We start from the raw sequence: 54929 nt of genomic DNA, 5'->3' as shown, positions 1-54929 counted from the left end.
ACGATGAGCATCGGCGACGTGGCCGCCCGGTTCGGCCTCGCCCCCCACGTCCTGCGGCACTGGGAGTCGATGGGGTTGCTCTCGCCGGTCCGTGCCGAAGGCGACCGCCGCCGCTACGGGCCCGGCGACCTCTACCGCGTCGCCGTCGTCCTGCGGGCCAAGAAGGCGGGGTTCGGGCTGGACGACATCCGCGAGATGATCACCACCACCGACCCGGCGGCCCGGCGCGCGGTCCTGTCGCGCCACCGGGCCGCCCTGGCCCGCCGCATCGCCCAGGCGCGGGCGTCACTGGAGCTCATCGACTGCGCCCTCGACTGCGACCACGAGGACTTCATGAGCTGCCCCAACTTCCAGGCCATGCTGGACGAACGGATCTCCGGGACGCCGGGCCCTCCACCCCCGTGACGCGACCTGAACGTTGAACGCGCTACTTGAACGCGCGCAGCCGGAGGCTGTTGGTGACCACGAAGACGCTGGAGAACGCCATCGCGGCCCCCGCGATCATCGGGTTGAGCAGGCCCGCGGCGGCCAGCGGCAGGGCGGCCACGTTGTAGGCGAAGGCCCAGAACAGGTTGCCCTTGATGGTGGCCAGCGTGCGCCGCGACAGGCGCAGCGCGTCGGCGGCCACCCGCAGGTCGCCCCGGACCAGCGTGAGGTCGGACGCCTCGATGGCGACGTCGGTGCCGGTGCCCATGGCCAGGCCCAGGTCGGCCTGCGCCAGCGCGGCGGCGTCGTTGACCCCGTCGCCGACCATGGCCACGACCCGGCCCTCGCCCTGCAGCCGCTTGACCACCTCGACCTTGTCGGCGGGCAGCACCTCGGCGATCACCTCGTCGATGCCCACCTCAGCCGCGACCGTGCGGGCGACCGCCTCGTTGTCGCCGGTGAGCAGCACCGGGGTGAGCCCCAGCCCGCGCAGCCGTTCGATCGCCTCCTTGCTGGTGGGCTTGACCACGTCGGCGACCACCAGCACGGCGCGCGCCCGGCCGTCCCAGCCGACGGCGACCGCCGTACGGCCGGCCGTCTGCTCCTCCTCGACCGCCCGCACCAGCTCGGGGGGAAGGTGCTGGGACCACTCACTGAGCAGCTGGGGCCGGCCGACGAGCACCGCGTGCCCGTCGACGACGCCCTGGACGCCGAGCCCCTCGACGTTGGCGAAGTCCTCGACTTTCGCGTCGGACCTGGCGGCGCGGGCAACGGCCTGGGCGATGGGGTGCTCGGAGGCGTGCTCCAGCGCGCCGGCCAGCCGCAGCACCTCCTCACGCTGCTCGCCCTCGGCCAGGTGCACGCCGGTCAGCGTCATCCGGCCCTCGGTCACCGTGCCGGTCTTGTCCAGGACGATCGTGTCCACCTCGCGGGTCGACTCCAGCACCTCGGGACCCTTGATCAGGATGCCGAGCTGAGCGCCCCTGCCGGTGCCGACGAGCAGCGCGGTCGGGGTGGCCAGGCCGAGGGCGCACGGGCAGGCGATGATCAGCACGGCCACCGCCGCGGTGAACGCCGCGCCCGCGCCGCCGCCGGTGCCGAGCCAGAAGCCCAGGGTGGCGACCGACAGGGCGATCACGATCGGCACGAAGACGCCGGAGATCCGGTCGGCCAGCCGCTGCACCTCGGCCTTGCCGGTCTGCGCCTCCTCCACCAGCCTGGCCATCTGGGCCAGCTGGGTGTCGGAGCCCACGCGGGTCGCCCGGACCACGAGCCTGCCGCCGGCGTTGACGGTCGCGCCGGTGACCGGATCGCCCTCACGGACCTCCACCGGGACCGACTCGCCGGTCAGCATCGAGGCGTCGACCGCCGAGCTGCCCTCTTCCACCACGCCGTCGGTGGCGATCTTCTCCCCCGGCCGGACCACGAACCGGTCGCCCACCTCGAGTTGGTCGGCGGGGACCCGGCGGCCGTCGGCCAGCTCGACGTCCTTGGCGCCCAGCTCCAGCAGCGCCCGCAGCGCCGCGCCCGCCCGGCGCTTGGAGCGCGCCTCGAAGTAGCGGCCGGCCAGGATGAACGCGGTCACCCCCGCCGCGGCCTCCAGGTAGATGTTGCCCGCGCCGCTGGTGCGCTGGATGGTCAGCTCGAACGGGTGGGTCATGCCGGGCATGCCGGCCGTGCCGAGGAACAACGCCCACAGCGACCAGCCCAGCGCCGCCAGGGTGCCCATCGAGATCAGCGTGTCCATCGTCGCCGCGCCGTGGCGCAGGTTGGTCCAGGCCGCCTTGTGGAACGGCCAGCCCGCGTAGACCACGACCGGAGCGGCGAGCGTGAGCGACAGCCACTGCCAGTAGGTGAACTGCAGCGGCGGGATCATCGCCATCGCGATCACCGGCACGCTCAGCACGATCGCGGTGATCAGCCGCTGGCGCAGCGGGCGCAGCCCGTCGTCGGGCTCGGCCGCGGCGTCCGGCTCGGCGGGCGGGGCGGGCAGCGTGGCGGTGTAGCCCGCCTTCTCGACCTCGGCGATCAGCTCCTGCGGCTCGACGTCGCCGGTGAAGGTGACCTTGGCCTTCTCCGTCGCGTAGTTGACCGTGGCGGTGACGCCTTCGAGCTTGTTGAGCTTGCGCTCGATGCGGCTGGCGCAGGACGCGCACGTCATCCCGCCGATCGAAAGCTCGACCGCCTGGTCTGACCTGTCATCGGTGATGTGAGACGTGTGCTGGGACATCACCCCTCCTTTGTCGTTTCGCGTCCGCGGCCGCGTCAGTGGCCGTGATCGGCGTCGCCGTGCGTGGCGGCCGGTGTCGCGGACGGCGTGGCGGCCGGTGTCGCGACCGTCGGCGCCGGGCCCGCGTTCGCGGTGAAGTCCGCGGTTCGTACGACGTCCCCGTGCTTGAAGTCCAGGAACAGCCGGTAGGCGCCGCCGCTCGGCACCTGCGCGTCGAAGGCGATCCGGGAACCGGCCGTGCCGGTGTCATCGGGATGGACGTGCAGGTAGGCCAGGTCGCCCGCGCGCAACGCCACCAGATGGCCATAAGCGCCGAGGTAGGGCTGCAGGTCGGTCACCGGCTCGCCGTCCTTGCTCACCGTGAGCGTGAGCCTGCTGGCCTGGCCGGGCACAAGGTCACCGTCGAGGTTCACAGTGTAGTCGTCGACCTCGGCCGTGCGGTTGACCGGCTCCAGCTCCTGGGGGTGGTAGTCGCCCGCGACGAACAGGTCGGCACCCAGTGTCAGGCCGCTCCGGCCGGTGGGGGCGAAGTCGGCGAAGGCGCGGTAGGGCCCGGCGGCCGGGAAGGTCATCTTGACCGACCAGACGCCGTCGGGGCTCATCTCGGGGTGCAGGTGCCCGAAGCTGCCCAGGTCGCGGGAGACCACGATGAAGTGCATCTTCTTGTCGTGTGCCACGTCGTAGCCGGTGACCGGACGGCCGTCGGGGCCGGTCACGGTGAACGTGAACTCGGTGCGCTCGCCGGGCTTGATCCCGGTGGTGAGCGGGGTCAGCGTGTAGCCGCCTTCGGACACCTGAAGCCCTCCGGGGGTATCGCTCGCCGGCTGCTCGGCGGACGCGTGCGGGGTGTCATGGCTCTGCTCGGCGGCGGGTGAGGCCGCGTCGTGGCCCTGCTGGGCGGTGTCGTGGCCGCGTGGGGCCGGGGCCGCCGTCTCACCCGCCGTCTCACCCACTGCCGCGCCCACGCCCAGGGCTCCGCCGAACACGACGGCGAGCCCCAGGGCGTAGGCGCCGAGTCTGGCCGCGGTGTTCATGACCGCGACACCAGCGTGTAGCCGGCCTCCTCGACGGCGGCGCTGATCTTCGCCTGCTCGACCGGGCCGTCGCTGCCGACCGTCAGCAACCCGCCGTCGAGCTCGACCTCGACCGAGGTGACACCCTCGACCTGGCCGACCTCCTCCTTGACCGAGCTCACGCAGTGGCCACAGGTCATGCCTTCGACGACATAGGTGCTGGTGCTCATCCTCGTCAACCCCTCATCAGTGTGCTCTCCGAACAACAGGTTCATTCATACCATACCCCCCCACCCTATATCGAAGGCAAATGGGATGTCCGTTCCGGGCATGCGTTCGGCCTCAGTCGACGAGCTCGGACAGGGGCCGGCGGACGGCGTCCTTGTCGTCGAACGTGATCCCGAACCGAATGATCATCTGAGGGGACTCGCCCGAGCAGAGCTCGTCCTTGAGGAACTCGCGCAGGTGGCGCATCTCCAGCACCTGCGTGTGGAAGGCCGCGCTGACGCCGTGGGCCGAGGCCCGCAGCAGCACCCGCTGCAACGCCTGACCGGCGGCGATCCAGTCCTCGCGGCTGTCGCCCGAGGTGGTCAGCAGGGCGACCACCCCGGTCGCCGCCGACTTGCTCTGGTCGGCCTCGCTGCCCCACTCGTGCCGCCAGGCGTAGTCACGCTGCGCGAACCTCGGCTCCGTCGGCGCCGCCTCGCGCGGGTAGCCCCCGGCCGGCACGCCGTCACCACGGCCGCTGCCCGGCGGGCGCGCCCAGCGGATCACCTCCAGGCTGAAGCGCCGGTCCTGCGCCTGCACCCCCTGGGCGGCCCGGGTGAGCGCCGCGATGACCTCGATCGCCTCGGGTACGACGACCGGCGTCAGCCTGGCCCCCTCGCTCCTGGCCTCGCCGACCAGCGCCTCGATCAGCCGCTCCGGGACGGGCAGGTCGGTGAACCCCGCCCGGTGGGTGCGCCGCCGCTCGAACTCGCCGCCGAGCAGCCGCGTGTGCTCGTCGGCCTCCATCGGGGTCCCGACGCCCACGGTCGCCACCAGCGACGGGCGATCGGGGTCCGGCAACACCCGCGCGATGGGCTCGAAACCCGCGCACCGCAGGGCCGTACGGATGTTGAACAGGGCGGCGCCGCAGCCGATCAGCAGCTCCCGCCCGGAGCTGTCCTCCACGCGCAGCTTGCGGTCGGTGTCGGCGCGCAGACTGACGACGTCGCCGGACACGGAGAAGGACCAGGGTTGCGTGTTGTGCACGGACGGCGCCCAGCGGCCGGCCTCCAGCGCCGCCCTGATCGCGTCTTCCCGCTGCTCTGGCGTTCGAGTGGTCATCGCGCACCCTCCAACCGGTGTCCACTCCAGCTCATCACGGCCCGCGGGATACGGTGAGGGCCGAAGGTCCCGTCCGGCTAGGGACCGTCGGCCTTCACCCAACCGGCCCTCACCCAATCGGACTCCCCTCAGAATGCTCCCGTCAGACGGCGGCGGAAGATCCAGTACGTCCAGCCCTGGTAGAGCAGCACCAGAGGCGTGAAGATGGCCGCGACCCAGGTCATCACCGTCAGCGTGTACGGACTGGAGGCGGCGTTGATCACGGTCAGGCTGTTGGCCGGGTCGAGCGCGGGCATCACGTTCGGCCACAGGCTGGTGAACAGAGTGGCCGTGACCGCGACGATGGCGACGGCGCTGGCGGTGAACGCCCAGCCGTCACGGCCGATCAGGGTGGCGACCAGGGTGCCGGCGAGGCCCGCGACGGCCAGTGCCAGGGCCACCCAGGAGACGGCCCCGGACCGGACGATGAGCAGGAACGCCAGCCCCACGAGGATGGTGACCGGGGCGAGCAGCCGGGCGGCCCGGACGGCCCGCGCCCGCAGGTCGCCGGTGGTGCGCAGGGCGAGGAAGACGGCGCCGTGCTGGGTGAACAGCAGCAGCGTGGCCACACCGCCGAGCAGGGCGACCGGGTTGAGCAGGGTGAACAGGGTCCCGGTGTACTCGTGGCCGGCGTCGAGCGGCACGCCGCGCACGATGTTGGCGAACGCGACGCCCCACAGCAGCGCTGGGCCCAGCGAACCCCAGAAGAAGGCCCGGTCCCAGCCCTTGGTGCTGTCGCTCTTGTTGCGGTACTCCAGGGCCACGCCGCGCATGATCAACGCCAGCAGGATGAGGAACAGGGGCAGGTAGAAACCGCTGAACAGAGTGGCGTACCACTCGGGGAAGGCGGCGAAGGTCGCGCCGCCGGCCACCAGCAGCCACACCTCGTTGCCGTCCCAGACCGGCCCGATCGACCGCACGATGGTGCGCCGGTCGGTCTCGTCGCGTCCCAGGAAGGGCAGCAGGATGCCGACCCCGAAGTCGAAGCCCTCAAGGACGAAGTAGCCGGTCCACAGCACGGCTATGAGTACGAACCAGACGGTGGTGAGTTCCATGACCGGGAGTCCTTAGTAGCTGAGGGCGGGGACGGCGGAGTCGGGCTCCTGCTCCTCCTGCGGCCCGATGCGGATGAACTTGAGCAGCAGCCGCACCTCGATGAAGGCGAGCACGGCGTAGACGAGGGTGAAGCCGACCAACGTGATGGCCACCTCGGTGACGTCCACGCCGGGTGAGACGGCGGCGGCGGTCCGCATCAGGCCGAACACGGTCCACGGCTGGCGGCCCATCTCGGTGAAGATCCAGCCGAGGGTGTTGGCCAGGAACGGCAGGCCGATGCCCACGATGGCCAGCCGGTAGGGCCACCGGCTCGCGGGCAGCCTGCCGCGCCTGGTCAGCCAGAGCCCGGCCAGCGCCGCCAGCGCGGCCAGCATCCCGAACCCGATCATCAGCCGGAACGACCAGTAGGCCAGTCCGACGATCGGCCGGTAGTCGCCCGGGCCGTAGAGCGCCTCGTAGCGGGCCTGGATGTCGTTGATGCCCTCGACCTTGCCGTCCAGGGTGTTGGTGGACAGCAGGCTCAGGCCGTACGGGATCTGCAGGTTGACGTGGTTGCGGCCGTTCTCGACGTCGCCGATGGCGAACAGCGAGAAGCCGGCCGAGGTCTCGTCCTCCCACAGGGCCTCGGCGGCGGCCATCTTCATCGGCTGCTGCTCGGTCATGATCTGGGCCTGCCAGTGGCCCGAGAAGGAGACGCCGATCGCGGCGATCAGGCTGACCACCATGGCCATCCGGGCGGAGACGCGGAACATGTCCACCTCGCGCTTGCGCAGCAGGAACCAGGCGCTGACACCGAGCACGAACGCGCCGGCCGTCATGAACGCGCCGAAGATCACGTGCGGGAAGGTGACCAGCGTGGTGGAGTTGGTGAGCACGGCCCAGATGTCGGTCAGCTCGGCCCGGCCGTTGTTGATCCGGTAGCCGACCGGGTGCTGCATCCAGGAGTTCGCGGCCAGGATGAAGTAGGCGGACAGGTTGGTGCCGATCGCGGCGATCCAGATCGTCGCCAGGTGCAGCCGGGGCGAGAGCCGGTCCCAGCCGAAGATCCACAGTCCGATGAAGGTGGATTCGAGGAAAAAGGCCATCAGCCCTTCCATCGCCAGCGGGGCGCCGAACACGTCACCGACGAAGCGGGAGTAGTCACTCCAGTTCATCCCGAACTGGAACTCCTGCACGATGCCGGTGACCACGCCCATCGCGAAGTTGATCAGGAAGAGCTTGCCGAAGAACTTGGTCAGCCGCAGATACTCGGGCTTCCGCGTACGGTGCCAGGCGGTCTGCAGCCCGGCCACGAGGATCGACAACCCGATCGTCAGGGGTACGAACAGAAAGTGGTAGACGGTCGTGATGCCGAACTGCCACCGCGAAAGGTCCAGAACATCCATGATGAGCAGGGTCGTGCACGCCCCCTCTCCGCCCGTAGGGCCGGCAGACCCCATCCTGATGGGACCTTGGTCCTTCCTTTCCCTTCGTTTGCACCCGCTCTGACCTGTGACGCGGTCCGCACGGGGGCGGTCGCCGGCTCTCCGCCCGCCGTCAGGCAGGGACCTTTGGCACCGACCCGAGGGCCCTCCGGCACTCCCGGCACAATGGGACCTACGCGAGCGTCTGGGTAGGAGGTGTGTCATGTCTACCCCACTCGCCACAGAGCTGGGCGTCCGGCGGTTGCTGGTCGCCGCCGGGCACGCGCCGTCGGTGCTCAACACCCAGCCCTGGCGCTTCGACATCGTCCGTCACGAGTTCGTCGAGCTGTTCGCCGACCCCGACCGGCGGTTGCGGGTGAGCGACCCTCGGGGGCGCTCACTGCACGTCAGCTGCGGCGCGGCCCTGTTCAACCTGCGGCTCGCGGTGCGGGCGGCCGGGCAGCGCCCGGTGGTCTGGCTGCTGCCCGGCCCGGACGAGGAGCCCGATCTGCTGGCAGCCGTGCGGATGACCGACGCCCGCCCGTCGTCGGGCGAGCAGCGCGAGTTGTACGACCTCATCTGGGAGCGGCGCACCAACCGCGAGCCCTACGACTCGCGTCCGGTGCCGTCGTCGGTCATCGCCGACCTGCGCATCGCCGCCTCCCGCGAAGGCGCCAACCTGCTGCCCCTCGACCGGCGCGGCGCGACCGACATCATGGACTACGCCGCGATCGCCGAGGAGGAGCTGTCCGCCGACCACGACTACCAGGCCGAGCTGGCCGCGTGGACGATGCCGGGAGCGCGTTACGACGGCGTCCCCTCCTACGTGCACGGGCCGCGCCCCACGGGTGAGCCGGCTCCCGTGCGCGACTTCGGACGGCACACCACGCGCGCCCGGTTCGAGGAGCGTCCCCAGCTCGCCGTGCTCACCACGCCGGGCGACCGGCCGATCGACTGGCTGCGGGCCGGGCAGGCGCTGCAACGGGTGCTGCTGGTCGCGACCAGGCACGGGCTGTCGACGTCCTTCCTCAACCAGCCCCTGGACCTGCGCGACATGCGCCAGCGCCGGGACCCGCGCCACCGGCGCGGACACCCTCAGATGATCATTAGGCTCGGTTACGGCCCTTACGTGGCCCGCAGTCCGCGCCGCCCCGCCACCGAACTGGAGAGTTCGCATGTTTGACGGCTACGATGTCCTGCTGCGTGATGGCGGCATCGCCCATGTGCGCCCCCTGACCCCCGCCGACCGCCCCGCTCTGCACGAGCTGGTCGATCGCTCGTCGGAGCGCTCGGCCTACCTGCGGTTCTTCACCGGCGGCCGCAACACCGCCCACTCCTACATGGACCGGCTCACCAGCCCGGCCTATCAGGGCCACGCGATGGTGGCCACCATGCGGGACCGGCTGGTCGCCATCGCCGAGTACATCCCGATCAACGAGGGCGCCGCCGACCTGGCGATCCTGCTCGACGACGCCGTGCACGGCCACGGACTGGGCACGCTGCTGCTGGAGCACGTCGCGCTCGACGCGGCCGCCAACGGCGTCCGCGAGCTGATCGCCGACGTACTGGCCGAGAACCAGACGATGATCCGGGTGCTGCAGAACCTCGGGCTGGACATACGGCGCAGTTTCGACGGCGGCTCGATGCACATCAGCATCGACGCGGAACCGACGCCGGAGCTGTGGGCGGGCATCGAGGCCCGCGACCACGAGGCCGAGCGCGCCTCGCTGGCCCGGGTGCTGGCCCCCCGGTCGGTCGCCGTGATCGGGGCCGGCCGCGACCCCCGGAGCGTCGGCCACCGGGTGCTGCGCAACCTCATCGACGGCGGCTTCACCGGCGACCTCTATCCGATCAACCCCAACGCCGACACGCTTGCGGGACTGGCCTGCCTGCCGAACGTGGGCGCGATCACCACGGGCGTGGACCTGGCGGTCGTGGCGGTGCCCGCCAGGCACGTGCTGCAGGTGGCCCGCGAGTGCGCCGAGGCCGGGGTGTCCGGGCTGGTCGTGCTGACCTCCGGGTTCGCCGAGGCCGGGTTGCGCGACGTGGAGACCGATTTGCTGCGGATCTGCCGCACCGCCGGGATGCGCCTGGTCGGGCCCAACTGCCTGGGCGTCGTGAGCACCCCCGCCCGGCTCAACGCCAGCTTCCTGCCGCACGCTCCGGCCCCGGGCCGGGTCGCGCTCATGTCGCAGTCGGGCGCCGTCGGCGCCGCGCTGCTGGAGCGGCTGAACGTCTCGTCGTTCGTGTCCGTCGGCAACAAGGCCGACGTGAGCGGCAACGACCTGCTGGAGTACTGGGAGGACGACGACGACACCGACGTGATCGCGCTCTACCTGGAGTCGTTCGGCAACCCGCGCAAGTTCGCCCGCATCGCCCGGCGCGTCTCCTCGAAGAAGCCGATCCTGCTGGTCAAGAGCGGCCGGTCGGGCGCCGGTGACCGGGCGGTCCGCTCCCACACCGCGGCCGCCGCCAGCCCCGACGTCGCCGTGGACGCGCTCGTCCGCGCCTCGGGGGTGCTGCGGCTCGACAGCGTGCACGACCTCATCGACACCGCCCGCCTGCTCGCCACGCAGCCGCTCCCCCAGGGCCGCCGCGTCGCGATCGTCGGCAACTCGGGCGGTCCCGAGGCGATGGCCGCCGACGCCTGTGAGCTGCACGGGCTCATCGTCCCCGAGCTGCCCGCCGGGCTGATCGAGGCCGGCGAGTCGGCCGCCCTGGGCAACCCGGTCGACCTGACCGCCGACGCGCCGGCCAGTCAGATCGGCGCGGCGATCGAGGCCCTGGGCAAGCTTCCCGACATCGACGCGATCCTGGTCGTCTACACGCCGCCGTTCGGCTCCGGGCTGGAGGAGACCCGCCGGGCCATCGCCGCCGCCACCGAGCACACCGGCAAGACCGTGCTGGCCTGCATCGTGGGCCACGACGGGCTGATCGACGACCGCATCCCCAGCTACGCCTTCCCCGAGCAGGCCGTCGAGACGCTGGCCAACGCGGTCCACTACGCCGAGTGGCGGGCCCGCCCGGCCGAGACGGCGGAGGCCCGGCCGCAGGTCGACGAGCGCGCGGGACGGGAGATCGTGCGAGCCGAGCTGGACGCCCACCCCACCGGCGGCTGGCTGTCCCCGGCCGACGCCACGGCCCTGCTCGGCCACTACGGGCTGAACCTGGTGCCCACCGTGGACGTGGACGGCCCCGAGGCCGCCGCCGAGGCCGCCGCCAAGGTCGGGCTGCCCGTCGTGCTGAAGGCGACAGGCCCGGTGCACAAGAGCGACGTGGGCGGCGTACGGCTCGATCTGCGGAGCGTGGAGGAGGTACGGCAGGCCTACGCGGACATGTACGCGCGGATCGGCCCGGAGATGACCGGCGGCATCGTGCAGCCCATGCTGCCCAAGGGCGTCGAGATCATCGTCGGCGGGGTCAACTACCCGTCGTTCGGGCCGCTGGTCATGGTCGGGATGGGCGGCGTGACGGCCGAGTTGCTGGCCGACCAGTCCTTCCGGGTGCCGCCGCTCAGCCGGGCCACGGCCGTCGAGATGATCGACGAGCTGCGCTGCGCGCCCCTCCTGCACGGCTACCGGGGCACGCAGCCGGTGGACGTCGAGGCCCTGGCCGAGCAGCTGATCCGCATCGGCCGGCTGCTGGAGGATCTGCCCGAGGTGACCGAGCTCGACCTGAACCCGGTGATCGTCACCCCCGCCGGCGCCACGACGGTGGACGCCCGGATCCGGGTCGCGCCGTCCCGGCCGCAGCCGTCACCGCTGCTGCGCCGCCTGCGCTGACCCGCCGCCCGCTGACCAAGGGCCGGGCGGATTCGGGACTTCCGCCCCTACGGGCGGTCCGCTCCACGAGGTGTGATGGGAGTACCCCAAGGAGGTAGTCATGAGGATGACCGTCAAGGACGTGATGACGACCGAGGTCGCCTCGGTGAGAGGCGACACCCCCTTCAAGGACATCGCCGAGACGCTCATCTCGGGCGGCATCAGCGCCGTGCCCGTGGTGGACGACGACCGCCACGTCATCGGCATGGTGTCGGAGGCCGACCTGCTCCGCAAGGAGGAGTTCAGGGAGCAGTTCTACCGCGAGGGCTACCAGCCGCCGCTGCGCGCCCGGTTGCGCCACCCCAAGGGCAGGCAGAAGGCCGCGGGCGACACCGCCGCCGAGCTGATGAGCTCGCCCGCGATCAGCGTCTCCCCCGAGGCGTCCGCGGTCTCGGCCGCCCGCCTGATGGACTCCCGCGACGTCAAGCGGCTGGCCGTCGTCGACCCCGACGGCAGGCTGGTCGGCATCGTCAGCCGCCGCGACCTGGTCAAGTTGTTCCTGCGCGGCGACGAGGACATCGCCGCCGAGGTGCGGGACGACATCCTGGAGCGGGCCCTGTGGGTCGACACCTCCCACGTCACCGTCGAGGTCCACCAGGGCGTGGTGACGCTGAGCGGCTGGATGGACCGCCGCAGCGAGGCAGGCATCGCGGCGCGGATGACCCAGCGCGTCAACGGCGTGGTCGACGTGATCGACAACCTGACCTGGAAGCAGGACGACTCGAAGTGGGAGGGCAGTTAGTCATGCTCGTCCGCGAGGTCATGAGCAGTCCGGTCGTCACGGTCCTGCGCACCGACCCGGTGCGCAGGGCCATCCGGGTGCTGCACCGTCACGACATCACCGCGGCTCCCGTGGTCGACGCCGAGGGACGGCTGGCCGGCGTGGTCAGCGAGCTCGACCTGCTGCGCGGTGAGTTCGAGCCCGACCCCCGGGCCTCGGCGCGTCCCGTCGAGACGTCCGCCGAGCCCCCACCGCGCCACGTGGCGGAGGTCATGACCGGCGAGGTGGTCACCGTGACCGAGACGACGGACGTCACCCTCGCCATCGACCTCATGATCGGCAAGCGGATCAAGAGCCTGCCGGTCCTCAGGGGCGAGGAGATCGTCGGGATGGTCAGCCGCCGCGACCTGATGGCGATGCTGGCCCGCCCCGACGAGGAGCTGTGCCAGGCCGTGCGCGACGCGCTCAGCGAGCAGTACCCCTTCGGCCCGAGCTGGGACGTCGCCGTCCACGACGGTGTGGCCGAGCTGAGCGGGCCACCCCACCGGCACGCCGACCGCATCGCCGACGTGCTCGCCCGCACCGTGCCCGGCATCGTCCGGGTCAGGCATCTGAGGTGAGTCCCGCCGGGGACGACGGCGTGGCCAGTCTGGCGGCGGCGATCGCGGCCTGGCCGTAGCTGACGCCGCCGTCGCCGACGGGCACCCGCTCGCCGATGTACGGCTCGAAGCCGGCCAGGGTCAGCCGGGTGAGCACGTCGGCGGCCAGCAGCCGGTTCTGGAACACCTCGCCCGACAGGCAGACCGTGGTGACGTCGTGCTCGGCGGCTGCCCGCTCGCACATCAGCACCGTGACGGCCGCGATCGTGGCGTGGAAGGCGGCGGCGATCCGCCCGGCCGGCTCGCCGTCGGCCCTGGCCTCCAGCAGGTCGCGCAGCGTGGCCACGGCGTCGTACACCCACAGCCCGTCACGCCGCGCCAGCCGCCAGGCCAGCGGCTCCACGCGGGGACAGCCGGTGGCGGCCTGCTCCAGCCGCTCCGCCGCGTCCCCCTCGGACCCGGCGGCCGGGCAGAGCCCGAGCAGCGCGGCGGCCGCGTCGAACAGGCTGCCCGCGCCGGAGGTGACCGGGCCGCCCCGGGCGATCACCTGGCGGATGCCGGCCACCGGGGGGAATCCGGGAAGATCGGCGGCGAGACCCATGGGGATGGGCTGATCGGTGGTCTCGCCGCCGACGAGGTAGCCGAGGGCCATGCGGGCGGGCCTGCGTACGGCCGCGGCCCCGCCGGGCATCGGAGCTTGGGAGAAGCGGCCGAGCCGCTGATAGCCGGTGTAGGTGGCCAGCAGTAGTTCGCCGCCCCAGAAGGTGCCGTCGTCGCCCAGACCGAGCCCGTCGTAGGCGATCCCGAGAAAGGGGGCCGGCAGGCCGTGCTCGGCGGCCACCGCCGCGACGTGCGCGTGGTGGTGCTGCACGGCCACGCGGCTCGGCCAGCGGCTCGCCATCCGTGAGGCGAGGCAGCCGGGGTCCAGGTCGTGCGCGGCGTGCACGGGCTCGACGCCGTGCAGTCCGCGCAGCCGGTCGAGCTCCGCCTCGTACGCCTCAAGGGCGCGGGCGTCGGTGAGGTCGCCGAGGTGCGGGCCGAGGACGGCCCGCTCGCCGTACGCCAGCGTGAACGTGCCGCCCCGCTCCGCGCCCAGGGCCAGCAGGGGAAGCCGGGCGGCGACGGGCAGCGGCAGCGGCGCGTCCGCCAGGCCGCGAGCGCGGCGGATCACCGTGGAACGCGCCCCGAGGGAGCGGACCACCGAGTCGTCGCGGCGGCCCACCAGCGGCCGGTCGTGCGTGAGGACCCCGTCCACGCCGAGCTCGACGGCCTCCTCCGCGCCGGCGGGGTCGTCCGCCGTGACCACCACGAGGGGGCGGCGGAGGCCGTCCAGCAGCAGGTGGTGCAGCGGCGTGCCGGGCAGGAGCAGCCCGACGCCGGCGGTCCCGGCGCAGACGGCGGCGGACAGCACGGCGTGCCGCGCGCGCCGGACCTGCACGATCGGGGCCGCGGGGTCGCACAGCAGGCGGCGGTCGGCGTCCGTCAGGTAGCCCAGGGCGCCGGCGCAGGTCACGTCGCGGACCATGACGGGCAGCGGTTCCGTCGCGCGTCCGGTGATCTCGCGGAAGCGGGCCACGGCCCCGTCGTCGATCGCGTCGCAGACGAGCTGGAAGCCGCCGGGGCCCTTGACCGCGATCACCCCGCCGCCCGCGACGATCTCGACCGCGGTCCGGAGTGCCTGATCTCCGGTGACGCCGAGGAAACGCAGCCGGGGGCCGCACGACGGGCACGCGGTCGACTCGGCGTGGAACCGCCGTCCGGCCGGGTCGTCGTACTCGGCGGCGCAGGCCGCGCACATCGGGAAGTGGCGCATGACCGTGCGGGCCCGCGCGTACGGCAGGCCCTCGGCGATCGCCGCGCGCGGACCGCACGACGCGCAGTCGATGAACGCGTACCGGTATCTGCGGTTGACCGGGTCGAACAGCTCGCGCAGGCAGTCGTCGCAGGTCGCCCGGTCGGCGGGGAGCTCCTGCGGCGGGTACGGCGCCTGCCGGTCCGCCGGCCCGGTCACCAGGTGCTGGACGTACGGCCGGACCCGCGCGGGAGCGTGCTCCTCGACAGCCATGAGACGGGCCTAGAGCACCGGCGGGACAACGAGGAGGTCTTCCCTCTCGTAGGTCAGCTCGTTGACCACGTCCACCACGCCCTCGACGCGGCGGATCACCTCGATCAGCGCGATGACCTGCGAGTTCCAGCTGACCCGGCCACCGATGGTCACGATGCCCTTGTCGATGTCGATCGTGAACGCGTCACGCTGAGGGAGCAGCGCCCGGATGTCCGCCTCCAGCTCGGTCGCCGGACGGAGGAAGACCCGCAGCACGTCACGCTGGTGCAGGGTGCCGATGATGCGCCCGGTGACGGGATCGATCACAGGCAGCTGCTTGACGCGCTTGTCATGCATCAGCCGGGCCGCGTCGCGGACGGGGGTCCCAGGGGTGATGGTGATCGCCGGGGAGGTCATGAGCTGGGTCGCCGTGACGCCCGCGGCCTTCTGGTGCTCCTGCCGCTGCCTGCGCGACTCGAACATGGAGACACTGTGCCGTACGGGATCTGCCTCCTTGAGCAGCAGATCGTCCTCGGAGACCACCCCCACCGGCCGCCGATCGGCGTCGATCACGGTGACCGCGCCCACCGCGTAACGCTTCATCGCCGACACGATGTCGGCGAACGACGCGTCCTGGAGCACGGCGATGGCCACGCGTCCCATGACGTCCTTGACTTCGATTGCCATCGTGCTCACCTCCTCTTCATCTTTCACGATGCCGTGGGCCCGGCGGTCGCGGCACTGGCGAACGTCCCACGTCCGTGGGCCCAAGGTCCCGCCTCGGCGCTCATCTGTAGAGGGCGTCGTCGATCGAGAAGCGGAGGAACTCGCCCTCGGCCCACCGCTCCATGTCCGGCCACCAGCCGACCCGCAGCGACTCGGGCAACGTGAACCCGTCGAAGGTGATCTCACCCTCGCACCGCGCCCCGAACGGGTGCTCGCGGTATCTCTCCTGGTCAGGGTTGCCCCAGCGCTGCAGGGTGACGGCCGTCAGCCTGCCGCTCGGGGCGACGTCGAGCGTCACCTCGTGCTCCTCGTCACCGACCGGCAGGCAGGCGATCACCCGGCGGTCGTCGACCGGTTTCCAGCGGATCCGCGGATCGAGCGCCACGGCCGGCGCCAGCACGAACTCGCTGGCCAACCGCCCGGCCGCGCTCCTGGTGATGTCCTCGCCGGTGCCCGACATGACCGGGATCGTGTTCATCAGCCGCCAGCGCATCTCTCCGGCGCCGCACAGGTAGCGGTCGAAACCTTGCACGTTCAGCAGTCCCACGTACGCGGTGGCCGTCCAGACGAAGCCCACCATCGGCAGCAGCGCCTGCGTGGCGTGGAAGGTGCGCCAGCCGCCCAGCCGGATCGTGCCGTGCGTCTCCAGCACGACGGCCCGCAGCAACGGCGTGCCGGGCGCGATGGCGTGCAGCAGCCAGCGCCGCGCGGGTTCCGGCAGCAGGCCGGCCCGCGCCGGGTCGAACGGCTCGGGATCCTCGGTCGCCGCCTGCAGCAGCTGCCAGTCGCGGCGGGCCTCATAGGACAGGTACGGCGGAGCGACGACGACGCTCATGACGGCCTCCGGGGAGCTCGGATCACGGCCACCGGGCAGTGCACCCGGTGGATCACGCCGTGCGTGACCGAGCCGAGCACGGCGGAGGCGAACCCGCCCAGCCCGTGCGGCCCGATCACGATCAGATCGGCGGTCCGGGAGGCGGCGGCCAGGATGGGCACCGGGTGCCCCCGGACGATCGACTCGACGAGCTCGACCCCCGGGTACTTCTCGCGCCACGGCGCCAGCCGTTGCCGGATCTCGGTCTCCACGTCGGCGAACGCCCCGGCGAGCAGCGGCCCGTAGCCGGCTCCCTGCGGAGCGAGCGACGGGTAGCGCTCGGCGTAGACCACGAGCACCCGCGCGCCTATGGCGGCGGCCTGCTTCAGGGCGTACTCAAGGGCGGCGTCCGCGTCGTCGGACCCGTCGTAGGCGGCCACGACCTCGCCGTTCCCGGCGTGCGCGGGGGCCCGCACGATGACGAGCGGGTTGTGGGCGTGCCCGGCCAGGTGCAGTCCGACGGAGCCCAGCACGAGCCCGGCGAACCCGCCGAGGCCCCTGTTGCCGACCACCAGGGTGTCGGCGGTCTCCGACTCGGTCAGCAGCCGTTGGGTCACCGCGCCGGTGAGGTGAGCGGTGGTCACGTTGAGGCCGGGGGCCCGGGTGCGCGCCCGCGCTTCACTGGCGGCGAGCAGCCGGGCCTCCTGCTCGGACCGGGTGTGCTCCTCGTGGGCCTTGGTGAAGGGGCGCTCGCTCTTCCAGGGCTCACGCACGTGCACGATCCGCAGGGGCCGGCCGCGGCGTGCCGCGTCGTCGATCGCCCAGTCGAGCGCGGCCTTCGCCGACTCCGAACCGTCGACCCCGACCACGATGGGCCTGCTCATCGCCGTTCGCCTCCTGTCGCGAGGAGCGCGGGCGAATGACGCCCTCGCTCGGCCACGTTTCAGTGCCCGGCGGTCATCCACCGACCGTCAATGGGGACAAAATGCCCAAATTACTGGAAACTGAACATAGAGGGTCGATTCCGGGCGACGCGAGGAGCGGAAACCCCGCTTCCAGCGGGATCCCCGTGTCTCACTTCAGCGCGGGGGTGAGCGGCCGGACAGTGCCATTGGTCCTCACGGGCGGTGACGTTCGCCGCTATCCGCGGGCGTGCCGCCGGGCGACGATGAGTTCGTCCAGCTCTCTGGGAGGTGAGCCGATCATGATCGGTGGCCGCATGATCATGGAGTCGCCGGTGTTCGACACCGAGCTGACGGCGCTGAAGAGGCGGGTGAGCGACCTGGAGGAAGAGGTCCGCACGCTGACCGCCGCCAACCTCGCCCTCGTCCGGGCGGTGGAGAACATCCGGGCCCTGGGAAACGTCCGAGCCCTGGAGAACGCCGGGAGCCTGAAGAACACCGGGCCCTTGGAGAACGCGCGGGGCGATCTCGCGCCCACTATCTGAAGGCGACGAGCCTTCGCCGGCCCACCGCGGAATCCAGTGACCCAAGGGGGAGCCATGCAGGTCAAACAGTGGACGGTGCAGATCTACATCAGCGAGGACGACGGCGACGAGCGGACCCTGGCCCGCGCGGTGCTGTCGGCGCAGGGCACCAGGTGGCACGAGAGCGTCGGCGTCGCCCGGCGCAACCCCGGCGACCGCCCGGTGCCGGAGATCGGCGACGAGCTCGCCGCCGGGCGCGCGCTGATGGACCTGGCCGACAAACTCATCATCGACGCCGCCGAGGACGTGGCCCGGATCGGCGGCCCGGCCGAGTCCCGCTGATCAGGCCAGGGGCGATCACGCCCAACACCGATCAGGCCAGGGGCGGGCACGCTCAAAGCCGATCAGGCCAGGGGCGGGCACGCTCAACACCGATCAAGCCGGGGGTGGCACGCCCCAAAGCCGATCAGGCCGGGTCAGGCGCGCTCAACCGGTCACGATGCGGCGTCCCGTCACGTGGGCCGGCGTGATCCGGAGATAACGCCGGCGATCGCCGCCCGCCCACGGCTCCACCTCGGCGGACGCCGCCGCGGCCAGCTCGTCGTCGGTGACGTGGTGCAACGAGCCCCGGACGAGCACACTCCAGCCGGTGCGCGTGAACTCGTCGAACCGGTCCACCTCGAACGCCACCTGGTACTCCACTCCCTTGAGCCCGGTGCGGAGGTCCTCGTCGGTCGCGCCGCCCGCGACGGTGCGGATGGCGATCGCCCCGTCGTACACCCGGTAGTTGACCGGAAGCACCGTGGGGCCGAAGCGGCCGTAGTAGCCGATCCGCCCGATCCCGCCCGGCGAGATCAGCCGCAGGCACTCCTCCGGATCGAGCTTCACCAGCTCCGGCCTGGGCGGCTTCGCGCCCTGCTCCTCGGCCAGCGTCTCCAGTGCCCGCGCCAGTTTGGCGGCCAGCTCGGGCTCTTCCATACACTCGACGTGCGCGACCGGGACGCCCGCCCGCTCCGCCAGGGCCTCCCGCGTCAGGCCCAGCGCCGCCCGCCGCTCCGCGATCCCAGGCCCGAGCCCTCCGGCGGTGAATCCGTTGTCCGACATCTGGCACTCCATCTCCGCGGCACGACGACACTCCCGTGGCCCACGTTAGTAGCCGGTTCCGCCCGGCCGCTCCACCACCCGCCGACGCCGGGCAGGATGAGGCACCGTCCGGATCCGCCGCTGGACGCCCGGAAGCGGGCAGGTTCGGCCTGCCCGCTTCCGCCGCCTACCTGAGCCGGCCGTCGGAGCGGCCCGCCAGCGCCCGTTCGATGGCGGCCAGCCGCTCGGCGACGGACCGGCTGTGCAGCAGATCGGCCACCTGGTCGGCTTCGCCGCCGTCCAGGTCGATCGCCTTCGCCGGGCGGTCGGGGTCGGCGGCGTCAGGGGTGGAGTCGTAGACGAGCAGGGTGCGCCGTCCGTCGTGGTGATGGACGACGGAGAGCACGTGCCCTTCCTGGGTGTGGACGTGATGGACGACTCCGATGCCGGGGGCGGTGGAGTGGGTGATGTCCATATGGGTTGACCTCCAATCGATGTCGTGGGCCGGGTCCGGACTCACATGAAGTAGCGCAGGTAGACGTAGATCCAGGCCATCACCGAGCTGAGAATCGTGACGATGATTCCGTACTTGGTGAACTGCCAGAACGAGATGCGGTGACCGGCCCGGGCGGCGATGCCGATGGCCACCACGTTGGCGCTGGCGGCGACCGCGGTGCCGTTGCCGCCGAAGTCGGCGCCCAGGGCGAAGGACCACCACAGCGCCTGCCCGGTGACCGGGTCCGGAGCCTGGGCCACCAGTCCTTCGACGATCGGCGCCATCGTGGCGGCGTACGGGATGTTGTCGAAGAAGGCGCCCAGCACGGCCGAGCCGAACAGCAGCGAGGTGGCGGCGCCGAAGAAGTTGTCGCCGACCGCGTTCACGGCCCAGTCGCCCACCGTGGAGATGACCCCGGTGTTCACCAGCCCGGCGACCATGACGAACAGGCCCACGAAGAACACCAGCGTCGGCCACTCGACCTCGCTCAAGCTATCCGAGACCTCGACGCGCGACACGAGGATCATCACTCCGGCGCCGACCAGGGCGACGATCGACGGCTCGACGTGCACCACGGAGTGCAGTCCGAACCCGACGATGACCAGGGCCAGCACGACCAGGCAGCGCACGAGCAGGCGCGGGTCGGTGATCGCGCGCTTCTCCTGCAGCGCCATCACCTCGGCCACGCGGTCCGGGTTGTAGCGGAACGACTTGCGGAACATCACCCGCGTCAGCAACACGAACACCACGAAGACCACGACGACGATCGGCGTCATGTGGATGAGGAAGTCGTTGAACGTCAGCCCGGCCCGGCTACCGATGATGATGTTGGGCGGGTCGCCGATCAGGGTGGCGGCGCCGCCGATGTTCGACGCGAGGACCTCGGCGATCAGGTACGGCTGCGCCGGCACGTCAAGTCGTTCACAGACGACGATCGTCACCGGCGCGACCAGCATGATCGTGGTGACGTTGTCCAGGAACGGTGAGGCGACGGCGGTGATGATCATCAGCATCACCATCAGCCGGTACGGCCGCCCTTTGGACTTCTTCGCGGCCCAGATCGCCAGATAGTCGAAGACACCCGTCTGTTTGATGATCCCGACGATGATCATCATGCCGAGCAGCAGGAAGATGACGTTCCAGTCGATGCCCTCGTGCTCCGAGTAGAACACGTCCGCACCGGGCGCCAGCCCGAGGACGAGCATGGCCCCGGCGGCGATGAGCACCACTTTGACCTTGTTCACTTTTTCGGTGGCGATGAAGAAGAACGCCACCGCGAAAATGGCCAGCGAGATGATCGCGCTCATCGGCCACGCCCCGGCGGGCCGGTACGCACCTTGGCGAGAACAGGCATCGTGGAACGGACACAGGAACCGGACACTTCTCGCATCAAGGAATGCCGCAAGGGCATCGCCAGACGATATTCAGACACAGTCAGACCTCCGTACGGTGGGCGTCTCAATCCGGGCTGAAACTTCAACCGGCCCGGGCGGTTCAGGCACAGGCCTCGGATGGGCACGCCGACGCAGCCGCGCGGCGGCCGATCACGTAGGAAAAAAGTTCTCGGGGGCCTTCAGTCGTCAAGGTCCGGCAGGGCCAGGCTCGTCAGCAGCCGGTCCAGGGTGATCGCCCCGGCCAGCACTCCGGTCCGGTCCACCACGGCGACCAGAGGGCTGCGCAGGCGGGCCATCAGGGCCGCGACCTCCAGCAGCGTCGCCTCCGGTTTCACCGTGACCGGGGCGACCTGCTGGCGTGGCAGACAGTTGCCCACGGTGAGGTTGCCCAGCGCCTGCCAGAACAGGTCGGCGTGGGCCTCGTCGATGGTCCTGGCCAGCGCCGGGTCCTCCTGGAACGCGCCGGGCACCGCCATCCGCAGCACCTGGGTGCCGGGCAGCACCATCCGGGGCCGGCCCTTGTCGTCGACGACGATCAACCCGGGCAGACCGCCCATCGCCATCACCCGCACCGCTTTGGCGACCGGGTCGTGCACAGTCACCGTCGGGAGTTGTACGGCGATATCGCGTGCCTGCATGACACCTTCTTTCGAGGCTCGATCGGGTTTCGGTCGGGACTGTGCCTTCTCATGCGTGGTCATTTCGCCCCCCGGCCGGACGGCACGTGCCGCACGGGTAGTTCTCGGCCCAGCGGATCAGGTCGGCCCTGACCGGGATCTCGACGCGGGAGAGCTCGACCAGGCTCACTTCGATGCCCCAGTCGGCGGTCCGGCGACTGATCCTCGCGGCCAGGTCCCGCGCGTCGCCGTCGTCGGGTATGGACAGCTCCGCCAGGTCTCGTTCGGCGACGTACCGGCGGATCTCGGTCTCGGCGGCGGCGCTGGTGGCGGCGGCGGAGGTGTCGTCGGCGACCGCGTAGGCGACGGGGTCGCTCACCGACGCGACGGCGACCCCGTTGACCGTGACCCTCACCTGGTCCCTGGTGGTGGCTTCCACCCACAGCAGGTCCACGTGCATGGGCCGCATCGGGATCGGCACGGCGCGGGCGACGCCCGTCGGCACCACGACGACACCCGGGCCTTTGATCCCCGCGAAGCGGCCGAGCCGGAAGACGGCGAGCCGCTCTCCGGCGGGGACGACGCGGACCCAGGAGACGGCCAGGACGGCGAGCAGCAGAACGAGCACGATGACCCACGTGATCGGATCACCGGGGATGGCGTACGCGTGCGCCGGGAGCGGCGTCCACGCGCCGTTCAGAGGCACGGCCATTGACGTCTCCCTCCCGCGGTCCTGGCTGTGTGTGCCTCCAGTCTGGTCAAAGCGGGAGGATCCCACCATTGGGCCTGACACCCATCTAGGCGGGGGTGAACCATGTAAAAACGCCAGGTGAGAGCGCTCGACGGTGATGTGCGTCACCGAATCGGGCCGCGCGGGAGATCATCGGTCACCGCGACGGGCCTCGGGGACGACCGGGGGCCCTGTGCCCGGCCGGGGCACGTCTCGCGCTCCGGCCGCCGTCAGATATCCCAAGAGCGTACGTCCCCGCGAGCGGCCGCGGCCCCGGACGCACCCGGAATCTTCAAATTGCGCGTTCGCGCCCTTCAGGCCGCCGCGACGGCCCGGACCACCGAGCCGCGGATCTCCACCGGGTTCCTGATCAGGTTGAGAATGGGGCACACCTGTTCGACCTCCGCGTGACGCAACTGCCCAGCACGCCCGCCTGCAGCTCGGGCGAGCCGGGGCCCAGGCTGTATCCGGCCAGGTCGGGGCCGCTGTCGCTGAGGATCGTCCACATGCTGAGACGTCACTCGCGCGTAGTCAGCCGGCGGGAAGGCCGTGGCCGCCCCCGACGATGTGGCGGCCCGCTGGGCCACCCCTTGCCTATTTATTAAGTAGCCGCTTATAGTACTGACTAGTTCCGGAACTTGGAGGTTCGCATGGACGCGCTCAGCACGGTCTTCGCGGCCCTCGCCGACCCGACGCGGCGCGCGATCCTCGCCCGCCTCCTCGACGGCGACGCGTCGGTCACGGAGCTCGCCGAACCGTTCTCCATGACGCCGCGGGCCGTGTCCAAGCACATCGCCGTCCTGGAGTCCGCGGGTCTGATCACCCGGGGCCGCGACGCACAGCGACGGCCCAGCCGGATCCGCGTGCAGCCCCTCGTCGACGTCGACGCGTGGCTCGACTCCTACCGGCAGGTCTGGCAGGACCGCTTCGACCGGCTCGACGAGCGGCTCACCCGGCCGCGCGAAGACGACTCCCCCATCAGCACGTCTCCCACCAGCGAAAGGAGAGCCTGGTGACTCCTCCGCTCCCTGAAGGGAGCGGCTTCTCGCTAAGCCGCTTGCGCAGCGTCGCGAAGGGCAAGCCCCGCCCTGAGGATGTTGACCGCCGCGTTCACGTCGGCGTGCGCGGCATGTTCACACGCCGTACAGACGAACGAGGCTTGGGTGACGCGGTTCTCCTTCGCGCAGTGCCCACAGCGGGCGCACGTGCGGGAGGTGCCGGCCGGGTTCACTGCGATCAGCTTGCGACCGGCGCTTTCAGCCTTGTGCGACAGGATCGTCAGGAACACCCCCCAACCCGCATCCAGGATCGAACGGTTGAGACCGGCCTTGGCGGTGACGTTGCGGCCGGGGGCCTCGATCGTGCCGGACGCCGAGCGGGCCATGTTCGCGATCCGCAGGTCCTCGTGCACGATCATGTCGTAGTCGCGGACCAGCGCGAGCGCGGCTTTGTGCGCGTGGTCGAGGCGTTGCCGCCGGACCTTGGCGTGCAGCGCGGCGACACGGGTCACCGCCTTGTGGCGACGCTTGGAGCCCCGCTTCTTGCGCGCGAGGTCGCGCTGCGCCGTCGCGAGGCGATCGGCGGTCGCGGCGAGGTGGCGCGGGCCGGCCACGTGTGCGCCGTCGCTGGTGGTGACAAGCGAGGCGACGCCCATGTCGATCCCGGCCACCGCGCCCGCGGGGGGCAGCGGCTCGGCGGGCACATCGTCACACGACAGCACCACGTACCAGCGGCGGCCCTCCCGCTTCACACTGATCGTCTTCACCCGGCCCCTGACCGGCCGGTGCTGGTGCACCCGGACATGCCCGATGCCCTGCAACCGCACGAACGTCGCGGCCGGGTGCTCGGGCTGAGAGTCCCACCGGCAGCCGTCGCCGTCCTTGGGCCACTCGACCGTGTCGAACCAGCCCCGGCCCTTGAACCGGGGAAAACCCGGGGTACGCCCGGCCTTGACCCGGTCGAAGAACGCGCGGAACGCCTTGTCGAGGCGGCGCAGGGTGGCCTGCTGGGAGGAGAAGCTCCAGTGGCCCTGCCCGTCGGGGTCGTCGCCGCGAATGTGCTTCAACTCGGCCGACTGGTCGCCGTAACGGATGCTCGCCCCGGCCTTGGCGTAGGCGGTGCGGCGGTGCTCCAGGGCGGCGTTGTAGATCTGCCGGTGGTCTTCCAGGCATGCCGCGAGCGTGGCGGCCTGCTTGCTCGTGGGACGGAGCAGGAACTTGTACGACCTACGCACGGCCACCGCCTTTGGGTCGCTCGTACTGCGTGTCGATATAGCGCTGCACCGTCTCGGCCGACACCGCGCCGGCCGTGGCCACGAAGTAGGACCGTGACCACAGTGTGGGCAGTTGGGAGCGCAGGTGCCCGAACTCGGCGCGCAGGTGGTGGGAGGTGAAGCCCTTGAACTGGTTGGCCACATACGACGGCGAGTTCTTCGGGTGGGGCTTGACGAACAGATGCACGTGCTCCGGCATCACCTCAAGCGTCACGATCTCCCAACCGTGCTCATCGGCCTTGGCACGGATCAACTCCTCAAGGCGGTCCTTCACACGGCCGCCAAGGACCGGGCGGCGATACTTCGGGCACCACACCACGTGGTACCCGAGGTCATACGCCGCACCGGGAGAAGTGCGTACCTTACGAGTCACGCGATCATTATAACAGCGCCACCCATCTAACATACGGTGAACGGAGATCTCTGATGCGCAGACCATGCGGGTCACTGCACACTCGGGCCTTGACAGCCCTCCCGCTCCCGATTCCCCCCTCGCCTCAAGGCGACGGTCCCCTCGGGAGAGCCTGATGGCGTCCACTCACGCCGAAGGCCACACAGCCCGCCCCATCTCGATCGTCCGGCTCTTCGACGCTCCGCGCGAGCTGGTCTTCCGCACCTGGACCCAGGCCGAGGAGGTCGCCGCCTGGTTCGCGCCGGACGGGTTCACCGTCACCGACTGCGCGGTCGACGCCCGTCCCGGCGGGCGATGGCACGTACGGTTCCAGTCCGCCTCTGGAGAGGGGCACCGCGAGTACGGCGAGTTCCGCGAGGTGGTGCGGCCCGAAAGACTGGTCTTCACCCTCACCCAGCAGGGCGACGACGGGCGCACCGGCCCCGAGACGCTGGTGACCGTCGCCCTCGCCGAGCACGGCTCCAAGACGGAGATGACCTTCGAGCAGACCGGCTTCGACTCGGCGGCCATGCGCGACGGCAACACCGAGGGCTGGCGGGAGTGCTTCGTCAACCTCGACCACCACCTGACCACCTCCTGACCACGACCGACGACCACGAGGAGTGACCGATATGAGCAAGACCGCCGAGCAGGAGATCCGTGAGTACTTCGAGGAGTGGTTCAGGGACGCCGCCGCGAAGGATCTCGACGCCGTGATGACGAAGATCGCCGACGACGCCGTCTCGTACGAGCACGACGCCCCGCTCGTCTATACGGGCGCGCCCGCCATCCGCGAGAGCTGCCGTCAGGGCTTCGACGTGATGCGCGGCCGGCTCCGCTGGGACATCCCCGACCTGCACGTCATGGTCCGCGACGACATCGCCGTCAGCTGGGGGCTCAACCGCATGCGCGCCCAGGAGCCCGGCGGGGAACCGGTCGAGATCTGGTCGCGCGGCACCCGGGTGTTCCAGCGGATCGACGGCGAGTGGAAGATGATCCACCAGCACGTCTCCTACCCGGTCGACTCGGAGACCGGCCGGGCGGCCACCGACCTGCGGCCGGATCGCTGATCGAGCGGTCACGCCCGCCGGTCGAGTCGGCGTCCGCCCGAACCTCTCGGGGCGACGGGCCGTCCAAGGGATCATGAGCATGGACGACTTGCGCCCGGGGGACCCGTCGAGGCTGGGCGGCTACCGGCTGGCGAGCAGGCTGGGCTCGGGCGGTCAGGGCGTCGTCTACGAGGGCTACGACCGGGCGGCCAACCGGGTGGCGGTCAAGGTGCTGCACGCCTACCTGGCGGGTGACTCCCCGCTGCGCCGCCGCTTCACCCGGGAGGTGAGCGCCGCCCAGCGGGTGGCGTCCTTCTGCACGGCCCGCATCCTGGACCACGATCTGGAGGGCGAGCGCCCGTACATCGTCACCGAGTTCGTGCCGGGCCCGAGCCTGCGCCGGGCGGTGACGGAACGGCCCGCGCTGGACCCGGACGCGCTGCACCGGCTGGCCGTCGGCGTGGGCACCGCGCTGACCGCCATCCACCAGGCCGGGGTGGTGCACCGCGACCTGAAGCCGGAGAACGTCCTGCTCGGGCACGACGGGCCCCGAGTGATCGATTTCGGCATCGCCCGCGCCGCGGGCCTGTCGATGACCTCGACCGGCGAGCTGACCGGCACCCCGATGTACATGGCGCCCGAGTTGTTCTCCGGCGGCCGGGCCGAGGCGGCGGCGGACGTGTTCGCCTGGGGAGCGGTGGTCTACTTCGCCGCGACGGGCCGTGACGCGTTCGCCGGTCCGACGACGATCGCGGTGATCAACCGGGTGCTCAATCACGATCCCTGCCTCGGCGCCCTGCCCGAGGGGTTACGCGAACTGGTGGGTGCGACGCTCTCGAAGGACCCCGCCGCTCGTCCCTCCGCCGAGCGGCTCCTGCTGACCCTCCTCGGCGGTGGCGGCCACCCGGTGCTCGCCGAGGGGGCTGAGGCCGCGGCGAGCGTACGGCCGCCGCGCGAACTCGCCGCCGAACCCGCGCTGGGCACGGTGGCCGAGGAGGTCTACGCGGCGCTGCCGGCCACCGACCGCGACGTGGCCCGCGACCTGCTGCTGCGGCTGGTCGACGTGAGCGACGGCGACGAGACGCCGCGCCGCGCGACGGTGGACGAGCTGGTCGAGACCCCGCATCCCGCCGCCGGACGGGTGCTCGCCGCGTTCGAGCAGGCCACGCTGATCCGGCGCCAGGACGACACCATCACCCTCACCAGGGCCGCCCTGCTCTACGCCTGGCCCCGGCTGCATGAGTGGGTGAACAGCGACCGCGAGGGGCTCGGCCGCCACCGGGAGCTCGGCGAGGCCGCCCGGCGCTGGGCCGGCGGCGGCCGCCATCCCGAGGATCTCCTCCAGGGTGCGGCCCTGCGTCAGGCGCTGTCCTGGGCGAGCGCGACGCGGCTGACGCTGAACGTGACGGAGAAGGAGTTCGTGGAGGCGAGCCAAGCCAGGTCGGCGCGGCGGACCAGGCGGCGGCGTCTGCTCACGACCGGCGTCGCGGCCATGCTCGCCGTGACGCTCACCGCGGGCGGCCTCGCGTGGCAGCAGTCGCTCAGGAGCGACGCGAGCGACGCCAGCCTGGCCGAGGAGCGCGCGAGGGCCGCGGCCAGACGGGTCGCGCTCCAGGCCGACGCGCTGCGCGGGACCGATCCGGTGAAGGCGATGCTGCTCAGCGTCGCGGCCCACCGCATCGCGCCGGTGCCCGAGGCGGGAGCGGCGGTGCTGAGCTCCCTCGCCCAGCAGGAGCAGCGGGTCTTCACGGATCCGGCGCCCGCCAACGGCGGGCGGGCGCTGAGCGCCGACGGCCGGACGCTGGTCAGCGCGGGCGCCGGTCGGGTGACCGCCTATGACGTGCGGACGGGGCGTGCGGTCAGGACGTTCGGCGGGGTCGGCGAGGGCCCCTTCACCGCCGCGCTCGGCCCGGACGGCGACACGCTCGCGCTCGCCAGGCAGGGCACGGTCGCCCTGTGGAGCCTGCGCACCGGCGCCCGGCTGGGCGCGGGCAGGTACGTGCCGGAGGGGTCCGGATTGCCGGCCGGCCTCCCCGGCAGTCTGGAGTTCAGCCCCGGCGGCGGCTATCTCGTCGTCCGCCAGAACCTCGGCGGCCCGTACGTCGGGCTGTGGAACGTGGCGCGGCGGAGCCTGGAGATGAGGCAGGCCGAGCTGAGCGACGCACGGCTCGGGCCGGGTGACCGCTTCGGCTCCGTCGAGATCGTGGCCGAGCGGTCGGAGACCTCGCTGCGGGGTTTCCCTGACGAGAAGGGGCTCGCGGGCAGGCGGCTGCCCGAGCCCCTGCCCGGCCCGGTCCTCGCGTTCAGCCCCGACGGCTCCCTGGCCGCCGTGGGCGAGGGGACGAGGACGGAGTTGTGGAACCTCTTCACCGGCAAGCGGGCCGAGCGGGTGTTCCCCGGCGATGTCAGCGACGCCGCCTTCAGCGACGACGGCCGGTTCCTGATCACCTCCGGCAGGGACGCGGGCGGCCGGCTGTCGCTGTGGCGGCTGGACGACGGGGCCCCGCTGCTGCGGCTGACGATCGCGTCCACGCTGACCGGCCCGCCGCGCCTGGATCCGGAGAACCGGACGCTGAGCCTCCTGGACGAATCAGGGCGGGTGACCACGTACGACATCAGCCGGCAGACCCGGCCGCCGCTCGTCCTGCCGGCCGGGGCCCGGGACAAGCGGTTCACCGCCGGAGTGGACGCCCTGTTCGCCCGGACCGGCGGCACCGTGCGCAGGTGGTCGCTGCCCGGCCTCAGCGAGACGGGACCGCGCGTCGACATCGCCAAGGACGGCGGCCCGATCATGCTGGTCAGCCCCGACGGGCGGACGGTCGTCACCAGCCGCTGGGACGACCACACCGAGGGCGTCACGCTCTGGGACGCCACCACCGGGCGCGCGCTGGGCCGTGTTCCACTGAGCTCCGAGACCGAGCGGGCGGCCATGGAGATCAGCCCCGACAACCGGCTGCTCGCCGTCAGCCACACCCTGCCCAACGACCTCTACGGGCGCGGTGAGGTCGTCGTCATCGATCTGGCGCGGCGCGAGCAGGTGATGCGGTTCGGCCCGGTCGCGGGAGGCGCGCTGTCCTTCAGCGCCGACGGCCGGTTCCTCGTCACCGCCGACCCGGCGGGCGCCGACGTCATCGACCTGATCTCGCGGAAGCCGCTCCCCCGGTCCGAAGGGCCGGGCACGCTCGCGCGCGGGTGGATGGCGCTCGCGCCCAAGGGCGGCCTGGCCGCCTCGCCGTACGGCACCAGGGCGGTGGCGCTGTGGGACAGCCGCACCTGGCGGACCACCGGACGGGTGTTCAGGCTGCCGGGAGACGTGCTGGGCGCCAGGTTCTCCCCTGACGGGCGGATCCTGGCGGTGGCGCACGACAACAGGGTCACACTGTTCGACGTGGCAGCGGGACGCCAGCTCGGCGCCGGCCGCACCGTCACCACCGACCTGTCCGATCCGCGGGACTCGGACGAGCCCGTGCCCGCCCTCGCGTTCTCGCCGGACGGCGCCCTGCTGCACGTGGTGGGGCGCGACGGGACCGTACAGGAGTTGCCGGTCGATCCGGCGCGAGCGGCCTCGGAGGTGTGCGCGCGGGCGGGACGCGCGCTGACCCGCGAGGAGTGGCGCGAGCACGTGGGAGCCGACCTGGCCTACCAGCCGGTCTGCGGCTGAGCGCGGCCGTCGCCACCTCCCCGAAAGGGACGATGGCATGCGTTAGCCTCATCTCGTCGACAGCCTCATCTCGTCGACAAGCATGGGCGTATGCCGAGCCGGAGGAGTGTGTCAATGATCTTCATCACCGCGAGGTTCCGCGTCCTCCCGCAGCATGCCGACCGGTGGCCCGAGATCACCGCCGAGTTCACCGGGGCGACCCGCGCCGAGCCCGGATGCCTGTGGTTCGACTGGTCGCGCAGCGTCGAGGAGCCGGACGTGTACGTCCTGGTCGAGGCGTTCCGCGATGACGAGGCGGGGGCCGCGCACGTCGGGTCCGAGCACTTCGCCGAAGCCCGCCGGACCCTCCCGCCCCACCTGGCCGAGACGCCGCGCATCGTCAACGTCAACGTCCCGCAGGACGACTGGTCGCTCCTCGGCGAGATGGCGGTGCCGGAGCGGTAGACCGCTCCCCCGTGGCTCGGGGTTAGGCTCGAAGGTCTCGGCACATGGGCGCGAAGGGATCCGATCATCGTCAGCGACAACTACCCGTTCGAGGACCCGCCACCACGCGTGCGCCGCCGCGTGACCAAGGCGGCGATCTTGAGCACCCTGAGCGCCGCCGACCTCGCCCAGTGGATCTGCCCGCACGGCCAGCACGCCGGGCACGGCTGCGTCACCTGCTACGACGCCTCCGCCGAGGCCGATCCGGAGTTGCCGCTGTGGGAGGTCGCGGCCTGGTTCACCACCAAGCGGCCCATCCCGATCAGGGCGTTGCAGGACGTCCACCGCCACGGCCGCCGTTTCGCGCTCGATCAGCCGTCGACTCCCCTGGTCTACCTGCTGAGCGGGCAGGTGCGGGCTGGCCTGGGCGCGGAGGCGGTGGCGGGCGTGGTCGGGTTCCTCCTGCAGAACCGGCACGTCGTCGACGACTTCACCGTGACGGAGATCCGCGCCGTCCACTCCTGACGGCTCACCCCGCGTGAGGTCGCACGCCGCCTCTTCGGCCGCTACCCGGCTGGCCGGGGTAGGAGTCGCGGTCCTCGTCGAGGACGTCGGCGGCCGTACGCACGATGAGCGGATCGGGCACTCCGACCACTTCGTGGTTCTTGCCCTCGTAGTCGAACAGGCTCAGCACGTGACGGATCGCCTCGACGCGGGCGCGTTTCTTGTCGTTGCTCTTGATCACCGTCCAGGGCGCGTAGCCGGTGTCGGTGTGCTGGAACATGTCCTCCTTGGCGTCGGTGTACTCGTCCCATTTCTGGCGGGACGCCAGGTCCATCCGCGACAGCTTCCAGCGCCGGACCGGGTCGATCGACCGGATGACGAAGCGGGTGAGCTGCTCGCCGCGCGAGACCGAGAAATAGAACTTGACCAGCTGGATGCCGTCCTCGACGAGCATCTGCTCGAACAGCGGCGCCTGACGCAGGAACTCCAGATATTCGGGCGGAGTGCAGAATTCCATCACCCGCTCGACCCCGGCGCGGTTGTACCAGGAGCGATCGAAGAAGACCATCTCCCCCGCCGCGGGCAGGTGGGCGATGTAGCGCTGGAAGTACCACTGGGTGCTCTCGCGTTCGCTGGGCTTGTCCAGCGCCACCACGGCCGCGCCCCGGGGGTTCAGATGCTGCTGGAACCGCTTGATCGTGCCGCCCTTGCCCGCCGCGTCACGCCCCTCGAACAGCACCACGAGCCGGACACCGGTGTCCTTGATCCAGTACTGCAGCTTCACCAGCTCGATCTGCAGCAGCCGCTTGGTCCGGTCGTACTCGGCGCGGTCCATCCGGCTCCGGTAGGGATAGTGCTCGCGCCAGGTGTCGTACGGACGGCCGTCGAGGTCGACCAGGACCGGGTCGTCGTCATCGTCGTCGATCACCCGAAGGTCGGAAAGGTCGTCGAGCAGCTCGGCCGGGGCCGCCGCCGTCGCGCCGTCCATGCTGGTGATCAGCAGCTCTTCGCCCTGGCCCGTGCCGTTGTCCATGTTGTCCACGCCGCCCGCCTACCCCTGCCGCCGGGCTCGACACCCCCAACCCGCCAGGCGGTGCGCCCTCGGGACCGGCCTCTCCGAAATTCGCCGGGCGGCCGGTGTCGATCTCGGCCGGTCTCGTTCGCCGTCGTCGGTAAGGGCGTACGCACGGGGTGGCAAGGTGGACGTACGGTGCGATGGGTCGGGAGACCGGCAACCGATGATCAGATGGGAAGAGACATGCCGCAGTACGCGATCCTGATCTACGAGAAGGAGACCCCCGGAGGCGTGGCCGACATCCCGCCCGAGGTCATGGAGGCCCATCTGCGGGTCGGCCCGGAGATCTCCGCGATGGGCGCGACAGTCGTCCACGAGCAGGCGCTGCAGCCCAGCGCGACCACCCGGACGATCGACCGCGACGGCCTGGTCACCGACGGCCCGTTCCTCGAGAGCAAGGAGGTGATCGCCGGGTTCTTCGTCGTGGAGGCGAAGGATCTCGACACGGCGATCGCCATCGGCCGGCTGCTCCCGATCATGGATGGCGCCGTCGAGGTACGGCCGCTGCTCACGGCGTGATCCCGGTCCGGCAGGCGGTCGCCGACGCGCATCGTCACGAGTGGGCGGCAGTGCTCGCCGCGACGGTGCGCGTCACCCGCGACCTCGACCTGGCCGAGGAGTGCGTCCAGGACGCGTACGTCGCCGCGCTGGATGCCTGGACGCGGGGCGGCGTGCCCGTCAGGCCGGGCGCGTGGCTGACCACCGCGGCCCGCCACAACGCGCTCGACGCCCTGCGCCGGGCCAGGACACTGCGCTCGAAGCTGCCCCTGCTGGTGGAGCCGGCCGCCGCCGACCCGGACCTCCCGGGCGATCCGGTGATCCACGACGACCGGCTGCGCCTGGTCTTCCTGTGCTGCCACCCGGCACTGGCCATCGAGGCGCAGGTCGCGCTCACGCTGCGGCTGGTGTGCGGCGTGACGACGCCGGAGATCGCGAAGGCGTTCCTGGTCTCCGAGACGACCATGGCGGCCCGGATCACCCGGGCGAAGAAGAAGCTCTCGGCGGCCCGGATCTCTTTCCACATGCCGTCGCCGGGCGAGCTGCCGGACCGGCTGCAGGCCGTCCTCACCGCGATCCACCTCCTGTTCACCACCGGCCACACCGCGCCGGTGGGGCCCGCGCTGACCAGGAACGACCTGGCCGAGCGCGCCCTCGACCTGGCCCGGATGCTGCGCCACCTGATGCCGGACGAGCGCGAGGTGCGGGGGCTGCTCGCGCTGCTCCTGGCCAACCATGCCCGCCGCGCCACCCGCGCCACCGCCGACGGGCGGCTGCTCCCGCTGGAGGAACAGGACCGTTCGGCCTGGGACCGTGAGGCCATCGCCGAGGCGCACGCCCTGGTCCTGGGCGCGCTCCGTGGCGGCGCGCCCGGCCGCTTCGCCCTGCAGGCCGCCATCGCGGCGCTGCACGCGACCGCCCCGGCGTACGACGACACCGACTGGGAGCAGATCCTCGTCCTCTACGACGAGCTGCTGGAGGTATGGCCGTCGCCGGTCGTCGCGCTCAACCGGGCCGTGGCGGTCGCGATGGTCAGGGGGCCGGCGACCGCCCTGGCCGAGGTCGAGCGGCTCGAACGGGACGGGCGGCTGGCCGGTTACCGCTATCTCCCGGCGATCAGGGCCGACCTGCTGCGGCGGCTGGGCCGCACGGCCGACGCCGGTGCGGCGTACGAGCAGGCGATCGGCCTGGCCGGCAACGACGCCGAACGCGCCTTCCTCACCGACCGGCTCACCGAGACGCGCCGGCACCGTTAGCGCGGAACGGCCACCGGCCCGTTCATGGCTGCCGCTTCACGTTCTCCAGCCGGTCGGGCTTGTTGGTCATGATGCCGTCCACCCCGTACGAGATCAGCCGGCGGATCACGGGCGGCCTTCTCGTCGACCAGGTGTAGACCTGCATGCCCTGGTCGTGGACGTCCTCGACGTATCCCGGGGTGAGGTCGCGGTGCGGCAGGTTGATCCATCTGGCGTACTGGGCCAGCTCAGGCAGCCGCTCGGCCGCCGGTTTGCCGAGCAGCGCGATCGGGACATGCGGCACCATGCTGTGGAAGGCGCGCATCGACCCCCAGTCGAACGCCTGCACGGCCAGCCGCTTGCGCCCCCACCAGGCACGGGCGTCCTGCAGCTCGGCGGCCACCCGCTGGTCGATGTCCGGGCTGCCCGGAGGATGCTTGATCTCCAGCAGCAGCCCGATCTCGCTGTGCCGCATCGCCCGCAGGGCCTGCCCGAGCGTGGGCACCTTCTCACCCCGGTACCGAGGTGAGAACCACGAACCGGCGTCCAGCCGCTGGATCTCCGCGAGCGTGAAGGCGGCGACCCTCCACGGGTAGCGCCCGGGGAAGACCTTCTCCACGTCGGTGGTACGGGCCAGGGTGGCGTCGTGCATGAGGACGAGCTGATGGTCCTTGGTCTGCTGGATGTCGAACTCGCACATGTCGGCCCGCTGGATCCGGGCCACGGCGCACGCCGCGAGCGTGTTCTCCGGCGCGTACGCGGAGGCTCCCCGATGCGCGATGGTGTCGACCTCGCGCGGCGACGCGGACGCGGTCCCCATCATGACGACCAGGACGGTCAGGACGGCGGTGCCCACGGCACCGAGCTGGCGGTACATGTCCCTCCTCGGGCTCGGCCTGTGACAGTCGGTAACCCGAGCCTGACAATGCGTCCTATGTCGAGTTACATAGGAGGTGCCCACTAAGGCCAGCAAAGGGGCGATTCATCCGGCGTGTCGCCCGGGTCAGCACGAACTCTTTGCCGGGCCGGCAACGCGCCTTGGCGCTTATCGGTGGGGCCGGCGCTGTTCGGGAAGGTCTCCGTCGCTGCCCAGATCCCCTCGCATGCTGTCGAGGAGAGGCTGGAGATCCCGGTGAAGCCCGGACGGCCGCAAGCCTCCGTTCAGCGCGTGGGCCACCGCCGCGGTCAGCGACCTGCACACCTCGTTGGCCTTGGCATCGGTCTCAGGTTTCGCGATGAGCCGGACCTCCGCCCTGACGAGCCCCAGCGCGATCAGCGCGCTGTCGCAGGTGGTCCGCGCCTCGTCAGTCGGATCGTGCTGATAGCGGATCAGGGCTTCCTGCGTGTCGTGCAGTGCCGCCAGCAGTTTCGCGTACGCGGTGGACCGGGCCTCGTAGAGGCGATTCTGCCTTTCATGTTCGAACTGAGCTGCCCTGCCTTCGACCTCCCGTTGATGGGCGCGGTCGGCCTCCACCCGGATCTGCTTTCGCGAGAAGTACGCCACCGATATGGCCGCGACGGCGGCGATGAGAGCCGCGATCGTGCTGCTCACCTGGGCGAGGATCGCGCCCATCACCCTCCTACCGCCCATCTGGCCCGAAGTCGTCACGCCACCCCGGCGGCTCATGAGGCCCGGGACGGCCCCCCCTGCCCGGACGGTCCCCTCTGCCCGGAGGATCCACCCTGCCCGGACGGTCCTCCGGCGCGGGGAGGTCGGATGGCTGGGAGCGGTCGGATCGGCTGGTACGGTCCCCCGGATCCGTCCGGTAAGGGCGGCGGCCTCTGGAGGCGGGATCCCGGCTGGCCGCCCAGCCGGAGAGGTCACTGGTCCGACCTGGAGCGAGGCGTTCCAGATAGGCCGACATGCGTACCTCGTCGCCAATGGTGTCCTCCGCCACGAAGGACCGGAGTTCCTCGCGATCGAGTAACGCGACGATCAGCCGGCCGCTCTCCGCGACGGCCGCGAGTGGACCCACGTACATGGTCACCGTGGTGGCTCGGATCTCGACGAGCAGCTGCCGCAGAGCGATGGAGGCCGCCGTGCCGTCATCCTCTCCGCCCGGAGCAGGCAGCGCCTCCGAGAGGCGCTGCCGAATGCTGTCGAATGTCTGGCCTGCGCCAAACTCGATCAGGTATCCGACTCTCCACGAATTCGCCCTCGCCGCCCTGGGCACTATTCGCTCCGGCGAAAGGGCATTCAAGAACTGTTCGACGTACTGGACGACGGTGGGTTTGCGCGCGTGGTCCAGTCCCCGGACCTCCACGGCCACCGTCGCGCCCTCCTCCGTGGCACCCGCCGCGAGTGTGTCGCGGAACCCTTGTTCCGCCATGAGTCTGTACACCACACTCGCGAAAGATTTTTGGGACTCTCTCAGAACGGCGACTTCGGCACGCACTTCGCCCAGTTCATCCAGCAGTTCATGGTGTGCGGACCGCTGGCTCTCCAGCGCCTTTTTCCTCTTCTCCTCTTCGTCCTTGAGATCCCTCCGGAAGCGACCGGCCTCGTTCTGGAACCGGAGCACGATGCCGAGCGCGGCGACAGCGATGAGCAGGCAGGTGACCGCCACGACAGCACTCATCAGGAGTCCCTCCTCGCGAACGCGACCCACCAGGCCGAAAGGGCGAAGGTCACGGCTGCGGCGCAGATCATCATCAGCACGCCGTCTTCGACACTGAGCGCCCCTGGGCCCCGAAGCGGGGGCTGGGCTACATGCGTCACCGTCACCGTCGGCACGGGAGCGGTCACCGTCACGGGAGAAGGGGACGCGGGCATGGTAGAGGCCGGAGGCGAACTCCCCGCTTCGGTGGCCGGTCCGCCGTACGCCGTCGCGAGCAGCACGCCGACGATCAGCGCTAGGAATAAGCCGCCTGCCTTCATGGACACCGCCGCCCTGGGATACCTGTTCATCGTAGATAACGGATCATCCACTGCCGAGGCCCTGCGAGCCATCTCGTTCTAGATCGAGGTCCACCCGACACGCCGAATATGACACAAAAGCCATTATCGGACGACAAGAGCGATAGTTCGATCTCTACCCAATTTCCGCCAGACACCCGGTTTCTTACGATCTGCAGCGAGAACAGGAGGAAGATTTGATTTCTCCACAGAAAAGACGACTAAGATCACCATCGATCGGTCAGAGTGCGATCGAGCAGGAGGAAGAACCATGCCCGAAGATCTGAACCCGGCCGAAGGCGCACAGGACCGGGCACCGGCCGGCATCGAGATCAATAAGCCGAGCGTCGCGCGGGTCTACGACTTCATGCTGGGCGGCAAGGACAACTTCGCCTCCGACCGCAAGGTCGCCGAGATGGCCCTCCAGATCGCGCCGGACGGCGGCGTCGGCCGAGAAGCTGTTCAACGAGAACCTGGGCACCGGCCGCTGGCTCTTCCACGACGAGATCCTCGCCTACTTCGGCGACTTCGAGGTCCTCGACCCCGGCCTGGTGCCGGTGGCCGAGTGGCGACCCGGCCCCGACGACCAAGCCGCGCAGGGCATCACGTACCACACCCTGGTGGGAGGCGTCGCCCGGAAGCCGGACCCGGATCCGGCCTGATCGCCAACGGCCGGCACCTTCCTCGTCGTCTCGTACGCCCACCTGACGTCCTCGGCGAAGTCATGGATCCGCCGAGCACGTGAGGCCAGGTCACCGCACCAGCTGAGCGAGTCGATCAGTCGTCGAGCGTCTTGGTGGTCACCGTCTTGGGATTCGGCGCCTTGATCGACACCTTGGTCCCCCATCCGGTGAAGCGGCTCTCGATGGTGATGGTCTTGCCGTCGTGACCGTTCACGTCGAGTATCCCCGTCGCCGCGTACGAGCTCTTCACCTTGCTCACGAGCCCGGCGGAGGTGAGCGTGAGGGTGTAGGAGACCTTCGTGTCGTCGTGCATGCGCAGCGGGATCGACCCGGCGAACCAGGGCGACACCTTGTCGAGCTCCTTGAAGGTGATCTTCCCCGTGATGGAGCTCCTGGTCAGCTTGCCCTTCTTGATCAACGCAGCCAGGGTCTTGGGCTCGGCGGGGTTGATGACCTGCCCACGGTAACCGGCGGTGCCGCCGAACGAGCCGCTGCCCTTGAGCCAGGTCTTGCCCGCCGGCAGCCGGTCCTTCCATATGCCGCCCGAGGTGTAGCCGACCTTGCCGACAGTGATGGTCCGCTCGCGTCCCAGCGTTGAGGTGGCCACGATGTCGGAGCCCGCGAGGCCCTTGGCGTTGAACTGGAAGGTGCCCTTGCGGCTCTGCACCTCGGTCTTGTCATCGCCCGAGAGGGTGGTGGTCTCGGTGAAGCGCACCCCTCGCCCAGTGGCCAGCTTGCCCTTCAGAGCTCGGACAGGATCTTTGGAAACGGCCTGAACAGGGACAACCTGAGCGGGGGCCGCCTCGGCGGGTACGGCCACCAACAGGGAGCCGCCGACCGCCAGGGTCGTGATCGTCTTCTTCATGAGTCGTGATCATGCCGAGGATGGATCACGGGCAGGGCACGATCTGGCCAGGTGCCCGCCCGGTCGGCGGTTCAGCCGAAGCTGGCGTGCGGTGCGCTGGTGCCCTGTGGCACACGGACCGGGCCGGACGCACTGGGACGGATGTCGAAGTCGAAGATCGCGGTTGGCAGGTAGACGGTGGCGCAGGAGTTGGGGATGTCCACCACTCCAGACAGCCGGCCCTCGATCGGCGCGGCGCCGAGCAACAGGTACGCCTGCTCAGGGCTGTAGCCGAACGTCGTCAGGTAGTCGATCGCGTGCAGGCAGGCCCGCTGGTAGGCCAGCTGCGAGTCGAGGTAGCGCTGCTCGCCGTCCAGCGTGACGGAAGTCCCGGAGAACGCGAGCCACTCGCTGTACTGAGGGGCGGTGCGGCCCGGCATGAAGATGGCGTTCTCGCCGACGCGGTACGTCTGCATGCCGCCCTTGATGAGGTCGACGTGCAAGTCGATGAAGCCGCCCATCTCGATGGCGCCGCAGAAGGTGATCTCGCCGTCGCCCTGTGAGAAGTGCAGGTCGCCGACCGACAGGTTCGCACCGGAGACGAACACCGGGTAGAAGATGCGGGAGCCCTGGGTGAGGTTCTTGATGTCCTGGTTGCCGCCGTTCTCCCGGGGCGGCGCGGTACGAGCGGCCTCGCCGGCGACTCTGTCGAACTCGGACGAGGGCACTGACCCGAGGACGGCGTCCTGAGGCTCGGGGGTCAGGGCCAGCGGCGGCACTCTCTGCGGGTCGGTGGCGATCAGCGCCCCCTCCCGCGCGTTCCATTTCGCCAGCAGCTCCGCCGACGGCGCGGTGCCCATGAGCCCGGGGTGGACGATGCCGGTGAACGACACCGCCGGGATGTGGCGCGATGTGGCCTCCTGACCGGAGAAGTCCCAGATCGCCTTGTAGGCGTCGGGAAACTGTTCGGTGAGGAACCCGCCGCCGTTCTTGGTGGGGAAGACGCCGGTGTAACCCCAGCCCTGGCCGGCCAGTGGGCCGCTGTCCTCCTGAGGGATGGGCCCCAGGTCGAGGATGTCCACGATCAGCAAGTCGCCCGGCTCGGCCCCCTCGACCGCGAACGGGCCGCTGAGCGCGTGCACCGTCGTCAGCGGGGCGTCACGGATGTCCTCGGCGGAGTCGTCGTTGTGGATCGCGCCGTCGAACCACTCCCGGCAGTGGACCCGGAAGCTGTCGCCCGGCTTGACCCGCGCCACCGGCGGGATCTCAGGATGCCAACGGTTGTGACCGATCTTGGCCTGGTCGGTGAACTTCTTGGTCGAGTCGAGCGGGAAGATCAGCTCTGGCACGGCTGGATTCCTTTCGGCGCAGGAACGGTCACGGGCGCGGCAGGCGTCTGGTGGCGGGATGGGCGGCCACCGCACCCGCAGCGCGGCGCCGTGGCAGGGACGTGACGACTTCGGGCTCGGAGGCGCTGCGCTCCGCGCGCTGCGACTGAGCCGACACGGCAGCCGGAGTGCGCGCCAGCATCGGCGTCGAGAACACCCGAACCGAGATCGCGCCGCAGTCCGGGCACGGCACATCAGCCGGTGCGGTCCCGATCGGAAAAGCGACCTCGATCTCAGAGCAATGCGAACAGCGATAGCCATATATCGCCATAGCAGGCGCCCTTCGAGCGAGTTCGAACAAAATCCCCAGGCCACAACCCCTCCAATGGCGTGACCTGGGAAAACAGCCTGAAAGCCGGCTACATATGCAACTTAACGTGCGAATGCACAGCAATCGATCTCACTTCCGCCAAGCTTGCTCGCGGAGTAAGGCAGATCGCTCAGCCCCTAGGCAAAACGCACGCAACGCACACCCCGGTATGTGCATGCATTGGGGCGCAGGTCGAGCCGGCGGACGAAGAGGGACCGGAGCATGTGCGGCATGGGCCGCTCGTTCCTCAGACCTGGATGAACTCGAGGTGGTCGTAACCTTTCCAGCCTGCGGCGGTGATCGCCGCCTGGGCTCGGATACCGCGGGGCCTCCGGCTCAGTGCCCCGACCAGAACGGGTCCCGGCCGATGAAACCGAGCAGTTTGGTCTGGGTATCCGCACCGCCGGGCACCTCGACCCGGGCACCGTATTGACCAGAAGAGCGAAGAACCTCCTCTATCTGCGCCATCTGACCGAGAAGTCGGGCACAGAAGTCGGGATCCAGCCGGTCGTCCTGGCCGGTGGCCCTGGAGAGATCCCAGGTGTGCATGAACACGTCAACGGTGTAGAACTGGTCGATCGCGGTCTCCACAGGCAGGCTGCCGACGTGTCGGTTGACGAGTTCCCGGTGCGCCGTCTCCGCATCGTCCAGCACCGACTGCACGCCATCGCAGTGAACCTGCCACGCGGCGACCGGGTCCTCGTCCACCGACGGGCCATGGGGCAGTTCGATGCCGGAACCGGAGCCGAGAAACCCAGGGAGCCATTCGGTCAGGTGACGCACGACGTCGCGCGCGGCCCAGCCGTCGACCGGGGATGGCGCGTCCCAGGACCGGGTACCGCGAACCCGGTCCGTGAACAGCCCGGCGACCTGCCGGTGTCGCTCGGCCGGGTGGTCAGACAGCGCCATCGATGAGCATCCTCTCCAGCTTCGCGTAACCCTCGTTGACACCGATCTCCATACCGCTGCGCAGCCACGAGTCGCGGCCTTCGAAGCTGTCGACCAGCGACTGTGTCCGCAGTCGCGTACGGCCGTCGCCCAGGTCCTCGAACCTCAACGTCTCCAGCGCGACTCCGTCGGGATCGCCGTCGTACGTGAAGGTCTGCACGATACGGTCCGGCCTTACCTCGTGGAAGCAGCCGTGGAACCCGTACTCCGTGTCGTCGTCCGCCGAGACGTACCGCCAACTGCCGCCGGTACGCGCGTCCCAGTGCTCGATCCGGGTGGCCATGCCGTTGGGGCCCACCCACTGGGCGAACAACGCGGGATCGGTGTGGGCGCGGAACAGTTGCTCGGGCGTTGCCACGAAGTCACGAGCTGTCAGGATGACCGGCAGCCTCGGGTCGATTTCGATGACCGTCTCCGTGATCCTGTTCATGTTCGTCTCCGTTCATCTCCGCCAGGACGGCGTCAAGGCGGCGGTTGCGCTGCTCGACGCGATCCCGGTGACGCTCGATCCAGGTGTCCATCAGGTCGAAGGCTTGGACCTCCAGACGCACCGGCCGGGGCTGCGGCCCTCGCGGTCGGCTGACGAGACCGGCGTCCTCAAGCACCCGCAAGTGCTTGTAGACGGCCTGCAGCGTCATCCGGTACGGCTCGGCCAACTGGCTCACGGTCGCGTCGCCCTCGGCGAGCCGGGCCACCATGTCGCACCGGGTCGGATCCGCGAGAGCGGCGAATACCCGGGACAGCGCGTCCGTGGTCATCCCCCTTAGTTTCAACTCAACGGTTGAAAGGACCCTAGACCGCCGGTCGCCCATCGGTCAACCCAGTGGTTGAAAGCGCTGCTTGCGCATGCCCCTGAAGGAACCTCGGGCCTCGGGCCTCAGGCCTCAGGCCTCAGGCCGGCCGGCCACAACGGCACTTCGCCCTGCCGTTCCCGAACGAAGTCAGTCAGGTAGACCGACGAGGCCATTGGGACGATGTACGGAAAAATGCCGCTGATGGCACTATTTTCAGTGCGGGAGCGTCGGGTAACTGCCGAGGACGCTGATCGTGGCCAGGCGATGAAGCCGGGCATACGCAGTCAGCAGGGGAGAGTCAGCGTGGCCAGTGAGGGCACGTTCCAGGCGGATCCGTTGCGGCCGGGGGATCCGTCGCAGGTGGGCTCGTACCGATTGTTCGGGCGGCTCGGCGAAGGTGGCATGGGTAGCGTCTATCTCGCTTACGCGTCGGACAACCGTCCGGTCGCTGTCAAAATGATTCATGCCTCCCTCGCGAGCAACGCCGAGTTCCGGCGGAGGTTTCGCCGTGAGGTGGATAGTGTCCGGCAGGTGCCGCCGTTCTGCACGGCCGAGGTGCTCGATGCCGACCCCGATCACGAGCCGCCCTACCTGGTCGTGGAATATGTGGATGGTCCGAGTCTCGCTGAAGTGGTGCGGGATCGGGGACCGTTCACACCGGCGAATCTGCACGGTCTGGCGATCGGGGTGGCCGCCGCGCTGACCGCCATCCATGACGCCGGTGTGATTCATCGGGATCTCAAGCCGAGCAATGTGATGTTGGCGCTGGGTAGCCCCAAGGTCATCGACTTCGGCATCGCCCGAGAGGCCGACTCGGCCACGGTGTTGAGTTCCTCCCAGCCCGGCCGGCTGATCGGCACCGTGCCGTACATGGCACCTGAACGGTTCAGCGGTCACGTGCTGACCCCTGCAGTGGACGTCTTCGCCTGGGGCGTGGTGATGGCCTACGCGGGGACCGGCAAGACGCCGTTCGCCGCCGGCTCGTTGCCTGCCATCGCGGCCCGCATCGTGTCCAGCCCGCCCGTTCTGGACGGCCTGGACCCTTCGCTGCGTCCCCTGGTCGAGCAGGCACTGGCCAAGGACCCCGCCGAGCGGCCCACCGCCCACCAGTTGCTCCAGCGGCTTCTCGGCCAGAATGCCGGCGCCCGGGGAAACGACCTGAGGAAGAACCCCCAGAGGACGGTCACCGACCAGCTCAAAGAGCTTTACACCCCTCCCGGCTCCGACCGCGACAGTACGGCGGCGGACACCATCGCTGGGATCACCCTGTCCGTCGAGGACCCGCGAGCCGAGGTGGCGCGTACGGCGCACATCACGGTGACGGCTCACAACAACACGGGTCACCCCGTCGACCTGGACCTTGAAGCCGTGGTCGGGGCGGACGTCACCGCCACCGTCACGCCGTCGCGGCTCTCTCTCCGGGAGGGCGAGACGGGGAATGCCACCGTGGTCGCGACCAGTCGGCGGCTCCCTTCGTTACGGTCCCGCACCCATCGGCTCACCGTGCGCGCCGCCGACGGCCACGGAGGGCGGTGGCCCGTCGACATCGCATTCCGCCAGCGCATCCACCCGATCGCGGTCATCGGCCCGGCCGCTGCTCTGGTTCTCCTGGTCCTCGTCCTGGTCAACGCGCTGACGGCCGCTCGCTTGGTCGACGGCAAGCCGTCAACGAGCCCTTCCCCACCCGCGCAGAATCCCTCCGGGCCGTTTCGCGTGGCGATCGGGGACATCATCGAGCCTGGAAAACCAGGCGCGGGTGCCGGCGTCATCGAGAGTGCCGGCACTCGTGACGTTTACAGCTTCTCGGGGGGTGAGGGGCAGCGAGTCTTTTTCGATGTGGTGGAGGCCGCTGCGCATTTGAAATGGAGGTTGAGCGGCCCGGACGGCACGACTGTTTTCGACGGGGTCGGAATGTATGACTCGGCCTTCGAGCGACCTGTCGATCAGGGGACGCTTGTCTTGTCGCAGGCGGGTGAATATCAGCTGGTCGTCGATGGTGATGGTGATGTGACCGGTACTTATCGGTTGAAGGTGTGGTCTGCGGAGGATTCTGAGGCGATCGCGCTGCGGTTGGGTGACGAGGTTTCCGATGGCCGGCCCGTCAGGGGTGCGGGGAATATCGAGTCGCCGGGTGTGCGGGACGTTTATAAGTTCTCGGTCAAGAAGAACCAGCGGGTCCATTTCGATGCCACGGAGGCTTCCGAGGGCTTGCGGTGGGCGCTCCGGGGGCCGGACAGCAAGGTTGTCTTCGACCACGTCGAGATGTATGACCCGTCCTTTGGACGACCTGTCGACCGAGGGACGCTTACCTTGTCGCAGGCGGGCGAGTATCAGCTGGATGTTTATGGTAATGGCGATACGACCGGTAGCTACCGGATGAAGATCGAGCGCCGCTGAGTCTCAAGTCACGGCAGTTGCAGACCTGCTTCGCCAGGAAGGTATCGGGCGATGCTCCAGTGGCCTTCAGACGAACCCCGTGCAGTGGATGGCGCTAGCGATGGCCATCGCCACGCTCGGCATCCTCGGCAAGCCTTGGCTGGGGGCCTGTCCGGAAGATCCGGGGCACCTCAGAGCGCGATAACGACGGCGACAGACAGTCCTTCCGCGGTGGGCACACCTACCGGCCTGCGCGATATATCCGAAAAGCACCGGATCAACCGGCAAAAGATCGAGTCGGCTGTTATTTTCGTGCCATGCGGTCGGAGGCTGGACGAGCGTGACAGGCTTCACAGCTGGCGCAAGGCCGGATCGCCGGCGAACTCCGCGCGCACCATCTTGACGGCCACCGGCCGCCCTCCGGGCGTGAAGGACAGAAAGACCTGCCCCATGCCACCGGCGCCCACACGGGCACGTAACGCATAGCCCCCGAGAGTCTGGGGGTCGTCGTCACCCAGAGGGTTGAACACCTGATCCACCACGCTTCACCCCGTTCATGCGCTCTCGCGACGTCCGCGTCAGGGGTGCCCAGGAGGCCAGGTCCCAACGAGAATCCAATATGCCGCCGCGTGTTGTTCTCGACAAGGGTGACGAAGCAACGCCGAGCCTTTCCCCGACCGGCTCAGAAGCGGGCACCGAAATGCATCTCTTCCCTTCGCCGCGTGCGGACTGCAGAAACAGAACAGCTCTTCGTTCGCCACGGACGATCAAACGCGAGGACAATATATGGGCGGCGATCGTGCCGGTCAATGTGCGTCGGCCACCCGACGAACCCGGACTGGCCTTGGTCATGCTGCGCCGGCATCTCGCCCGGTTCGGGGTCACGAAGGACGGCAGGCTGTCCCGCTCGGAGAGCGGCGGCCGAGGTCCACCTACTCCCGGCTGTGATCACGTTGTTCCGTGCGGGAATTGCGTCGTAGACGTTTCGCGCGTCTGCACACCTGAGCGTATGCACAACGACGTAGACCGGGACAGGCATCCCAGGTTGTACTGCAGCAGTGCCTGGAAAGCCCAGGGACGCCTTCCGGGGGATCTCCCAACGTGTCAAAACTCGCACGTGATTCCGAGCGGCACAGGTTTCGCACAGGCGTCGAGCAGCCCTGCGGTACTCACGGATCAAGCCGCCACCGCGATGGAACCGGATGGAACGCCATTACTTCTGGTGGGTGGCACCCACCGTATTTCATCGTCGGCTTCTCCATGGGGGAACGTCAGAGTCGTCGGCCCGGAAAAGGGGACAGTGCATATGCCGATGGAACCGTGCGGCCAGCAGGCCGCCGTCGTAACGCCGATTCGCCAGACTCCGCAGGAGGACGGCCGCCTGGCGAATAAGGCAGAAACCGATCTCGTGGATGCTCGCCTGCAGGACCTTTCGGGTCCATGCCGGCAGATGTTGTGCACGGCCGCGGTCCTCGGACTGCGGCTCGATCTGGACGTGCTCGCCGAGATGCTCGGGCAGACCGCCGCCGCGCTGCTGCCGGCGTGGGAGGAGGCCCTGGCCCGCGGGCTGCTCGTCGCCAGCGGGGGTGAGCTGGCCTTCGCGCACGAGCCGCTGCGCTGTGCGGTGGCCGACTCCGTGCCGCCCGCCGTCCGCGACGCGGTACGCAGGCAGTACGAACGGCTGGGGGGCGCCGGCCAACGGCCGCTCGGCAAGATCACGAACCGGGAGCGGGCGGCCCTGTCGCTCGTCGCGCGCGGCCACAGCAACCAGCAGATCGCCAGGGCGCTGGGGATCTCGGAGCACGCCGTGAAGCGGCACGTGTCGAACATGCTCATCAAGTTCGACTGCGCCAACCGCACCGAGTTGGCGCTGCTGGCCATTCGGCGGCGCTGGGCCGAGTAGTACGCCTGATCGGAGAAAAGAGACAGAACCGCCCCGCCGGCAGAGTTCCCGGCGGGGCGGCACCTGGGGTCAGCGGGAAGCGGTCAGCACCAGGTCCACGGCCTCCAGCAGGCTGCCCACCACGGGAAACGGCAGGTCGCTGAAGTGTTCGAGATCGTGCAGCGCGTCCGGGCCCGCGTGGTACATCAGGCAGGCCGTACCGCATTCCCTGGCGGCCAGGCCGTCGTCCACGCTGTCACCGATGAGCAGGACCTCTCGCCGATCGAACGGCAACCTGCGCAGGTGGAGTTCCAGGTGTGGCGCCTTGCGCCCTGGTTCGCCCTCCACCAAGCCGTCGACAACGGTGAACCGTTCGAAAATGCCCGCCTTGCGCACCAGCGGCAGCAGCCGCTCCTGCGGGTGCATCGACAGCAGGGACTGGGTTCCCCCCGACAGACTCCACCGGTCAAGTGCCTCCAACGCCAGTCGGTTGAGCATGATCTCATCCCGGTAGCGTGCGTAGGACTCCTGGAAGTACAGGTCCAGCAGGCGCTGCTCGGAGTCGGTCAGTTCCCGCCCGGCCAGCCGGTTGTAGAACAGCGGGATCGGCTGGGTGTGGTGCCGCTGGTACAGCTCCGGGGTCGGCGGCGGGAACCCGGCGGCGGCGAAGGCGCTGATGGTGGCCTCGATCAGCGTCCGGCTGTCACCGAAGAGCGTGCCGTTCCAGTCCCAGATGATGTGTTTGATGGATCGCATACCTCACCCCCGATGGGTATCTGAACGCCAGGCCGGGGGCAGGTGGGAAACGTCCCCCAGCGCCGTCAGCGTCGCCCGGCCACCGCGCAGTTCCAGGCGGGTGACCGAGCCGACCGTGATGCCGCCGAGCTCCCGGTAGCGGGACGGCGGCAGTCCGAGGAAGAACGAGAGCACCAGCCGGATCGGCGCCTTGTGGGTGACCACCGCCACAGACCGCGCCCGCTGCGCCGCGTCCCGCACCGCCGCCACCGACCGCGCCATCACTTCGAGACCGGTTTCACCGCCGGGCGGCGAGAACAGCGCCGGGTCGCTCTCCCAGCGGCGCAGCGAGTGCCGGTCGACCTCGCTCGGGAGCCGGTCCTCCCACTCACCGAACGACAGCTCGCTGAGCCTGTCGTCGACCACCAGGTGGGCCGCTTTCGCAGCCGCGATCTTCTCAGCCGTCAGCAGCGCCCGCCGGGACGGGCTGGAAACCACCAGGCCGACATCCTCCAGCGCGGGATGCCGGCCGGCGTACACTCCCGTCTCCTGCCCGATCCCGGTCAGCTCACCCTCGTGGCCCCCGCAGAACCGGCCCTCCACGGTGCACTGGGTCTGGCCGTGCCTGATCAGGCTCAGTACGGCTTCCATTCACGTCAGCGCCCCTGCCAGGGCGCTCTGGCAGGAGCACTCCACCGTCTCGGGCAGCGCTTTGACCAGCCTGCCGACGATGTCGAGCACCCTGTCGGAGTCGGCACTGAAGGCCTTGAGCACGCCCGCGTGCGAGACGGCCTCGGCCTGCTCACGGCCGACGACCTCGGCCGCGGCCACGTCGTAGTCGGTGATGTAGGAGAGGTTGGCGTAGCACAGCTCCAGTTCGCGCGCCAGCACCACCTCCGGGTACTGCGTCATGTTGACCAGGTGCCAGCCCTGCGCGCTGAACCACCTGCTCTCGGCGCTGGTGGAGAAGCGCGGTCCCTGGATGACGACCACTGTCCCCGAGCGGTGCACCGTGGCGTCAGCGTCGGCCAGGGCCTCCCCCGCCGCCTCCCGCATCCGCTCGCAGTAGGGGACGGCCGAGCTGATATGCGCCGCCTGGCTGCCGGAGAAGTAGGTGTCCGCCCGGTTCCGCGTGCGGTCGACGAACTGGTCGACCAGCACGAAGTCGCCCTTGCGGTACTCCGGCTGCAGGCTGCCGACCGTGTTGAAGGCGATGACCTGCCGTACGCCGAGCTGCTTGAGCGCCCAGAGGTTGGCCCGGTAGGGCACCTCGGACGGCAGGTAGTCGTGGTTGCGCCCGTGCCGGGGCAGGAAGGCCACCTTCCTGCCCATGACCTCGGCGATGCTCACCGGAGCGCTGGTCTCGCCATACGGCGTGCTCATGGTGACGTCCCTGGCGTTGTCCAGAAAGGTGTAGAACCCTGTGCCGCCGATGATGGCGATGGTCGCGTCAGACATGTCTGTCTCCTTGGATGTGTCGTGTGATCGTCTCGACGAGCCCCGCGCTCGGGGTCTCGCGAAGTTCTCCGTAGATCCGCAGCCCGCCCTCGGTCGAGGAGGGCCTCAGCAGCAGCCACTGGCTCCCGTCGAGCCAGAACTTGACGCCGTCGACGCCGCCGACGTCACGCACGCGCAGGCCGGCTCGCGACAGCGCCGCCAGGCCCGCCCTCCGCAGCGCCGCCTGGCCTGCGCGGCCGCCGGGGACGCGAGTCTCGAACCAGGCCAGCGGGCCGACCCTGGCGCGCAGGTCGTCCAGCCGGTCAGCGAGCGTTCCGCCCGCTGCCAGCAGGTCGGCCAGCCGGGCGACCGCGGCGAACGGGTCGCGGTCGATCCCGTACTCGGCGAACGCCAGATCTCCCACGCCGCCACCGGCGACGTCGGCCTGGCCGGACGCCAGCAGCGGCGAAAGGTGCTTGAAGCCGATCCCGACCTCGCGCACTGGGACGCCGAGCCGGTCGGCGGCGAGCCGCACGGCCATGCCGGTGGCGGCCGTCACGGCGACGCCCCGCTCCGGACGGCGGTGCTCGATGAGCAGCGCCAGCAGCTCGTGCGGGTGCACGGTCCTGCCCCGCTGGTCCAGCACGTACAGCCGGTCGCCGTCCCCGTCCAGGACGAGGCCGAGGTCGGCGTCACCCGCGACGACCGCCTCCACGGCGCGTTTCCGGGAGGCGGGCAGCGACGGGTCCGGGGCCAGGCCGTTGAAGTCGGGGTCCAGATCGCGGCCCAGGCGGCGCACCTGCCAGCCGAGCGCCGCGCACAGCCGTGCCACGGGACCGCCCGCCACGCCGCCGAGCCCGTCCACGACCACGCGCAACCTCCTGTCCGGCACGGGCCGCTTGGCCAGCACGTCGGCGATGTGGTCGGCGACCAGGTCCGCCTGCCAGGTCTCCCGGTAGCGGCCCGCACCGGTCTCCACGGCCAGGTAGCCGTCGATGATCGCGCGCTCCAGCTCGATCGAGGGCGGGCGGCCCGGCCGTACCTTGACCTTCACGCCATTCCAGTGCGGTGGGTTGTGACTGGCCGTCACCAGCAGGGCGAGGTCGGCGTGGCCGAGCCGGACTGCCGCGGTGGCGGTCGGGGTGGGCAGGTACGGCACGAACCGCACGGTCGCGCCGGTCGCCTCCTGCACCGCGTGTGCCGCCGCGCGGGCGGCCTGCTCGCCCAACCTGCGCCCGTCGTGGGTGACCAGCGTCGTGGCGACGGGGCCGGCGCACTCGGCCACCACCCGGGCCAGCGCCGCCGCTGACTCCGGGCTGAAACCGTCACCGATGACGCCACGCCAGCCGTCCGCGCTGGAACGCAACGGCAGCCCGGGTGCGCTCAGGTTCCGGGCAGCCATAGCGCCAAGTACTCCTGCTGCGTCTCGGCCAGCTCGTCGATCGCGATGCCGTAGGAGTCGAGCTTGGCTCTGGCGACGGCGTTCTCGATCTCCCGCGGAATCTCGTGTACGGCCGGCGCCAGCGAGCCGGCGTTCCGCACCAGGTATTCCAGGGCGAGCGCCTGTGTGGCGAACGTCATGTCCATGACCTCCGCCGGATGGGCCTCAGCGGCCACCTGCCCGACCAGGCGTCCCTCGGCGAGCACCAGCACGCGACGTCCCGAGGGCAGGGTGTACTCGACGCAGTCGGGCCTGATCTCCCTGCGCCGGGTGGCGGCCCCCGTCAGCGCGGCCATTGCGATCTCCACATCGAAGTGCCCGGAGTTGCAGACGATCGCGCCGTCCTTCATCCGCTCCATGTGCGCCAGCGTGATGACGTCGCGGTTGCCGGTGACGGTGACGAAGACGTCGCCGAGCCCGGCCGCCCGCGCCATGGGCATCACCTGCAGGCCGTCCATCCTGGCCTCCATCGCGCGCACCGGGTCCACCTCGGTCACGATCACCTGGGCGCCCATGCCGCGGGCCCGCGTCGCCACGCCCCTGCCGCACCAGCCGTACCCGGCCACCACGAACGTCGCTCCGGCCAGCAGTACGTTGGTCGCGCGCAGGATGCCGTCGATGGTGTTCTGGCCGGTGCCGTACCTGTTGTCGAACAGGTGCTTGGTGGCGGCGTCGTTGGTGGGCAGGACCGGGTAGCGCAGCGCGCCCTCGGCGGCCATGTTGCGTATCCTCAGCACGCCGGTGGAGGTGACCTCGCTGCCGCCGATGATGTCGCCGAGCAGATCGGTGCGCTCGCGGTGGACGGTCGTGGTGAGGTCGGCGCCGTCGTCGACGATGATCGTCGGCCTGACCTCCAGCGCGCCGGCCACCTGCGCGTAGAAGGCGCCCCTGCCGCAGCCGTGGACGGCGAAGACCTGGGCGCCGATGTCCCGCTGGATGGACGCGGCCACGTCGTCCTTGGTGGACAGCGGGTTGGACGCGCACAGCGCCAGTTCGGCCCCGCCGGCGACCAGGGCGCGGCACAGGTTCGCCGTCTCGGTCGTGACGTGCAGGCAGGCCGCGATCCGCTGACCGACGAACGGCTTGGTCTCGGCGAAGCGCTCGGCCAGCGCCGACAGCACCGGCATCCGGCCGGCCGCGAAGTCGATCTTGAGCTGGCCGGCGTCGGCCAGTGAAGGGTCGCGCAGCATACTCATGAGAATTCCTTGATGCTCGATGTGGTCAGCAGGTCGGTGAGCGTGGCGAGCCTGGCGCGGGCGCCGACGGCCCCGACCGCGAGGGCGCCGCTCAGGTTGGCCGCACCCAACCGGCGGGCGGGTGCCAGCCCGGCCAGGCGGGCGAGCAGGTAGGTCGCGGCGAACGCGTCACCTGCCCCGGTCGGATCCACCACGGGCACCGGCCGGGCGGGGACCGCCTGTTCCGTGCCGCGGTGCCGTACCGACGAACCGTCCCTGCCCGAGGTCACCACCAGTTCGGCGCGCAGGTGCGGGTCGTCGATCCAGGGCACGGTGCGGCGCAGCGCGTCGTACTCCGCGCGGTTGGCGAACACGACGTCGCAGTGTGGCAGGACGGTCTTGGCGACCGGATCGCCGGAGTAGACGCCGCCGGGCGTCCAGCACAGCAGCGGGCCGTCGACCAGCGGGGCGATCTCTTCCAGCACGGCGAGGCTCGGGTCGAACACCAGTACGGCGTCGTAGCCGGTCAGCGGCGTGGACACCGCCGACAGGGTGAGCAGGTCGTTGGCGCCGCGCAGGAGCAGCATGTAATGCTTCTCGCCGAAGACCGGGATGATGACCCGGCCGGTCGGCGCCCCCGCGAACCTGGCGACACCAGAGACGTCGATGCCGCGCGTGCGCAGGTCGTCCAGGAGCAGGTCGCCGTCCGCGTCCGCGCCCACGGCCGCCAGCACGGAGACCGAAATGCCGAGCGCGGCCAGCGCCGAGGCGCAGTTGCCCGCGTGCCCGCCCACTCGCAGGCTGGAGGAGCGGACCAGGACCGCGCCCTCGTCCGGCGGTTCGGCGTCGGTGTTGATGATCTGATCAACGTTGAGCGAGCCGATCACCAGCACCCTCGCCCGCGCCGCGGTCTCGCGCAGCGCCCGCGATTCGTCCGGCGACCAGCGCAGGTCCCCCTTCATCGCCGCCTGCTCGCGATGGCGCTGATCTCTACCAGGCATCCGTCCTCGGCCAGCCGCGACACCTCGACCAGGGTGCTGGCCGGGGCGGGGTCGCCGAGGACCCGGTTGCGCACCGCCGAGACCGCGGGGAAGTCCCGGCCGATGTCGGCGAGGTAGACGATGAGCTGCACGATGTCGCTCAGCTCGGCACCCGCGCAAGCCAGCACCTGCGCGATTCGCTCGAAGACGAGCTCGGTCTGGACGCCGGCGTCGTCGCGGCCGAGGACCTTGCCCCGGTCGTCAGTGGCCACTTGGCCGCTGACGAACACGAGCTTGCCCGCGGACGTCAGGTCGAGCAGCACCCCCGGCGAGTACTTGCCGATCGGCAGCGAGTGCCCGTCGGGCAGCAGAGCCGTAGTAGTCAAGGCTGGATCCTTTCCGGTAAGAGCCCGTAGGTCGATGTCATGGCCGCGAGCTGGATGTTCCTGATCTCCACCGTGGGCGGCAGCGCGAACAGGCCCGCCACCACCTCGGCGACGTGGTCGGCGGACAGCGCGCCCGCACGGGTACCCGGCACGGCGTCTGGGTGCCCGCCCTCGAAGAAGGTGTCGACGCGACTGGGCAGCACGGCGCTCACCCGGACCCCGTGAGACCTGGTCTCGCGCCTGGCGACATCGAGCATCGCGTGCAGGCCCGCCTTGGACGCGGAGTAGGCGGCCCTCCCGGTGAACGGGTAGAGCGCCGAGTCCGACAGCATGCCCACCACGAGACCGCCCGGGGCCGCGGTCAGCAGCGGGAGCGTGGCGCGCAGGGTGTGGTACGCGCCGCTGAGGTTGGTGCCGATGGTGCGTTCCCACTCGGCCGGGTCCAGGTCGGCAAGCGCGGACCAACGGCCGTGGCCCGCGTTGAGCACCACCCCGGCCAGCGGGTCGGCGGCGTCGAGGGTACGGCGCGCGGCGGCGTCGACCTCGGCTGAGTCTCCGACGTCGACGACCGCCGTGCGGACCCGGACGCCGAGATCGCGCGCCCGTCCGGCGACGCCGTTCAGCGCGCCGGCCGTACGCGACCAGAGAATCAGGTCGTAGCCGGAGGCGGCCAGGGATCGCGCGACCGCCTCGCCGATCCCCCGGCCGGCACCGGTGACCAGGACCCATCCTCCGCTCACCGGCCACCTGCCGCCGTGACCACGAGACGTCGATCGCGACCCGGTACGACCTCCATGCGCGCGCTGACGGGATCGAGCAGCCGCGGGAGGAGGTCGGCCAGCAGTTGGAAGGCGAGGTCGGCGGACTTGACCGACGCCCGCCGGTCACCGCCCACCGTGGTGATCCTGCCGTCGCGCACCAGGCCGCTGGTGAGCTCGCCGACCAGCGACCCTGCGAGCTGGTGCCGCTTGCCGTGATGCATGGCGACGCGGCGCCGCCGCGTCAGACCGGCCGCGGCGAGCAGAATCGTCCCGGAGCAGACGCCGTAGAAGTGGGCGCCCGAGGTGAAGGCCTGCCGCAGCGAGGCTGTGAGCTCGGCGTTGCCCGCGGCGGGGAGTACCCCTCGGCCGCCGGGGACCAGGACGGCGTCGGCGGTGCCGAGCGCGTCCAAGCCGGCCTGGGCCGCGAAGCTCACCCCGCCCGAGGTGATGATCTCCAGTGCGGACGCGGCGATGCGGACCTCCAGCCCGCGCTCCGCGGCCTCCACGGACACCGCGCGAGCCGAATCGCTCTCAGCGCTCCGGCCGACGGCGATGGAGGCCGCTTTGGAGAGCACGGCGTAGGCGCCGAACAGGTCGAGGTCGTCCACCCCCGGGTAGGCGAGGATGACCACCCTGACCGGGTCCGCCCCGCGCGGTGTCCCGCTCATCTCGCCGCCGCGCTGTCCAGCTCGCGGTATCCGGCCTCGATGTCCTCGGCCGTGTAGCTGGGGTGCCCGCCCACCGGGGACTTGAGCACCCTGACCGCCGCCGCGGAGAACCCGCCGAGGCCGGCCCGGCGCGCCCCCGCCGCGATCCTGATCAGGTCGATGATGACACCGGCCGCGTTGCTGGAGTCCTGGACCTTGAGCTTGAGATCGAGCGAGATCGGGGTCCCGGCCCAGCCGAGGCCTTCGATGTTGAGCATCGCCACCTTGTGGTCGGCCAGGTGGGCGACGAACCCGGCCGAGGGGATGACCTCCACCTTGGAGGTATCGACCCCCTCCTGGGCCAGCGCGTTGAGCTTCGACTGCCGCTTGCTGCCGCCCTTCTCCCGCAGGTTACGGAAGTCCTCGTTCCCGCCGAGGTTGAGCTGGTAGGAACTGGCCAGCGACAGCCCGCGCTCGGTGAGCAGGTGCAGCAGCGCCCGGTGCACCACGGAGGCGCCCAGGTGACTGGCCAGGTCGTCGCCGATCATCGGCACCCCGGCCGCCTCGAACTCGGCCAGCAGCTCCGGCGAGCGGGCGACCAGCTCCGGCGTGCAGTTGACGAAGGCGACGCCCGTCTCCAGCGCAGCACGCGCGTAGGCGGTGGCCGCCCACTGCAGCCCGGTCGGCAGCGAGTACAGCAGGACCTCGGCGCCGGTGTCACGCAGGGTGGCCACCAGGCGCCGGAATCCCTCCGAGGACGGGTCGATGTCGTCCGGCGTGAGCCCGAGTTCCACGGCGAAACCGGGGTCGGGCAGCTCGACGTCGAGCCTCGGGTAATTGTTCGGCGGCGCCAGTACGGCCTCGCGGAACTTCACCCCTACTTTGTTGGGGTGGACATCGAAGGCGGCGACGAAGTCGATGTCAGAGACCTCGATGCCGGCGATGCGTGGCCGTTTGATACCGGGAAGATCCTGGTCGGCGATGCCCCGCTCGCGCAGGTTCCGGTAGAACTCGGCGCCCTGGAAAAGCGCGGAGATGTTGTTGCCGACACCGGCGACCGCCAACTTGATGTGCCTGGTCAATGTTCTCACCGTTTCCTGTGATTGTTTGCTGTGCCGATATGTGAAGAGGCGGGCTCACCGCCGGGAAAGGCGGCTCGCCTGCTCGAAGAGAAGCTGTGCCGCGTAGCCGTCGGCGAAGTCGGCGACGTCGCCGACGGCGGCCTTGCCGTCGTGGAGCATGGCTGGGTAGGGGTTCATCGCGTGCGGCCCGAACGCCAGCTCCGTGGCGCCCATCCGCAGGACCGCGCTGCCGTCGTCGGGGTTCGCCGCCAGCTCGGCCAGCCCTTCGGTGCCCTGCACGAGCGCGCGGATCGCGCGGCGGCCCGCCGAGACCCTGGACACCCCGACCCTGGCCAGCGCCGTGCCGCACTCATCCGCCAGCAGCACCTCGGCCAGGTCCTCGGCCTCGCAGTCAACGGTCCCGTCCGGGCCGGTACGGCGTGGCCACACCACCGAGGAGACCGCGGCGGTCACCTTCCAGGATCCTGGAACGATCCAACGCAGCAGGTCGAGCAGGTGCACGCCCTGGTCACTCAGCGCCCCGCCCGAGTGCCCGCGGTGCCGCCACGGCCAGGCCGTACCTGGTCCGGCGAGGAAGTCGTGGTGAAAGTCCAGCTCGATCCGGACGATCCGGCCGAGCCGCCCGTCCGCGCTCAGCTCCCTCAATCTGGCGAAGGCCGGGTTCTGCCGCCACTGGAAGGTGACGAATCCCCTGTCGCCGGCCAGTTCCGCCAAGCGGGCGGCCGCCGCCGTGTCGTGGGCGAGGGGTTTGTCGGTCACCGCGAGCAGCCCCGCGGACAGGGCGGCGGACAGCACGGCCTCGTGCGTGTCCGGCGGGCTGACCACGGCCACCGCGTCGAGGTTCCCCTCCTCGATCACGGCGAGCGGGTCCGCCGTCACGCGAGGGACGCCGAAGCGCCGGGCCAGGTCACGGGCGCGAGCCTCGTCACGGCCGTAACCCAGGACGTCGACCGATACCTCCGGGCATGCGGCCAGCCACGCCAGGTGCGTGGCGCCAAAGCCGGTTCCGACCAGCATGAAGCGCATTGTCAATCCCCCCGAGCCGCGGATCCTCCGTCGGCTGTTATTTGAGCGCGTGTCCCCCGTCGG

58 protein-coding genes and 1 pseudogene (2 of these 59 only partly in view) are annotated in these 54929 nt (G+C 70.4%); 19 read left to right on the top strand and 40 right to left on the bottom strand.

Annotation, left to right across the window (positions count from 1 at the left end; genetic code table 11):
- A protein-coding gene (locus AB0I38_RS08560; protein WP_358464082.1) for a MerR family transcriptional regulator crosses the window boundary here: on the top strand, window positions 1–405 show its 3' portion. Its footprint begins 15 nt before the window's first position; 405 of the gene's 420 nt are visible here — the last part of the coding sequence; its start codon lies beyond the left edge, outside the window; its stop codon occupies window positions 403–405.
- 22 nt (window positions 406–427) lie between these two features.
- Here the strand turns inward: AB0I38_RS08560 and AB0I38_RS08555 are convergent, their stop codons facing one another.
- From AB0I38_RS08555 to AB0I38_RS08530, 6 genes are all read right to left on the bottom strand, one after another.
- Window positions 428–2656 carry a heavy metal translocating P-type ATPase gene (locus AB0I38_RS08555; protein ID WP_358464079.1) on the bottom strand — a complete coding sequence of 743 codons (2229 nt, stop codon included), beginning with the start codon at window positions 2654–2656 and terminating at the stop codon, window positions 428–430.
- 35 nt (window positions 2657–2691) lie between these two features.
- Entirely contained in the window at window positions 2692–3690 is a 999-nt protein-coding gene (locus tag AB0I38_RS08550; protein ID WP_358464076.1) for a hypothetical protein, read from the bottom strand.
- Window positions 3687–3899, bottom strand: coding sequence for a heavy-metal-associated domain-containing protein (locus AB0I38_RS08545; RefSeq protein ID WP_189124677.1), 213 nt, complete (start codon window positions 3897–3899; stop codon window positions 3687–3689). Before AB0I38_RS08545 ends, AB0I38_RS08550 begins: the two co-directional genes overlap by 4 nt.
- 112 nt (window positions 3900–4011) lie before the next feature.
- A complete protein-coding gene (locus AB0I38_RS08540) occupies window positions 4012–4998 on the bottom strand; it encodes an Acg family FMN-binding oxidoreductase (protein WP_358464073.1) in 987 nt (328 codons plus the stop codon).
- A 128-nt stretch (window positions 4999–5126) separates the two neighbouring features.
- Window positions 5127–6092: a cytochrome d ubiquinol oxidase subunit II gene (gene cydB, locus AB0I38_RS08535; protein WP_358464070.1), complete on the bottom strand. Its 966-nt coding sequence runs from the start codon at window positions 6090–6092 to the stop codon at window positions 5127–5129.
- A 12-nt stretch (window positions 6093–6104) separates the two neighbouring features.
- Window positions 6105–7478: a cytochrome ubiquinol oxidase subunit I gene (locus tag AB0I38_RS08530; protein WP_358464067.1), complete on the bottom strand. Its 1374-nt coding sequence runs from the start codon at window positions 7476–7478 to the stop codon at window positions 6105–6107.
- Window positions 7479–7719: 241 nt separating this feature from the next.
- Here AB0I38_RS08530 and AB0I38_RS08525 point away from each other — a divergent pair, with 241 nt between their 5' ends.
- The 4 genes from AB0I38_RS08525 to AB0I38_RS08510 all read left to right on the top strand — a co-directional run bounded on the left by AB0I38_RS08525 (window position 7720) and on the right by AB0I38_RS08510 (window position 12658).
- A complete protein-coding gene (locus AB0I38_RS08525) occupies window positions 7720–8679 on the top strand; it encodes an Acg family FMN-binding oxidoreductase (protein ID WP_358464064.1) in 960 nt (319 codons plus the stop codon).
- The gene (locus AB0I38_RS08520; RefSeq protein ID WP_358464060.1) at window positions 8672–11278 is read left to right on the top strand and encodes a bifunctional acetate--CoA ligase family protein/GNAT family N-acetyltransferase; all 2607 of its coding nucleotides are present in this window, start codon (window positions 8672–8674) and stop codon (window positions 11276–11278) included. The genes AB0I38_RS08525 and AB0I38_RS08520 overlap by 8 nt, the downstream gene beginning before the upstream one ends.
- Window positions 11279–11378: 100 nt before the next feature.
- Entirely contained in the window at window positions 11379–12059 is a 681-nt protein-coding gene (locus AB0I38_RS08515) for a CBS domain-containing protein (protein ID WP_358464057.1), read from the top strand.
- The gene (locus AB0I38_RS08510) at window positions 12044–12658 is read left to right on the top strand and encodes a CBS domain-containing protein (RefSeq protein ID WP_358464054.1); all 615 of its coding nucleotides are present in this window, start codon (window positions 12044–12046) and stop codon (window positions 12656–12658) included. Before AB0I38_RS08515 ends, AB0I38_RS08510 begins: the two co-directional genes overlap by 16 nt.
- On the opposite strand, the gene hypF is transcribed toward AB0I38_RS08510, so the two are convergent.
- The 4 genes from hypF to AB0I38_RS08490 all read right to left on the bottom strand — a co-directional run bounded on the left by hypF (window position 12642) and on the right by AB0I38_RS08490 (window position 17105).
- The gene (hypF, locus tag AB0I38_RS08505; protein WP_358464051.1) at window positions 12642–14702 is read right to left on the bottom strand and encodes a carbamoyltransferase HypF; all 2061 of its coding nucleotides are present in this window, start codon (window positions 14700–14702) and stop codon (window positions 12642–12644) included. The two genes, AB0I38_RS08510 and hypF, sit on opposite strands and share 17 nt — an antisense overlap.
- A 9-nt stretch (window positions 14703–14711) precedes the next feature.
- A complete protein-coding gene (locus AB0I38_RS08500; protein WP_358464048.1) occupies window positions 14712–15368 on the bottom strand; it encodes a CBS domain-containing protein in 657 nt (218 codons plus the stop codon).
- Between the two features lie 100 nt (window positions 15369–15468).
- Window positions 15469–16242 (bottom strand): DUF6544 family protein, encoded by a 774-nt coding sequence (locus AB0I38_RS08495; RefSeq protein ID WP_358464045.1) that lies wholly within the window; start codon window positions 16240–16242, stop codon window positions 15469–15471.
- On the bottom strand, window positions 16239–17105 hold the full coding sequence (locus tag AB0I38_RS08490; RefSeq protein WP_358464042.1) for a universal stress protein: 867 nt from the start codon (window positions 17103–17105) through the stop codon (window positions 16239–16241). The genes AB0I38_RS08495 and AB0I38_RS08490 overlap by 4 nt, the downstream gene beginning before the upstream one ends.
- A 320-nt stretch (window positions 17106–17425) precedes the next feature.
- Here AB0I38_RS08490 and AB0I38_RS08485 point away from each other — a divergent pair, with 320 nt between their 5' ends.
- Together AB0I38_RS08485 and AB0I38_RS08480 are read left to right on the top strand one after the other, a co-directional pair.
- On the top strand, window positions 17426–17668 hold the full coding sequence (locus AB0I38_RS08485) for a hypothetical protein (RefSeq protein WP_358464039.1): 243 nt from the start codon (window positions 17426–17428) through the stop codon (window positions 17666–17668).
- 54 nt (window positions 17669–17722) lie between these two features.
- Window positions 17723–17989, top strand: a complete 267-nt coding sequence (locus AB0I38_RS08480) for a DUF1876 domain-containing protein (RefSeq protein ID WP_358464036.1) — start codon at window positions 17723–17725, stop codon at window positions 17987–17989.
- 144 nt (window positions 17990–18133) lie between these two features.
- On the opposite strand, the gene AB0I38_RS08475 is transcribed toward AB0I38_RS08480, so the two are convergent.
- From AB0I38_RS08475 to AB0I38_RS08455, 5 genes are all read right to left on the bottom strand, one after another.
- A complete protein-coding gene (locus tag AB0I38_RS08475; RefSeq protein ID WP_358464034.1) occupies window positions 18134–18751 on the bottom strand; it encodes a pyridoxamine 5'-phosphate oxidase family protein in 618 nt (205 codons plus the stop codon).
- Between the two features lie 166 nt (window positions 18752–18917).
- A complete protein-coding gene (locus tag AB0I38_RS08470) occupies window positions 18918–19205 on the bottom strand; it encodes a hypothetical protein (protein ID WP_358464031.1) in 288 nt (95 codons plus the stop codon).
- A gap of 41 nt (window positions 19206–19246) precedes the next feature.
- Window positions 19247–20533, bottom strand: a complete 1287-nt coding sequence (locus AB0I38_RS08465) for an ArsB/NhaD family transporter (RefSeq protein WP_358464028.1) — start codon at window positions 20531–20533, stop codon at window positions 19247–19249.
- Between the two features lie 266 nt (window positions 20534–20799).
- Window positions 20800–21258 (bottom strand): CBS domain-containing protein, encoded by a 459-nt coding sequence (locus AB0I38_RS08460; protein WP_358464025.1) that lies wholly within the window; start codon window positions 21256–21258, stop codon window positions 20800–20802.
- Between the two features lie 49 nt (window positions 21259–21307).
- Window positions 21308–21949 (bottom strand): SPFH domain-containing protein, encoded by a 642-nt coding sequence (locus AB0I38_RS08455; RefSeq protein WP_358464022.1) that lies wholly within the window; start codon window positions 21947–21949, stop codon window positions 21308–21310.
- Between the two features lie 668 nt (window positions 21950–22617).
- On the opposite strand from AB0I38_RS08455, the gene AB0I38_RS08450 reads away from it, so the two are divergent.
- The gene (locus AB0I38_RS08450) at window positions 22618–22983 is read left to right on the top strand and encodes an ArsR/SmtB family transcription factor (protein WP_358464020.1); all 366 of its coding nucleotides are present in this window, start codon (window positions 22618–22620) and stop codon (window positions 22981–22983) included.
- A 32-nt stretch (window positions 22984–23015) separates the two neighbouring features.
- Here the strand turns inward: AB0I38_RS08450 and AB0I38_RS08445 are convergent, their stop codons facing one another.
- Complete coding sequence (locus AB0I38_RS08445; RefSeq protein ID WP_358464017.1) at window positions 23016–24200, bottom strand: RNA-guided endonuclease InsQ/TnpB family protein; 1185 nt, start codon at window positions 24198–24200, stop codon at window positions 23016–23018.
- Window positions 24193–24612: an IS200/IS605 family transposase gene (gene tnpA, locus AB0I38_RS08440; RefSeq protein ID WP_358464014.1), complete on the bottom strand. Its 420-nt coding sequence runs from the start codon at window positions 24610–24612 to the stop codon at window positions 24193–24195. The genes AB0I38_RS08445 and tnpA overlap by 8 nt, the downstream gene beginning before the upstream one ends.
- Before the next feature lie 154 nt (window positions 24613–24766).
- Between tnpA and AB0I38_RS08435 the strand changes: the two genes are divergently transcribed.
- From AB0I38_RS08435 to AB0I38_RS08415, 5 genes are all read left to right on the top strand, one after another.
- Window positions 24767–25231 (top strand): SRPBCC family protein, encoded by a 465-nt coding sequence (locus AB0I38_RS08435; protein WP_358464011.1) that lies wholly within the window; start codon window positions 24767–24769, stop codon window positions 25229–25231.
- A 31-nt stretch (window positions 25232–25262) separates the two neighbouring features.
- Window positions 25263–25700, top strand: a complete 438-nt coding sequence (locus tag AB0I38_RS08430) for a YybH family protein (RefSeq protein ID WP_358464008.1) — start codon at window positions 25263–25265, stop codon at window positions 25698–25700.
- A gap of 79 nt (window positions 25701–25779) precedes the next feature.
- On the top strand, window positions 25780–29340 hold the full coding sequence (locus tag AB0I38_RS08425) for a serine/threonine-protein kinase (RefSeq protein WP_358464005.1): 3561 nt from the start codon (window positions 25780–25782) through the stop codon (window positions 29338–29340).
- Between the two features lie 114 nt (window positions 29341–29454).
- On the top strand, window positions 29455–29784 hold the full coding sequence (locus AB0I38_RS08420; protein WP_358464002.1) for a putative quinol monooxygenase: 330 nt from the start codon (window positions 29455–29457) through the stop codon (window positions 29782–29784).
- Between the two features lie 138 nt (window positions 29785–29922).
- Window positions 29923–30288, top strand: coding sequence for a hypothetical protein (locus tag AB0I38_RS08415; protein ID WP_358463999.1), 366 nt, complete (start codon window positions 29923–29925; stop codon window positions 30286–30288).
- Between the two features lie 4 nt (window positions 30289–30292).
- On the opposite strand, the gene ppk2 is transcribed toward AB0I38_RS08415, so the two are convergent.
- Window positions 30293–31300, bottom strand: a complete 1008-nt coding sequence (ppk2, locus tag AB0I38_RS08410; RefSeq protein ID WP_358464161.1) for a polyphosphate kinase 2 — start codon at window positions 31298–31300, stop codon at window positions 30293–30295.
- A gap of 225 nt (window positions 31301–31525) precedes the next feature.
- Here ppk2 and AB0I38_RS08405 point away from each other — a divergent pair, with 225 nt between their 5' ends.
- Together AB0I38_RS08405 and AB0I38_RS08400 are read left to right on the top strand one after the other, a co-directional pair.
- Window positions 31526–31861 carry a YciI family protein gene (locus AB0I38_RS08405; protein WP_358463996.1) on the top strand — a complete coding sequence of 112 codons (336 nt, stop codon included), beginning with the start codon at window positions 31526–31528 and terminating at the stop codon, window positions 31859–31861.
- Window positions 31858–33096: an RNA polymerase sigma factor gene (locus tag AB0I38_RS08400; protein ID WP_358463993.1), complete on the top strand. Its 1239-nt coding sequence runs from the start codon at window positions 31858–31860 to the stop codon at window positions 33094–33096. Before AB0I38_RS08405 ends, AB0I38_RS08400 begins: the two co-directional genes overlap by 4 nt.
- 22 nt (window positions 33097–33118) lie before the next feature.
- On the opposite strand, the gene AB0I38_RS08395 is transcribed toward AB0I38_RS08400, so the two are convergent.
- The 3 genes from AB0I38_RS08395 to AB0I38_RS08385 form a co-directional block, all read right to left on the bottom strand.
- Window positions 33119–33952, bottom strand: coding sequence for a glycerophosphodiester phosphodiesterase (locus AB0I38_RS08395; protein ID WP_358463990.1), 834 nt, complete (start codon window positions 33950–33952; stop codon window positions 33119–33121).
- 168 nt (window positions 33953–34120) lie between these two features.
- Window positions 34121–34648, bottom strand: coding sequence for a hypothetical protein (locus AB0I38_RS08390; protein ID WP_358463987.1), 528 nt, complete (start codon window positions 34646–34648; stop codon window positions 34121–34123).
- A gap of 7 nt (window positions 34649–34655) precedes the next feature.
- A complete protein-coding gene (locus AB0I38_RS08385; protein WP_358463984.1) occupies window positions 34656–35654 on the bottom strand; it encodes a hypothetical protein in 999 nt (332 codons plus the stop codon).
- A 588-nt stretch (window positions 35655–36242) separates the two neighbouring features.
- Between AB0I38_RS08385 and AB0I38_RS08380 the strand changes: the two are divergent.
- Together AB0I38_RS08380 and AB0I38_RS08375 are read left to right on the top strand one after the other, a co-directional pair.
- Window positions 36243–36350 (top strand): annotated as a pseudogene (locus AB0I38_RS08380) (hypothetical protein); the annotation flags it as partial.
- Window positions 36307–36633, top strand: coding sequence for an SAM-dependent methyltransferase (locus AB0I38_RS08375; RefSeq protein ID WP_358464158.1), 327 nt, complete (start codon window positions 36307–36309; stop codon window positions 36631–36633). The pseudogene AB0I38_RS08380 and the gene AB0I38_RS08375, both read left to right, overlap by 44 nt.
- A gap of 115 nt (window positions 36634–36748) precedes the next feature.
- Here AB0I38_RS08375 and AB0I38_RS08370 read toward each other — a convergent pair whose 3' ends face one another.
- The 6 genes from AB0I38_RS08370 to AB0I38_RS08345 all read right to left on the bottom strand — a co-directional run bounded on the left by AB0I38_RS08370 (window position 36749) and on the right by AB0I38_RS08345 (window position 40902).
- Complete coding sequence (locus AB0I38_RS08370; RefSeq protein WP_358463981.1) at window positions 36749–37519, bottom strand: hypothetical protein; 771 nt, start codon at window positions 37517–37519, stop codon at window positions 36749–36751.
- A gap of 71 nt (window positions 37520–37590) precedes the next feature.
- On the bottom strand, window positions 37591–38847 hold the full coding sequence (fmdA, locus tag AB0I38_RS08365; RefSeq protein ID WP_358463978.1) for a formamidase: 1257 nt from the start codon (window positions 38845–38847) through the stop codon (window positions 37591–37593).
- A 28-nt stretch (window positions 38848–38875) separates the two neighbouring features.
- A complete protein-coding gene (locus AB0I38_RS08360; RefSeq protein ID WP_358463975.1) occupies window positions 38876–39157 on the bottom strand; it encodes a zinc ribbon domain-containing protein in 282 nt (93 codons plus the stop codon).
- Between the two features lie 375 nt (window positions 39158–39532).
- Window positions 39533–40105, bottom strand: a complete 573-nt coding sequence (locus AB0I38_RS08355; RefSeq protein WP_358463972.1) for a TIGR03086 family metal-binding protein — start codon at window positions 40103–40105, stop codon at window positions 39533–39535.
- A complete protein-coding gene (locus tag AB0I38_RS08350; RefSeq protein WP_358463969.1) occupies window positions 40092–40574 on the bottom strand; it encodes an SRPBCC family protein in 483 nt (160 codons plus the stop codon). Before AB0I38_RS08350 ends, AB0I38_RS08355 begins: the two co-directional genes overlap by 14 nt.
- A complete protein-coding gene (locus tag AB0I38_RS08345) occupies window positions 40507–40902 on the bottom strand; it encodes an ArsR/SmtB family transcription factor (RefSeq protein ID WP_358463966.1) in 396 nt (131 codons plus the stop codon). Before AB0I38_RS08345 ends, AB0I38_RS08350 begins: the two co-directional genes overlap by 68 nt.
- A 339-nt stretch (window positions 40903–41241) precedes the next feature.
- Here AB0I38_RS08345 and AB0I38_RS08340 point away from each other — a divergent pair, with 339 nt between their 5' ends.
- Window positions 41242–43335 (top strand): serine/threonine-protein kinase, encoded by a 2094-nt coding sequence (locus AB0I38_RS08340; protein ID WP_358463963.1) that lies wholly within the window; start codon window positions 41242–41244, stop codon window positions 43333–43335.
- A 329-nt stretch (window positions 43336–43664) separates the two neighbouring features.
- Here the strand turns inward: AB0I38_RS08340 and AB0I38_RS08335 are convergent, their stop codons facing one another.
- Window positions 43665–43853 (bottom strand): hypothetical protein, encoded by a 189-nt coding sequence (locus tag AB0I38_RS08335; protein ID WP_358463960.1) that lies wholly within the window; start codon window positions 43851–43853, stop codon window positions 43665–43667.
- Between the two features lie 869 nt (window positions 43854–44722).
- On the opposite strand from AB0I38_RS08335, the gene AB0I38_RS08330 reads away from it, so the two are divergent.
- Window positions 44723–45217 carry a helix-turn-helix transcriptional regulator gene (locus AB0I38_RS08330; protein WP_358463957.1) on the top strand — a complete coding sequence of 165 codons (495 nt, stop codon included), beginning with the start codon at window positions 44723–44725 and terminating at the stop codon, window positions 45215–45217.
- Window positions 45218–45286: 69 nt separating this feature from the next.
- Here AB0I38_RS08330 and AB0I38_RS08325 read toward each other — a convergent pair whose 3' ends face one another.
- The 12 genes in view from AB0I38_RS08325 to AB0I38_RS08270 are tightly spaced (at most 54 nt apart) and all read right to left on the bottom strand, a layout consistent with a single transcriptional unit that may run on beyond the window.
- Window positions 45287–45952, bottom strand: coding sequence for an HAD family hydrolase (locus AB0I38_RS08325; protein ID WP_358463954.1), 666 nt, complete (start codon window positions 45950–45952; stop codon window positions 45287–45289).
- Window positions 45953–45955: 3 nt separating this feature from the next.
- A complete protein-coding gene (locus tag AB0I38_RS08320) occupies window positions 45956–46582 on the bottom strand; it encodes a histidine phosphatase family protein (RefSeq protein WP_358463951.1) in 627 nt (208 codons plus the stop codon).
- Window positions 46583–47389, bottom strand: a complete 807-nt coding sequence (locus tag AB0I38_RS08315) for an S-methyl-5'-thioadenosine phosphorylase (protein ID WP_358463947.1) — start codon at window positions 47387–47389, stop codon at window positions 46583–46585.
- Window positions 47382–48770: a hypothetical protein gene (locus AB0I38_RS08310; protein WP_358463944.1), complete on the bottom strand. Its 1389-nt coding sequence runs from the start codon at window positions 48768–48770 to the stop codon at window positions 47382–47384. Before AB0I38_RS08310 ends, AB0I38_RS08315 begins: the two co-directional genes overlap by 8 nt.
- Window positions 48752–50005: an adenosylhomocysteinase gene (locus AB0I38_RS08305; RefSeq protein ID WP_358463941.1), complete on the bottom strand. Its 1254-nt coding sequence runs from the start codon at window positions 50003–50005 to the stop codon at window positions 48752–48754. The genes AB0I38_RS08310 and AB0I38_RS08305 overlap by 19 nt, the downstream gene beginning before the upstream one ends.
- Window positions 50002–50946, bottom strand: coding sequence for a PfkB family carbohydrate kinase (locus tag AB0I38_RS08300; RefSeq protein WP_358463939.1), 945 nt, complete (start codon window positions 50944–50946; stop codon window positions 50002–50004). Before AB0I38_RS08300 ends, AB0I38_RS08305 begins: the two co-directional genes overlap by 4 nt.
- Window positions 50943–51350 (bottom strand): RidA family protein, encoded by a 408-nt coding sequence (locus tag AB0I38_RS08295; protein ID WP_358463936.1) that lies wholly within the window; start codon window positions 51348–51350, stop codon window positions 50943–50945. The genes AB0I38_RS08300 and AB0I38_RS08295 overlap by 4 nt, the downstream gene beginning before the upstream one ends.
- Window positions 51347–52090, bottom strand: a complete 744-nt coding sequence (locus tag AB0I38_RS08290) for an SDR family oxidoreductase (RefSeq protein WP_358463933.1) — start codon at window positions 52088–52090, stop codon at window positions 51347–51349. Before AB0I38_RS08290 ends, AB0I38_RS08295 begins: the two co-directional genes overlap by 4 nt.
- A complete protein-coding gene (locus tag AB0I38_RS08285; protein WP_358463930.1) occupies window positions 52087–52779 on the bottom strand; it encodes a DJ-1/PfpI family protein in 693 nt (230 codons plus the stop codon). Before AB0I38_RS08285 ends, AB0I38_RS08290 begins: the two co-directional genes overlap by 4 nt.
- On the bottom strand, window positions 52776–53840 hold the full coding sequence (locus AB0I38_RS08280; protein ID WP_358463927.1) for an inositol-3-phosphate synthase: 1065 nt from the start codon (window positions 53838–53840) through the stop codon (window positions 52776–52778). The genes AB0I38_RS08285 and AB0I38_RS08280 overlap by 4 nt, the downstream gene beginning before the upstream one ends.
- A 54-nt stretch (window positions 53841–53894) precedes the next feature.
- Window positions 53895–54857 (bottom strand): Gfo/Idh/MocA family protein, encoded by a 963-nt coding sequence (locus AB0I38_RS08275; protein WP_358463924.1) that lies wholly within the window; start codon window positions 54855–54857, stop codon window positions 53895–53897.
- 46 nt (window positions 54858–54903) lie between these two features.
- Window positions 54904–54929: the 3' portion of an SDR family NAD(P)-dependent oxidoreductase gene (locus AB0I38_RS08270; RefSeq protein ID WP_358463921.1), read on the bottom strand. Its footprint extends 706 nt past the window's final position; 26 of the gene's 732 nt are visible here — the last part of the coding sequence; the start codon falls outside the window, past its right edge; its stop codon occupies window positions 54904–54906.

Origin of the sequence: Nonomuraea cavernae (assembly GCF_040655715.1) — a bacterium.
GTDB lineage: Bacteria > Actinomycetota > Actinomycetes > Streptosporangiales > Streptosporangiaceae > Nonomuraea > Nonomuraea cavernae_A.
Note: the sequence above shows the minus strand (reverse complement) of the source record. Positions and strands in the feature narration are given on the sequence as shown.

Bases quoted from the DNA above. Each gene is read 5' to 3' on its own strand.
- AB0I38_RS08555 (WP_358464079.1), bottom strand. From the start codon at position 2,656: ATGTCCCAGCACACGTCTCACATCACCGATGACAGGTCAGACCAGGCG.
- AB0I38_RS08540 (WP_358464073.1), bottom strand. From the start codon at position 4,998: ATGACCACTCGAACGCCAGAGCAGCGGGAAGACGCGATCAGGGCGGCG.
- ppk2 (WP_358464161.1), bottom strand. From the start codon at position 31,300: ATGGACAACGGCACGGGCCAGGGCGAAGAGCTGCTGATCACCAGCATG.
- AB0I38_RS08495 (WP_358464045.1), bottom strand. From the start codon at position 16,242: ATGAGCGTCGTCGTCGCTCCGCCGTACCTGTCCTATGAGGCCCGCCGC.
- AB0I38_RS08405 (WP_358463996.1), top strand. From the start codon at position 31,526: ATGCCGCAGTACGCGATCCTGATCTACGAGAAGGAGACCCCCGGAGGC.
- AB0I38_RS08350 (WP_358463969.1), bottom strand. From the start codon at position 40,574: ATGAACAGGATCACGGAGACGGTCATCGAAATCGACCCGAGGCTGCCG.
- AB0I38_RS08390 (WP_358463987.1), bottom strand. From the start codon at position 34,648: ATGGGCGCGATCCTCGCCCAGGTGAGCAGCACGATCGCGGCTCTCATC.
- AB0I38_RS08520 (WP_358464060.1), top strand. From the start codon at position 8,672: ATGTTTGACGGCTACGATGTCCTGCTGCGTGATGGCGGCATCGCCCAT.
- AB0I38_RS08360 (WP_358463975.1), bottom strand. From the start codon at position 39,157: ATGGCGATATATGGCTATCGCTGTTCGCATTGCTCTGAGATCGAGGTC.
- AB0I38_RS08450 (WP_358464020.1), top strand. From the start codon at position 22,618: ATGGACGCGCTCAGCACGGTCTTCGCGGCCCTCGCCGACCCGACGCGG.
- AB0I38_RS08480 (WP_358464036.1), top strand. From the start codon at position 17,723: ATGCAGGTCAAACAGTGGACGGTGCAGATCTACATCAGCGAGGACGAC.
- AB0I38_RS08315 (WP_358463947.1), bottom strand. From the start codon at position 47,389: ATGTCTGACGCGACCATCGCCATCATCGGCGGCACAGGGTTCTACACC.
- AB0I38_RS08500 (WP_358464048.1), bottom strand. From the start codon at position 15,368: ATGGCAATCGAAGTCAAGGACGTCATGGGACGCGTGGCCATCGCCGTG.
- AB0I38_RS08285 (WP_358463930.1), bottom strand. From the start codon at position 52,779: ATGAGCGGGACACCGCGCGGGGCGGACCCGGTCAGGGTGGTCATCCTC.
- AB0I38_RS08435 (WP_358464011.1), top strand. From the start codon at position 24,767: ATGGCGTCCACTCACGCCGAAGGCCACACAGCCCGCCCCATCTCGATC.
- AB0I38_RS08550 (WP_358464076.1), bottom strand. From the start codon at position 3,690: ATGAACACCGCGGCCAGACTCGGCGCCTACGCCCTGGGGCTCGCCGTC.
- AB0I38_RS08395 (WP_358463990.1), bottom strand. From the start codon at position 33,952: ATGTACCGCCAGCTCGGTGCCGTGGGCACCGCCGTCCTGACCGTCCTG.
- AB0I38_RS08430 (WP_358464008.1), top strand. From the start codon at position 25,263: ATGAGCAAGACCGCCGAGCAGGAGATCCGTGAGTACTTCGAGGAGTGG.
- AB0I38_RS08460 (WP_358464025.1), bottom strand. From the start codon at position 21,258: ATGCAGGCACGCGATATCGCCGTACAACTCCCGACGGTGACTGTGCAC.
- cydB (WP_358464070.1), bottom strand. From the start codon at position 6,092: ATGGAACTCACCACCGTCTGGTTCGTACTCATAGCCGTGCTGTGGACC.
- AB0I38_RS08485 (WP_358464039.1), top strand. From the start codon at position 17,426: ATGATCGGTGGCCGCATGATCATGGAGTCGCCGGTGTTCGACACCGAG.
- AB0I38_RS08355 (WP_358463972.1), bottom strand. From the start codon at position 40,105: ATGGCGCTGTCTGACCACCCGGCCGAGCGACACCGGCAGGTCGCCGGG.
- AB0I38_RS08385 (WP_358463984.1), bottom strand. From the start codon at position 35,654: ATGAGTGCTGTCGTGGCGGTCACCTGCCTGCTCATCGCTGTCGCCGCG.
- AB0I38_RS08545 (WP_189124677.1), bottom strand. From the start codon at position 3,899: ATGAGCACCAGCACCTATGTCGTCGAAGGCATGACCTGTGGCCACTGC.
- AB0I38_RS08490 (WP_358464042.1), bottom strand. From the start codon at position 17,105: ATGAGCAGGCCCATCGTGGTCGGGGTCGACGGTTCGGAGTCGGCGAAG.
- AB0I38_RS08515 (WP_358464057.1), top strand. From the start codon at position 11,379: ATGAGGATGACCGTCAAGGACGTGATGACGACCGAGGTCGCCTCGGTG.
- AB0I38_RS08345 (WP_358463966.1), bottom strand. From the start codon at position 40,902: ATGACCACGGACGCGCTGTCCCGGGTATTCGCCGCTCTCGCGGATCCG.
- AB0I38_RS08530 (WP_358464067.1), bottom strand. From the start codon at position 7,478: ATGGATGTTCTGGACCTTTCGCGGTGGCAGTTCGGCATCACGACCGTC.
- AB0I38_RS08420 (WP_358464002.1), top strand. From the start codon at position 29,455: ATGATCTTCATCACCGCGAGGTTCCGCGTCCTCCCGCAGCATGCCGAC.
- AB0I38_RS08455 (WP_358464022.1), bottom strand. From the start codon at position 21,949: ATGGCCGTGCCTCTGAACGGCGCGTGGACGCCGCTCCCGGCGCACGCG.
- AB0I38_RS08470 (WP_358464031.1), bottom strand. From the start codon at position 19,205: ATGGACATCACCCACTCCACCGCCCCCGGCATCGGAGTCGTCCATCAC.
- AB0I38_RS08325 (WP_358463954.1), bottom strand. From the start codon at position 45,952: ATGCGATCCATCAAACACATCATCTGGGACTGGAACGGCACGCTCTTC.
- AB0I38_RS08320 (WP_358463951.1), bottom strand. From the start codon at position 46,582: ATGGAAGCCGTACTGAGCCTGATCAGGCACGGCCAGACCCAGTGCACC.
- AB0I38_RS08370 (WP_358463981.1), bottom strand. From the start codon at position 37,519: ATGAAGAAGACGATCACGACCCTGGCGGTCGGCGGCTCCCTGTTGGTG.
- AB0I38_RS08305 (WP_358463941.1), bottom strand. From the start codon at position 50,005: ATGAGTATGCTGCGCGACCCTTCACTGGCCGACGCCGGCCAGCTCAAG.
- AB0I38_RS08275 (WP_358463924.1), bottom strand. From the start codon at position 54,857: ATGCTGGTCGGAACCGGCTTTGGCGCCACGCACCTGGCGTGGCTGGCC.
- AB0I38_RS08475 (WP_358464034.1), bottom strand. From the start codon at position 18,751: ATGTCGGACAACGGATTCACCGCCGGAGGGCTCGGGCCTGGGATCGCG.
- AB0I38_RS08465 (WP_358464028.1), bottom strand. From the start codon at position 20,533: ATGAGCGCGATCATCTCGCTGGCCATTTTCGCGGTGGCGTTCTTCTTC.
- AB0I38_RS08310 (WP_358463944.1), bottom strand. From the start codon at position 48,770: ATGGCTGCCCGGAACCTGAGCGCACCCGGGCTGCCGTTGCGTTCCAGC.
- AB0I38_RS08425 (WP_358464005.1), top strand. From the start codon at position 25,780: ATGGACGACTTGCGCCCGGGGGACCCGTCGAGGCTGGGCGGCTACCGG.
- AB0I38_RS08525 (WP_358464064.1), top strand. From the start codon at position 7,720: ATGTCTACCCCACTCGCCACAGAGCTGGGCGTCCGGCGGTTGCTGGTC.
- AB0I38_RS08300 (WP_358463939.1), bottom strand. From the start codon at position 50,946: ATGAAGGGGGACCTGCGCTGGTCGCCGGACGAATCGCGGGCGCTGCGC.
- hypF (WP_358464051.1), bottom strand. From the start codon at position 14,702: ATGGCTGTCGAGGAGCACGCTCCCGCGCGGGTCCGGCCGTACGTCCAG.